Raw genomic sequence first — 57,671 nt, 5'->3', positions numbered from 1 at the left:
AGGCTGCGCTCGATATCCTGCATCAGCTGCGCGAACTCGGCGTCCGTATCGCGCTCGACGATTTCGGCACCGGCTATTCCTCGCTGAGCTATCTGCAGCGCTTCCCCTTCGACAAGATCAAGATCGATCGCGCCTTCATCAAGGATCTCGCCGGGACCGGCGCGTCGTCCACGATCGTCCAGGCCGTCGTCAACATCGCCGCTGCCAGCGACATGACCACGACCGCGGAGGGCGTCGAGACCGAGCAGCAGCGCAACCTGCTGCGCATCCTCGGCTGCACCGAGATGCAGGGCTATCTGTTCAGCCGGCCGGTGTCATCGGCTGAAATCCGCAAGCTCCTGTCGTCGGATCACGAGAAGGCTGTCTCGGTCGCCTGACGCCTGCCTTGACCGCTTTCACGAGGTGATTCCGGCCACGGAATGCCCTGCGAGCGCAATTGCCGTCGCCAGTAATTTGTTGACGGGACCTAATCATTTGTACACTAGTACAAATCGGCGCGCCGCTCACCTGTCCAACCGCAAGTCGTCGATCCGGCGTCGTCGCGGAGGGAGACCGTCCATGCAGCCGGAACCGATCTTCGATCTCGCGCATCTCGGGCACATGGAGCTTTTGACGCCGAAGCCGGACGAGAGCCTGAAATTCTTTGTCGACGTCATGGGCATGACCGTCAGCGGCCGCAAGGGCGAGTCGGTCTATCTGCGCGGCTGGGACGATTACGAGCGCTATTCGCTGAAGCTGACGGCGTCGAAGACTTCGGGGATGGAGCACATGGCGCTGCGGGCGCGCAGCCCGCAGGCGCTCGAACGCCGCGTTACCGCGCTGAAGGGCTCGGGCTTCGATATCGGCTGGATCGACGGTGACATGGGGCAGGGGCCGGCATTCCGCTGCCGCGATCCCGACGGCCATGTCATCGAGCTCTATTACGAGACCGAGTGGTACGAGGCGCCGGCCGAGCTGAAGCCCGCGCTGAAAAACCAGGCGCAGCGCTTTCCGGCGCGCGGCGTCAATGTCCGCCGGCTTGACCATCTCAATTGCCTTGCGGTCGACATCAAGGCCAACCGTCTGTTCTTCGAAGACTACCTCGGCTGCCGCACCACCGAGCAGATCGTGCTCAACGACGGCACGGAAGCCGCGATGTGGATGACGATGTCGAACAAGAGCTACGACTTCGCCTATACGCGCGACCATTACGGCAAGCCCGGCCGGTTTCACCATGTTACCTACGCGCTCGACAGCCGCGAGGAGATCCTGCGGGCCGCGGATATTTTTCTCGAGCACGGGGTGCATATCGAGACCGGGCCGCACAAGCACGCGATCCAGCAGACCTTCTTCCTCTATGTCTATGAACCCGGCGGCAACCGCGTCGAGGTCGCCAACGCCGGCGCACGCCTGATCCTCGCGCCGGACTGGAAGCCGATCGTGTGGACCGAGGAAGAGCGCAGGAAGGGACAGGCGTGGGGGTTGAAGACGATCGAGTCGTTTCACACCCACGGCACCCCGCCCGTGATCGACTAGATGCGAGACCGCCGCACGAAGGCCGCCCGAGCGCGTCGATACGCCGCCGCGAACACCCGCGGTCGCTGACGACAGCGCCGACGCGCAACCGATATGATCCGGTTCGCGGCGGCGGACGCTGCGCCGCGCGAAATTTGAACCGGTGAGAGCGGGCACAATGGCTGGCAAGACGCGAAAGACGTCGGCGAAGGGGGCGAAAAAGAGCGCCGCGAAGCGTGGCTCTGCAAAGCCGCGTCTGCTCGCGGGCAGCAATCCGCAGATCGCAAAAGGCTATGGCGATGCTCCGGTGCAAGCCTATATCGCCGCGATGCCCGGGTGGAAGCGCGACGTCGGGCGCAAGCTTGACGCGCTCATCGTGCGTGCCGTCCCCGGCGTGCACAAGGCGGTGAAGTGGAACTCGCCGCTCTACGGCATGGAAGGCGACGGCTGGTTCCTCGGCATCCATGTCTTCACGCGCTACGTCAAGGTGGCTTTCTTTCGCGGTGCGTCGCTGCATCCGGTGCCGCCGGGCGAGTCCAAGCAGCAGCACACGCGCTATCTCGACATTCACGAGAACGACGAGCTCGACGAAGCCCAGTTCACCGCGTGGGTGAAGCAAGCCAGTCAATTGCCCGGCGAACGGATGTGAGTGGCAACGCAGGTCAGGACCGGTAAGCAGCGGCCACGACGCGCTGTCGATGCAGCTCTGCGCGATAGAGCATTGCCTCGCCTCAGCCCTTTGGTGTTAGGCTGCACCAAAGCCCGATGAATCGCCATCGCGCTTTGGATTGTTGTCCTGGCATGATCTTTTCGGAAAACCGCTTCGCACTTTTCCGGATCATGCTCTGGTAACGTCAGAGGAAAACGTCGATGAGCGAACACACGACGGACAAGCGCGTGCGAGAGGCGTCTCGCAGGCGATTCCTTCAGGCCGGCGCAGCACTGGCCGGTGGCTCCGCCATATCGGGAGTTGCCGGTTCTACCGCGCTTGCCGAACAGGGGAATAATCTTCCGCCCAATGTGCCGGAATGGATGAAAGCGCCCGGCGACCCGATGGGAAGCCAGCCCTATGGCACGCCGTCGGTTCACGAGAAGGCTGTCGTCAAGAACATCTCGAAGACGCTGCCGCAATACATCTCCGCTTCGGGCCGCACGCCGCTGCAGGAGCTCGACGGCATCATCACGCCGAACGGTTTGTTCTACGAACGCCACCATGGCGGCGTGCCGACCATCGACCCGGCCGAGCACCGGCTGGTGCTGCATGGCATGGTCGATCGCCCGCTGGTGTTCACGATGGAGGACATCCGCCGCTTTCCGTCGCAGTCGCGCATCCACTTCCTCGAGTGCTCCGGCAATCCGGTCTACACCAAGCCGTACGGCAAGACGGCCTCCGACCTCGTCGGCCTGCTGAGCTGTGCGGAATGGACCGGCGTGCCGCTCAAGACGGTGCTGGACGAGGCGGGCCTGCAGGCGGGTGCCAAATGGATCGTGGCCGAAGGCGCCGACGCGGCGGCGTTGACGCGCTCGATTCCGATCGAGAAATGCCTCGACGACGCCATGCTGGTCTACAGCCAGAATGGCGAGCGGCTGCGCCCGCAGCAGGGCTATCCGCTGCGCCTGTTGCTGCCCGGCTTCGAGGGCAACATGAACGTGAAGTGGCTGCGCCGGCTCAAGGTCGTCGCCGAGCCGGCCTATTCGCGCGAGGAGACCTCGAAATACACCGATCCGATGCCCGACGGCACGTCGCGCGAATTCACCTTCTATATGGAAGCCAAGTCGATCATCACGCGGCCGTCCGGCGGGCAGAAGCTGACCGCGCAGGGCTTTCACGAGATTACCGGCATCGCCTGGAGCGGTCACGGCAAGGTCAAGAGCGTCGAGGTCTCGCTCGACGAGGGCAAGAGCTGGCAGCAGGCCGAATTGCAGGAGCCGGTGTTGACGCGCGCGCTCACGCGTTTCCGCTTGCCCTGGCATTGGGACGGCAAACCCGCCGTGATCCAGAGCCGCGCCGTCGACGAGACCGGATACGTCCAGCCGACGCTGGCGGAATTGGTCAAGGTGCGCGGTCTCAACTCGTTCTACCACAACAACGCGATCTGGCCCTGGCGCATCGATGCGAATGGTGAGGTGACCAATGGCCAGGCGTAAGCTCAAGGCGGCGTTCCTCGTGAGTGCGATCGCGATGCTCGCGACTGCCGGGCAGGCCGAGGATCGCTTTGGCATCGGGCGTGCGGCAACGCCTGTCGAGATCGGCGGCTGGAACATCGATATCGGCCGTGACGGCTCCAACCTGCCGCCGGGCAACGGCAGCGTCGAGCGCGGCCGCACGGTGTTCAGCGAGCAATGCGCGGCGTGCCACGGCGACAACGGGCAGGGCGGCGTCGGCGACCGCCTGGTCGGCGGACAGGGCACGCTGGCGAGTCTCAAGCCGATCCGCACCGTCGGCAGCTATTGGCCCTATGCGCCGACGCTGTTCGACTACATCCGCCGCGCGATGCCGCAGAACGCGCCGCAGTCGCTGAGCAATGAGGACGTCTACGCGGTTTCCGCCTACATCCTCAGCCTGAACGGCATCGTGCCGGCCAATGCGGTGCTCGACGCCAAGTCGCTCGCCGCCGTCAAGATGCCGAACCGCGACGGCTTCGTCTCCGATCCGCGGCCGGACGTGCACAACCACTGAGCGGCAGGCACGGCCGGCTGGCTCGCAGCATCGTGACGTCGTGGCCCCTGTGCCTGGAGGATTGCCGTCCCTATCTCCGTTTGGGGGCGGCTCGGCCGTCATCCGGCACACGTTTATTGATCGATAGGAGAGGCCGCATGACCAGGTCATGGGCAGTCGCAGCCGCTGTGCTGCTCGTGGGAATGACGTTTACGCCGGTCGCGGCCCAGATGTCGGAGCCGGCATATTTCGACGCGCAAAATCCCGGGCGCAGCGCGATCAACGGCGGCGCCCTGACGCCATGGGGCGAGGCCCAGGAGGCCGCGCAGCGCGGCAGCAATCCGGCGAACGCCTACGGCGCCATGTCCGCGGCGGAGCCATCTTCCGCCTGCGCGCGTTACCGTTCATTCGATCCGGCGTCCGGTACCTTCCTTGGCCGCGACGGCCGCCGCCATCCCTGCCGATAAGGCCCTGTACCGCGCTTGGCGGTGGATAAGGGCGCCGGCATTCGCCCGGCGCCCGAACGACTGGACGTTAGGCGCGTTATAGTCCGCCGATCGTGTCGGGTCCCGCCGGACCCGAGCGGCGGAGGACACCCGGCGTGACAGATGCTCTGGCCGGTTTCTGGGACCGAAAGTCGACCTCGGACCTGTTGCGGGAGGCGGCGCGGGCCGATGGCGACGCGGAGACGCCGATCTTCAGGCGGTCGCTGTCGGCGTTGCAACTGGTCACGCTCGGTATCGGCGGCATCATCGGCGCCGGCATCTTCGTGCTGACGGGCCACGCGGCCGCCGCCAATGCCGGTCCCGCGGTCACGCTCTCCTTCATGATTGGTGCGGTGGCCTGCGCCTTCGCCGGCCTGTGCTACGCCGAGATGTCGTCGACGGTGCCGATCTGCGGCAGCGCCTACACCTATGCCTATGCCACGCTCGGCGAACTGATCGCCTGGATCATCGGCTGGGATCTGATCCTCGAATACGCGGTCGGCGCGATCGCGGTCTCGGTCGGGTGGTCCGGCTATTTCGTCAGTCTGATGCGCGATTTTGGCGTCGACCTGCCGCCGCAATTCACCTCGGCGCCGCTCGCCTACGACGTCAACACCGGCGCGTGGTCGTCGACCGGTGCGGTCATCAACATCCCGTCGATGGCGATCATCGCCTTCGTGACCACGCTGCTGGTGGTCGGCATTCGCGAGTCCGCGCGCTTCACCAGCTTCGTCGTCGTGGTCAAGCTCGTCGTGATCGCGCTGTTTCTCGCCACCGCGGCTTCCTCGGTGACGCTGGCGAACTGGGTGACGGCGAGCAACCCGGAGGGCGCGCTGATCCCGCCGAATGCCGGTCCTGGCGTGTTCGGCTGGTCCGGCGTGGTCCGCGGCGCGGCGGTGGTGTTCTTCGCCTATATCGGCTTCGACGCGATCTCGACCGCGGCGCAGGAAGCGAAGACGCCGGAGCGCGACATGCCGATCGGCATTCTCGGCTCGCTCGTGATCTGCGCCGCGCTCTATGTCGCGGTCGGATTCGTGCTGACCGGCATCGTGCCCTATGACCGGCTCAGCGTGCCCGATCCGATCGCGGTCGGCATCGATGCGATCGGTATCGGCTGGCTCGGTCCGTTCATCAAGCTCGGCATCCTGTTCGGATTGACATCGGTGATCCTCATCATGCTGCTGGCGCAACCGCGGATCTTTCGCGCCATGGCGCATGACGGATTGCTGCCGGGCTTTGCCGCTAAGATCCATCCGCGCTTCCAGACCCCCTATGTCTCGACCATCTTCGCCGGCACCGTGGCCGCTCTTCTCGGTGGGCTGTTGCCGATCGGGCTGGTCGGCGAACTGGTCTCGATCGGCACGCTGTTCGCGTTCACGGTGGTCTCGATCGGCACGCTGGTGCTGCGCGTGCGCGATCCGGAATTGCCGCGTCCGTTCAAGGCGCCGGCGATCTGGCTGGTGGCCCCCGCCGCCGCTGCAACCTCGCTGTTCCTGATGTTCGGCCTGCCGCTCGACACTTGGATCAGGCTCGCGGTGTGGCTAATGATCGGGCTTGTGATCTATGCGGCCTATGGCAGACGGCACAGCCGGCTGCGGGCAGGCGGCGGGGACCGCGCGGGCCTATAGTGCGCGCGCGTGCGGCCTGCTAGATGTACGCGTTGAGATAGCACCGCAAGCCGCGACAGGCCGGCATTCCCCGGGGAGACTTCCATGCAAAATCCAACGGCAGGCGCGCGATGGATGGTCGCCGCGCTCGTCTCGATCAGCATCGCGTCGGCTGCGCCCGGTCGCGCAGCCTCGGTTGCGCCGGCCGCTGCCGAGAACGGCATGGTGGTCTCCGCGCAGCATCTCGCGACCCAGGTCGGCGTCGAGGTGTTGAAGCGGGGCGGCAATGCGGTCGATGCGGCGGTCGCCGTTGGTTACGCGCTTGCGGTGGCCTATCCCGCCGCCGGCAATCTCGGTGGCGGCGGGTTCATGACCATCCAGTTCGCCGATGGCCGCAAGACCTTCCTGGATTTCCGCGAGACCGCGCCGAAAGGCGCCACAGCCGACATGTATCTCGACAAGGACGGCAACGTTATCCCCGGCCTTTCGACCAAGGGGCATCTCGCTGTCGGCGTACCGGGCTCGGTGGCCGGGATGGAGTATGCGCGCGAGAAATACGGCACAATGAAGCGCGCTGACGTCATCGCGCCGGCGCTGCAACTGGCGGAGGATGGTTTTGTGCTCGACCAGGGCGACGTCAGCATGCTGCAGACCTCGACCAAGGACTTTCAGGACGATCCGGCCTCGGCCGCGATCTTCCTCAACAACGGCAAGCCGTTCCAGGTCGGCGAACGGCTGACGCAGCATGAGCTCGCCGAGACGCTGCGCGAGATCAGCAAGCGCGGCAGTGATGGCTTCTACAAGGGCTGGGTTGGTGCTGCGATCGTCGCCGCGAGCCAGGCCGGCAAGGGACTGCTGACGCAGGAGGATCTAGACAACTACAGGGTTCGCGAGCTGGCGCCGGTCGAATGTGACTATCGCGGTTACCACGTGGTCTCGGCGCCGCCGCCCAGTTCGGGCGGTGTGGTGATCTGCGAGATGCTCAACATCCTCGAGGGCTATCCGCTGAAGGAGCTCGGCTACCACTCGGCGCAAGCGGTGCACTACCAGATCGAGGCGATGCGCCACGCTTACGTCGATCGCAACAGCTATCTCGGCGATCCGGACTTCGTGAAAAATCCGCTCGAGCGCCTACTCGACAAGACCTACGCCGCGAAGATCCGTGCCGCGATCGACCCGGCCAAGGCCGGTGTGTCCAGGGACATCAAGCCCGGCGTTCCGCCGCATGAGGGCAGCAACACCACGCACTATTCGATTGCCGACAAGGACGGCAACGCGGTGTCGGTCACCTACACGCTGAACGACTGGTTCGGTGCCAAGGTGACGGCGGCCAGGACCGGCGTGCTGCTGAACGACGAGATGGACGACTTCACCGCCAAGGTCGGCGTGCCGAACCTGTATGGGCTGGTGCAGGGGGAGGCCAACGCGATCGTCCCCGGCAAGCGTCCGCTGTCCTCGATGAGCCCGACCATCGTCTCCAAGGACGGCAAGCCGGTCATCGTGATGGGCACCCCGGGCGGCAGCCGCATCATCACCGCCGTGCTGCTGACGATGATCAACGCCATCGACTACGGCATGAACGCGCAGGAGGCCGTGGACATGCCGCGCTTCCACCAGCAGTGGCTCCCCGAGGCGACCAACCTCGAGGACTACACGCTGTCGCCGGATACGCGGAAGATCCTGGAGGGCATGGGCCACAAATTCGGCCCGCCGCATCCGGCCAACCACCTCGCGGTGATTATCATCGGCGCGCCGTCGCTGGGCGGCAAGCCGGTCGGCAGCAACCGCTTCTATGGCGCGAACGACCCGCGCCGCAATTCGGGGCTCGCCGCGGGCTATTGATGGTGACGGCTAGCTAGCGACAATCCGTAGCCCGGATGAGCGAAGCGACATCCGGGTCTTGTTGAGCTCCCGCATGTCGCTCCGCTCGTGCGGGCTGCCGCTCCAATTGATCCGTGCTGCGGTCAGGCGACGGCGGTCGACCTGCCGTCCTTTTGCCCGCTGGTCAGCAGCAGGCGCCGGCGGATCGCGTCTTCGATCAGAGCCAGGGATTGCTTGGCTTCGCGCGCCTCGGCTTCGGCGGCCTGGGCGCGGAATTCGGCCGCATCGAGTTGCTCCTGTTGGGACTCGATGCGCCGTCGGGCTTCCTCAAGCGCCCGCGACGCATCCCTCAATTTGCGCTCGGTGGCGGCAATGATTTCGAGCTGCGCCTGTTCGGCGGCCTCGGCGCGCGCTTCGCCGGCGCGAGCCCTGTCCTCGATGCTGCGGAACAAATCCGCCGCCTGGTAGACGAGGTCCAAGGCTTCTGTGCCCATGGCCGATGCGGGTGGTCTTGGAAATCCAAGAACGTTAGGGTCGGCCGTAAATGGCCGTTTAAATCCGCGCAGTGCCATCCAAATCAGCCCGTCGCGAGTCGGTGTATGCCAACAACTTGCGGTAGTTATAGTTAACAAATCCTTAATGTGATTGGCGCGCCGGCGCTGTCCACCGGTTTCTGATGTCGCAGCACCCAAATCGTCGGCCGGATCGGGGAATCGATCCGTCCGGCCCGCGCTTTTCTTTCGGAACGTGCTCTCCGCGCAAGCGTATCGAGACCGCAGCGCTATCAGGCGCGGTGCGCGAAGCGCGCAGCGCTACAGCGGAGATCGATGCAGCCTCCGCGGGGCGCTGCTAGTCGGCGAGGTCTGCCGATTTGGCTGCGGGCGCGAGCCGGGCTCTATGGCATAAGTTTGACGCCTGGCTTGCTTTAATTCTCCGGTGTTGAATTGCAGGTCCATGGAGCGACCGATATACCGGGCGGCCTAAGTGGCACGCAGCGCGCTCAGAACGAGCGACGTATTCGCCACGGAAATCTGGTCGATGAAATTTCTGTTGCGGTTCTTCGGGTTCCTGTTCACCGCAGGCACCATCCTGTTCCTGGCTGGTCTGGCCGCGGTCGCAGGGCTGTTCTGGCATTTCTCCAAGGACCTGCCCGAGTATTCGCAGCTCCAGAACTACGAGCCGCCGGTGATGACCCGCGTGCACGCGGCCGACGGCTCGCTGCTCGGCGAATACGCCAAGGAGCGCAGGCTTTATCTGCCGATCCAGGCAGTGCCGAAGCTCGTGATCAACGCGTTCCTCGCCGCCGAGGACAAGAATTTCTACGAGCATGGCGGCGTCGACTACACCGGCATGGCGCGCGCCGGTGTCGCCTACATCCAGAACTTCGGTTCCAACCGGCGGCCGCAGGGCGCCTCGACAATCACCCAGCAGGTCGCCAAGAACTTCCTTCTGACCAACGAGGTGTCGTTCACCCGCAAGATCAAGGAAGCCTTGCTGGCGATGCGAATCGAGCGGGCTTACTCCAAGGACAAGATCCTCGAGCTCTATCTCAACGAAATCTATCTCGGCCTTGGCGCCTACGGCATCGCGGCGGCCTCGCTGGTGTATTTCGACAAGTCCGTCAATGAGCTGACGGTCGCGGAAGCGGCCTATCTGGCGGCGCTGCCGAAAATGCCGGCCAGCCTGCATCCGGTGCGCAACCGCGCGCGCGCCGTCGAGCGCCGCAACTACGTGATCGACCGCCTCCAGGAGAACGGCTGGATCACCGCGGCCGACGCCGACAAGGCGCGCAAGGAGCCGCTGACCGTCACCAACCGCAGCAATGGCGCGCACACCTTCGCCGGCGAATACTTCTCGGAAGAAGTCCGCCGCGACATCTTCGAGCGCTATGGCGAGAAGAAGCTCTATGAGGGCGGCCTGTCGGTGCGCACCACGCTCGATCCCAAGATCCAGGTGATGGCGCGCAAGGCCATGGTGGCTGGGCTCGTGAACTATGACGAGCAGCAGGGCTATCGCGGTGCGATCCAGAAGCTCGACCTGACCAGTGACTGGGGCGTGCCGCTCGCCGAGATCAAGTCGCTGTCCGACATCTCGCCGTGGCGGATGGCGGTGGTGCTGGAGAGCAACGACCAGTCGGCGCGGATCGGATTCCAGCCGGGCCGCGAGCTCGGCGGCGCCATCAGCAAGCAGCGCGAGACCGGCATCATCACGATGGACGGCGTGCGCTGGGCCAAGAGCAAGGGCAAGACGCCGACATCGGTGGCGCAGGTGCTGCAGCCCGGCGACGTGATCTACGCCGACCCGCTCTTCAGCAAGGACGGCCAGCGCATCGAAGGCCAGTACCGGCTGCGCCAGATCCCCGAACTGTCGGGTGCGATGGTGGCGATGGATCCGCACACCGGCCGCGTGCTGGCGATGGTCGGCGGCTTCTCGTTCGACCAGAGCCAGTTCAACCGCGCGACGCAGGCCTATCGGCAGCCCGGCTCGACCTTCAAGCCGATCGTCTATTCGTCGGCGCTCGACAACGGCTACACCGGATCGACCATGATGATCGACGCCCCGATCGAGATCGACCAGGGGCAGGGCAACATCTGGCGGCCCGAAAACTTCTCGACCGGCAAGTATCAGGGCCAGGTGACGCTGCGCAACGCGCTGCGGCTCTCGCTCAACACGGTGACCGTGCGGCTGGCGCAGGAAATCGGCATGCCGCTGATCGGCGAATATGCAAAGCGCTTCGGCGTCTATGACGAGTTGCCGAACTATCTCGCCTACGCGCTCGGCGCCGGCGAAACCACGGTGATGCGGATGGCCACGGCCTATTCGATGATCGCCAATGGCGGCGTCCGCGTGAAGCCGACCTTGATCGACCGCATCCAGGACCGCTACGGCCACACCATCTTCAAGCACGATCAGCGCGAATGTCGCGGCTGCGACGCGCCGGAGGGCTGGAAGAACCAGCCGGAGCCGCAGCTCGTCGACCGCCGCGAGCGGGTGCTCGACGCGATGTCCGCCTACCAGATCACCTCGCTGATGGAGGGCGTGATTCAGGCCGGTACCGGCACCGCGCTGAAGGACGTCGGCAAGCCGCTCGCCGGCAAGACCGGCACCTCGAACGAGGCCAAGGATCTCTGGTTCGTCGGCTTCTCGCCGGACCTCGTGGTCGGTCTCTATGTCGGCTACGACAAGCCGCGCTCGCTCGGCCGCAACGCGCAGGCCGGCCACACCGCGGCGCCGATCGCGCGCGACTTCCTCAAGCTCGCGCTGGCCGACAAGCCCGCCACCCCGTTCAAGCAGCCGGTCGGCATCCGGCTGGTCCTGGTCGATGCCAAGACCGGCCAGCGCGCCGCGCCCGGTCAGAACAGGGGCGTGGTGCTCGAAGCCTTCAAGCCGGGCCAGGCGCCGCCGGTCAATGATCCCGGGATGGTCGCCGGTACCGATGTGATCGACGGCACCCAGCAGGGCATTTCGCCGGACGCCGATCGGGCCGTGATGCGGTCAGGGACGGGTGGGCTGTACTGAGGCTTGGTGGGCAGGCCTTCGGGCCGCGATTTTCACGCCCATTCCTCGCCAACAATGCTTGCCAAGCGTGGGACCAAGCGGGTAGAAGGTCGCACTCGCGCGGGCGCTGGTTTGGCAGGCGAACCCGCTGCACCGAGATGTCCAGTCATCCAGCTAAGCTATTGATACCACGGACGATTCTTGGGGAATGGTGTAACGGTAGCACAACAGACTCTGACTCTGTTTGTCTTGGTTCGAATCCAGGTTCCCCAGCCAATCCGCCTCGGTGGCGTGAATCAGCCTCTCAAATCCCGACGAGATTGCCGGCTGCAGCTGCCGACGGAGGTCCAGTCGTATGTGTGCCATCACGGCATGAGGGTGGATTGGTCCGGCGTAATCCACCATGGTCTCGCGCGTGTGGTCCGGCTCGTTGCACCAGAGGTTTAGGCTGATGGACGAAATTCTCTATGCCCGCGAAGCGTCGATCGGCGTCGATGAGTTCATCGAGGTGCTGCGGCAGTCGGGCCTCGGCGAGCGGCGACCGCTGGCGGATACCGACCGGATGGAGCGCATGATCGCCAATGCGAATCTGATCGTGACGGCGCGGAAGGCGGGCAAGTTGGTCGGCGTGTCGCGCGCGCTGACCGATTTCGCCTATTGCTGCTATTTGTCGGACCTTGCGGTCGATCGCGGGTACCAGGGACATGGCATCGGCAAGCGTTTGATCGCGGAAACGCGGCGCCTCGCCGGACCTGAATCGATGTGCCTGCTGTTGTCGGCGCCGGACTCGATTGGGTTCTACAAGACCATCGGCATGCCGCAGCCGGACAACGCGTTCCTCTACAAGCGGGAGCGATAACTGCGCGGCGTTACTTGATCTTGTCGTAGACCGTCGCGAAATCGGCGAGCGGCATCGGGATGGAGATGGTTTCCTTGCCGAGATTCTGGAACGACACCTTCAGCTGCTTGCCCGATTTCAGCTGGGTCAGGACATCGGCGGCGATCGGCGTATTGATGTAGCAGCCGCGCGCCTCGCAAGTCTGGATCGGCACGTCGACGGCCTTGCCGTCGTCGACCTGCAGCTTGGCGCCGACAGGCAGGTTCAATCCGAGTGGAAGCTGGATCAGCGCCACCGGCGTGCGGGTGTCGCCGGGAACGCGGATATTGACCAGCACGATGAGCTGGCCGGTCTTGGTGAGCACCGCGGTCTGTTCCATCGCGCATTCGAGCGGAGCGTCGCGGCTCGCACTGGTACAGCGCGCGACCCAGCCGGAGTTGTTGGGGGCTGCTGTATCACCCTGAGGAGCCGCGGGCGCAGCTGCCGGAGTGGGCGCGTTCTTGCTCTTGGCCGTCTGGGCGTGGCCGGAGTGGGCTATGCCGAACACGGTGAACAGGACGAAGAGCGACTTTGCGACAATCTTCACGGTACCGGCTCCGAAATGGACATCTTTCGGATGTGCCGGGATGCCGGCAAAGTCAAGTCACTCGGCGGCCTCCTTGACCGATCCATGCTCGCTGTCGTCAGCGTCGTGGTCGGCGGGCGGCGAGCGGCCCCAGTTGGCAAACGCGTTGGAGAGCCTGTCGAGATAGAGATAGACGACCGGCGTCGTGAACAGCGTCAGCGCCTGGCTGACGATCAGGCCGCCGACCATGGCGTAGCCGAGCGGCTGGCGGATTTCCGAGCCGGTGCCGGTCCCTAGCATCAGCGGCACGCCGCCGAGCAAAGCGGCCATCGTCGTCATCATGATCGGGCGGAAGCGGAGCAGGGCGGCCTGGCGGATCGCCGCCACCGGCTCCATGTGCTGGTCGCGCTCGGCCGCGATCGCGAAGTCGACCATCATGATGCCGTTCTTCTTCACGATGCCGATCAACAGGATGATGCCGATCAGCGCGATCAGCGAGAAGTCGAAGCCGGCCGCCATCAGGATCGCGAGCGCGCCGACGCCGGCCGACGGCAGCGTCGACAGAATCGTGATCGGGTGGATGTAGCTCTCATAGAGAATGCCGAGGATCAGGTAGACGACCACGAGCGCCGCGAGGATCAACAGCGGGACGGTCGACAGCGATTGCTGGAACGCCTGCGCGGTACCCTGGAAGCTCGAGCTCAGTGTCGGCGGCGCGCCAAGGTCGACCATCGCCTTCTGCACCGCTTCCGTCGCCTGGCCGAGCGCAACACCCTGCGCCAGGTTGAACGAGATGGTGATCGCCGGGAACTGGCCCTGGTGGCTGATCGAGAGCGGCCGTACCGGCACGCTGGTCCAGGTCGCGAAGGTCGAGATCGGCACCTGTTCGCCGGTCAGCGGAGACTTGATGTAGATCTTGTTCAGCGTGTCGATCGCGCCCTGGAGCTCCGGCAACACCTCGAGGATGACGTGGTAGCTGTTGAGCTGGGTGAAGTACTGCGTCACCTGGCGCTGGCCGAACGCGTCATAGAGCGTGTCGTCGATCAGCTGCGGCTGGATGCCATAGCGCGAGGCGGTGTCGCGGTTGATCTTCAATTCGAGCGTGGTGCCGTTGGTCTGCTGGTCGGTGGCGACGTCGCGCAGCTGCGGCAGCGTCTGCATCTTGCCGAGAATCTTCGGCGCCCATTCGTTCAATTCGGCGAGGTTGGCATCCTGCAGCGTGAATTCGAACTGGGTGCGGGTCGGGCGGCCGCCGAGGCGGACGTCCTGCGCCGCCTGCATGAACAGCCGGGCACCCTCGACCTTCTCCAGCTTCGGCCGCAGCCGGGCGATGACCTGCTGCGCGTTGGCGTCGCGATCCTTCAGCGGCTTCAGCGTGATGTACATCGCGCCGTTGTTGCCGGCGCGGCCGCTGCCGCCGATCGCCATCGCCACCGTCGCCACCGCGGGATCCTGCTGCACGATCTTGCCGAGTTCCTCCTGCTTCCGCTTCATGTCGGCGAAGGAGATGTCCTGGTTGGCTTCCGAGGTCGCGGTGATCAGGCCGACGTCCTGCTGCGGGAAGAAGCCCTTCGGGATGACGACGAACAGGTAGACTGACAGCGCCAGCGTCCCGAAGAAGATCATCAACGTCGTGAACTTCCAGCGCAAAGCGAGGTCGAGCACGCTCTGATAGCCGCGCAGCATGGCGTCGAAGCCGCGCTCGCTGAGCTGGTAGAACCGGCCGTGCTTCTCGTCATTGTGGGCGCGCAGGAAGCGCGAGGCCATCATCGGGGTCAGCGTCAGCGACACGAACATCGAGACGAAGATGGTCATCGCGAGCACGACCGCGAATTCGCGGAACAGGCGGCCGATGATGCCGCCCATCAGGAGCAGCGGGATCAGCACCGCGACCAGCGAGATGCTGATCGAAACGATGGTGAAGCCGATTTCCTGCGAGCCCTTGAAGGCGGCAGCCATCGGCTTCTCGCCCTCTTCGATGTAGCGGCTGATGTTCTCCAGCATCACGATGGCGTCGTCGACCACGAAGCCGACCGCGATCGTCAGCGCCATCAGCGACAGATTGTCGAGCGTGTAGCCGAACACCCACATCAGCGCGCAGGCGCCGAGCAGCGCCAATGGCACCGTGACCGTCGGGATCACGGTCGCCCAGAAACTGCGCAGGAAGACGAAGATCACCATCACGACCAGGAAAATGGTCAGCAGCAGGGTGAACTGGACGTCCTCGACCGCAGCGCGGATCGTGGTGGTGCGGTCGCTGATGACGTCGATCTTGATCGCCGGCGGGATCGCGGCGACCAGCCGGGGCAGCGTCGCCTTGATCTTGTCGACGGTGTCGATGACGTTGGCGCCGGGCTGCTTGAAGATGACGAGGAATACGCCGCGCTTGCCGTTGGCCCAGGCGGCCTGCTTGGCGTCCTCGGGCCCGGTGACGGCCTGGCCGATGTCACGGATCCGCAGCGGCCCGCCATTGCGGTAGGCGATGATGACGTCGTTCCACGGGCTCGCCGTCAGCAACTGGTCGTTGGCGTAGATGGTGTAGGCGCGGGTGGCGCCGTCGATATTGCCCTTCGGACTGTCGACGGTGGCGATGTTGATCGCGGCGCGGACGTCCTCCAGCGACAGGCCCTTGGCGACGAGCTTGGCGGGGTCGATCTGGACGCGAACCGACGGCTTCTGCTGGCCGCCGATGATGACCTGCGCAACGCCCGAGATCTGGCTGATCTGCTGCGCCAGCTGGGCGTCGACGGCATCGCTGACCGTCGTCAGCGGCAGCGTGTCCGATGTCGCCGACAGCAGCATGATCGGCGAGTCCGCCGGGTTGACCTTGCGGTAGGTCGGCGGCGAGGGAAGGGTTTTCGGCAACTGGCCGCTGGCCGCGTTGATGGCGGCCTGCACGTCGTTGGCGGCGCCGTCGATGCTGCGGTTGAGGTCGAACTGGATGGTGACCGCCGCCGTGCCGAGATAGCTGGTCGAGGTCATCTGCGCGATGCCGGGGATCTGCGCGAACTGGCGTTCCAGCGGCTGGGCGACCGATGTCGCCATCGTTTCCGGGCTGGCGCCGGGCAGGGTCGCGGTGATCTGGATGGTGGGGAAGTCGACCTGCGGCAGCGGCGCGACCGGCAGCAGGGGATAGGCGACGAGACCGACGAACAGGATGCCCGCCATCAGCAGCGAGGTGCCGATGGGGAAACGAATGAATGGTGCGGAAATTCCGGCGCCGACGCTCATTCCTGCGCAACCTTCGACTGGGACGGATCCGAGCTCGCCACCGCCGTTGTCACCAGGGTTCCCGGCGAGACCTTGTACTGGCCCGCGGTGATCACCTGCTGTCCCGGCGACAGGCCCTCGTCGATCACCGACTTGCCGTCGATCGACTGACTGACCTTGATCTTGCGAAGCTCGGCCTTGTTCTCCTGATTGACTGAATACGCGTAGAGGCCATCGGTGCCATGCTGCACCGCGTCATCCGGGACGACGGTGGCATCCTTCAAGGTTCTGACCAGAAGGCGGGTCGAGACCGACTGGCCCGGCCACAGCGCGTGGTCCTTGTTATCAAACACCGCCTTCAGCCGGACAGTCCCGCTTGACGTGTCGACCTGATTGTTGATCAGCGCCAGGGTTCCCGTGGATAGCACCCGCTTGCCGTCGGTGGTCAGGGCAATGGTCTTGGGCGGCGCCACGGCCAGCGCCGCCTTGATATCCGGCAGCTGGTCTTCCGGCGCGGTGAAGATCACCGTGATCGGCTCGATCTGGGTGATCGTGACAATGCCAGTCTGGGCCGAGGCATTGACGATGTTGCCGATATCGACCAGTCGCAGGCCGACAATGCCGTCGATCGGGGACTTGACGGTGGTGTAGTCCACCTGGGTCTGGGCGTTGAAGATGGCGGCCTCGTCAGCCGAGATCTGGGCGGTCAGCTGCGCCACCGTGGAGCGCTGGGTGTCGAGCTGCTGGCGTGTCGCGAACTCGCCGAGCCTGGTGGTGCGCTGCAGGTCGAGATTGGCGTTGGCGAGATTGGCTTCGTCCTGGGCCTTCTTGGCCTTGGCCTGGTCGAGCGTTGCCTGATAGGGCCGCGGATCGATCTCGACCAGCGTGTCCCCGGCCTTGACGAACTGGCCTTCCTTGAAAGCGATCCTGGTGATCTGGCCGTCGACCCGGGTGCGGACCTGGACGGTGTTGAATGCCTGCACGGTGCCGAGACCCGTGAGATAGACCGGGAAGTCGGCTTTCTCGACCGGCGAGATCTTGACCGGGACGGCCGGGCGTTGGGCGGAGCGCTTCTGGGCGGCTTCGATCGCCTGCTGGTTGCTCGTGTGTTTCTGCCAGCCGAAATAACCGGCGGCGCCGACCGCAGCGATCACTAAAACCCAACCGATGGTGCGTGACTTTGACATACGGACTCTTGGGTTCGACGTAACAATAAAGGCTGATCGAAACGGTTCACAGAGCTTGCGGATATAATATGCGTGCACTTAATGTGTAAACACACCAAGGCTTGAGAATCCTAAACATTTGGAAAGGTTTAGGTCAGAAACGAGCAGAAACAATTCGCCTGGGAAACGCACCGAGGACCCCTATGTCGCTCGATCTCAAACGCCAGTTTATCGCGCAGCTTGTCGAGAGTTCCCGGCTGCTGCGCAATTATATCGATCATCGCGCCAAGGCGCGAGGCACCACGCGTGCGCAATGGATCGTGCTCTTCCGCCTGCGCGAGCAGGAGGGACTTTCCCAGGTCGATCTCGCCGACGTCCTCGAATTGCAACCGATCTCGCTGGTGCGGCTGCTCGACCGCCTCGTCGAGCATGGCCTGCTCGAACGCCGGCCCGATCCCAGGGATCGCCGTGCCAATCGCCTGTTCCTGACCCGGAGCGGGCGTCGTCTCGTCGACGATCTCGACAGTTTGCGCGACGCGATCGCCGGCGACGTGTTGCGCGACGTCTCCGACAAGCACGTCGAAAGCGGCCTCGCCACGCTGCGCGAGGTCAAGGATCGCATCAAGGCGCTCGGCGAGGAGGCGGAGCGCATCGCTGCGAAATAGCGCATCTCATCGCGCGCAGATTCCTTCGCTCTATCCATTCACCCGTTGCAGCGTGCCGGTTGAATCGTCGCGGGATGTCGTTCATATCGCGCGGCAACGATGCGAGAGGACGAGGGCTGCGATGGATGAGTTGAACGGGCGCATGATGGCATGCCAGATCCTGGTCACCGGATTGATCGCGCGCGTCGCCAACGAGCAGCGGGATCCGCTGCGCTTTCTCACCGACTTCCGCGACGAGATCAAAGCGGTCGTCAACGGCGTCAACATCGCCGGCCTCGAGAACAGCGACCGCGTGCGGCAGGTCGCGCAGCGGACGATCGACGAGCTGTTTTCGCTGATGAAGCCGCCAAGCGCCGAGTAATCGCGTGGACGCATGGACAGCGCCCGCAAGCCGCGATCAATGACGGGCAGCTCTGATTTAGAACGATTATTAGAACGCTTAAAAGCTTTACTTTAGAACGATTTCAAACCGTAGATTAGAATCGCTTTGAATTGGGGCGATTCAAGCCGACTGTTGCGCTCACCGCATTGATAAAAAAGGTCACGCTCGATAACCGATGGAGACAGTTCGTCGCAGCTTCATTTCGCGAACGAGCTGATTTTTCTGGGGCGAGCAAGACATGAGCAATGTGAAGGCGCCGAGATCGCTGCGCTTCGATGCAGCGATCGGTTCGGCTGATGACACCGGTTATTCCGCCACGAAGGTCTCCGCAGTCGCGAGCCTAATCGCGGTGGCGTCGTTTTCGGGGGCCGAAGCGCAGCAATCCAACCTGCCGCCGGTGAATGTCGATGCCCCGGTCGCTCGCCCGCGGCCCGTGACGTCAAAGCCCACGTCGGACCAGGTCCGCGCCCGCAACGCGCTGCGCCGCGCCGCGCGCCGCAACAACCAGCAAGCACTGCAGGCGCCGGTGCCGTTTCCCAACGCCGGCGGTCTTCCCGCCGACCGCGATCCGTACGCGGATCCGGCCGCGCCGTACAAGGGCGACCGTTTGCAGTCGTCCGGGAAATATCCCGAGCCGATCCTGAACACGCCGAAATCGGTCACGGTGCTGACCAAGGACGTGCTCGAAGACAAGAACGCCACCTCGCTGAAGTCGGCGATCCTGTCGACGGCCGGCGTCACGCTCGGCACGGGCGAGGGCGGCAATGCCTTCGGCGACCGCTTCTTCATCCGCGGTTTCGATGCGCGCAACGACATCTTCATCGACGGCGTGCGCGACTCCGGCGTCAGCGTCCGCGAGAACTTCTTCACCGAGCAGGTCGAGATCCTGCGCGGCCCGGGCTCGTCCTTTGCCGGCCGCGGCACCACCGGCGGCGCGATCAACATCGTCACCAAGCAGGCGACGACGCAGAACAGCTTCTACAACATGGACACCACGTTCGGCACCGATCGCACCAAGCGCGTGACGCTCGACGTCAACCAGGTGATCAGCCCGACGCTGGCGATCCGCGCCGGCGGCCTGTTCCAGGATGCCGGCGTCGCCGGCCGCAGCTATGTCACCGACGACCGCAACGGCGCGTTCGTCGCCGGAACATGGAAGCCGGTTGATGCGGTGAAGATCACCGGCAACTACATCCACACTGAACTGACCGGACTCCCGGATTTCGGCGTGCCGTATTACCGGCCGAGCACCGCGAGCACGGCCGGCGGCCCGTTCCCGGATTTCGGCGTCAACCGCAACAATTGGTACGGCTTCGTCAACCGCGACTTCTTCAGGACCGGGCAGGACATCGGCACCATCAACGCCGAAGTGCAGATCACGCCGGACCTCGTGGTCAGCAACAAGATCCGGGAATCGCGTTCGACCCAGAACTACATCGGCACGCTGCCGGAAGCGCCGACGCTTGCCGCCGGCGCTCCGTTCACGGCGTATACGCTGAGCGCCAATCCGCAAAGCCGCTACCAGGTCACCGACGTGTTCGCCAACCAGACCGAGGCGACCTACAAATCGGTCGACGGCCTCGGCTTCAAGCACACGACGACGGCCGGCGTCGAATACGACAACGAGCGGTCCTCGATCGACAGATATCTCGGCCTGAGCTCGGAAATAACGACCGGCACATCGGCTTTCACGGGAAGCGGATCGCTCTCCGGCGTCAGCGTGTTCAATCCGCAATACACCAACATTCCGTTCCCGATTCCGTCGGGGTTGTCCGGGATGCCGACCAAGATCGGGATCGACACCACCAGCGGCTACATCATGGATACCGCGAACTATAATGACTTCGTGATCCTCAATGGCGGCATCCGCTACGACGACTACAAGATCAACACGTCAGGATATCTGACGTCGGGCAATAGGACCACATTCGGCAGTCAGTCGGCTGACTTCGGGATGCCGAACTTCAACCTCGGCCTTACCTTGAAGCCGCTGCCGAACGGCAGCGTCTATGCGGCCTATGCGACCTCGTCGAACCCTGTCGGCGCCGAGTTCGACGGTACCAGCACTGCGTATGGCGGCCTGTCTCCGGTGTTGAACGGCGGCAATACCCAGATTTTCGGGCCGGAAAAGAACAAGGCGATCGAAGTCGGCACCAAGTGGGAATTGTTCGATCGTCATCTGCTGGTGACGGCGGCGCTGTTCCAGACCGAGAAGGAAAATGCGCGCGAATCGCAGAACGTGAACAACGCAACCGCGGCCGCGGCGCTCGGCTGCTCCTATCCGACCGGGACGACCGGCAATATTTCCTGCATCACCGCGGGCGCGGCCTACCGCATCCGCGGCATCGATCTCGGTGTCGGCGGCAAGATCACCGACAAATGGAGCGTGTTCGGCGGTCTCGTGCTGATGCAGTCGGCAGTGACGAGGTCGCTGGCGCCGCCGGCCAACACCATCCTGTACTCCAGCAATGTCGGACTGCCGCTCGCCAACGTCGCGCACCAGTCGTTCAGCATGCTGACCAAGTATCAGCTCACCGACATGTGGGAGCTTGGCGGGCAGGCGGTGTATCGCTCGAAGGTCTATGGCGGCACGCTGCTGGCGGCCAACCAGGGTACCTCGATCCCGAGCTACTGGCGCTTCGACGCCTTTGCCGAAGCAAAGATCGACAAGCACTGGACGATGAAGCTGTTCGTCAACAACATCTTCGACAAGCGCTACTACGACGCGCTGTACCAGAGCGCGGCGCCGTTCGTGCTCGAAGCGCCGGGACGCGCCGCGTATCTGGTTGTTTCTGCGCGTTACTGACGGAGGCTTCGCGGCACGAGATGCTGATCTGTGTTCCCAACGTATTGAGCAAGGCTGATGTGGCGGACTTCCGCCGCATCATGGCGCAAGCCGAATGGGAGGACGGCCGCTCGACCGCCGGCGCCGCGTCCGCGATGGTCAAGCGCAACGAGCAGCTGCCGCCCGACAGCGAGGTCGGGCGGCAGCTCGGCAATCGCATTTTGTCGGCGCTGTCGGCGAGCCCGCGCTTCATCTCGGCGGCGATCCCGCTTAGAATCTTTCCACCCTTGTTCAACCGCTATGCCGCCAGCGACGGGCACCATTTCGGCCTGCACGTCGACAATGCGGTGCGCGGCGACAGGCTGACCGGCATGAGGATCCGCACCGACCTCTCGGTCACGCTGTTTTTATCGGAGCCGGAGGACTACGACGGCGGCGAGCTCGTCATCGAAGACCTCTACGGATCCCATGAAATCAAGCTGCCGGCGGGCGATCTCGTAGTTTATCCTGCTTCCAGTTTGCATCTGGTCACGCCGGTCACGCGGGGGACCCGGGTAGCGTCTTTTTTCTGGCTGCAGAGCATGGTACGGGATGCACACGCGCGCAGTCTGATCTTTGATCTCGATACCGCGATCCAGGCTCTGGTGGAGCGGCTGGGGCGCGATGACCCCGAAACGGTCAAATTGACCGGGATTTATCACAACCTGATCCGTCACTGGGCTGAAGTGTAACTGATGATGACATTCAAGTTCCCCGCTGCATCCGCCATGATCGCCTCGCTGGCGATGCTGATGCTGGCCGCGCCGTCTTCGGCGCAGCAGCAAACGGCGCCTGTAGCGCAGCCTGCTCCCGTGACCCGGCCTCAGCCCGCACCCGCGGCCCAGCCGGCGGCAGCCCAGCCTGCGGCGGCTGCCCAGGCCGCGCCGGTGGCCGCCCAGCCGGCACAAGCGGCGCCGCAGGCTCAGGCCGCGCCGGCCCCTGCGGTGGCGGCTCCGGCTCCGACGGCGAACGAGGCGTCCCTGGCTGCGCCCGCGAGCGGCGACAGCAAGTCGCTGAAGTCGACCTCGACCGGCCTGCACGAATTGTCGCCGTGGAATATGTTCTTGAACGCCGACATCATCGTGAAGGCGGTGATGCTCGGTCTCGCTTTCGCGTCGCTCGTGACCTGGACCGTATTCATCGCCAAGATGGTCGAGCTGACCGTGGCGCAGCGCAAGCTGCGCGGCGCGCTGGCCAAGATCGCTGAATCGCGCTCGCTGGCCGAAGCGCAGTTCGCGCTCGGTGCCAAGGGCAGCGTGCTGTCGTCATTCATCGCAGCTGCGATGCGGGAGGGGCGCCTGTCGGCGGGCATCTCGAGCGACAGCGGCATCAAGGAGCGCGCGGCGTCGAGCTTCGCCGAGATCGTGCGCGCCGAAGCCCGCAAGATCCGCATCGGCATGGGCCTGCTCGCGACCATCGGCGCGACGTCGCCCTTCGTCGGCCTGTTCGGCACCGTCTGGGGCATCATGAACAGCTTCATCGGCATTTCGAAGTCGCAGACGACCAACCTTGCCGTGGTGGCGCCGGGCATTGCGGAAGCGCTGCTCGCGACCGCGATCGGCCTCGTCGCGGCGATCCCCGCGGTCATCATCTACAACCATTTCTCGCGCGTCACGAAGGTCTATCTCGAGCTGGTCAACCGCGCCTCGGGTGCCGCAGGACGGCTGTTGTCGCGCGATCTCGACCGCACCCATGGCGACGTTCCGCGCAACGCGCATGCGCGCGCCGCGGCGGCGGAGTAGGCGATGGCAGTCTCGATCTCCGAGAACGATGGCGACGACGATTTCGCGGAATCCCACGAGATCAACGTCACGCCGTTCATCGACGTCATGCTGGTGCTGCTGATCATCTTCATGGTGGCAGCACCGCTCTCGACCGTCGATCTTCCGATCGATCTGCCGACCTCCAGCGCGACGCCGCAGAAGAAGCCGGACAAGCCGACCTATCTCAGCATCAAGCCGGATCTGACGCTGGCGATCGGGGAGAACGCGGTGAAGCGCGTCGACCTGGTCAATTCGCTGGATGCCGTGCCCGACATGACCCGGGACAAATACGTGTTCCTGCGGGCTGATCGGATGGTACCCTATGGCGAGCTGATGGGCGTGATGGAGCTGCTGCGCGCCGGCGGCTACACGCACGTGAAGCTGGTCGCGCTCGAGGGCGTTCCGGGAGCGCCCGCGGCGGCGCAGGCCGATCCTGCCAAACCCTGACGGCGAACGCGATGTCCACCAACCCCGATCTCGATCTGCGGACCTCGAAGCGGCTCTGGGTGATCGCTGCCGTGACGGCAGTCGGGATGCATCTGGGCGGTGCCGCGCTGGCGCTGACCAATTTGCGCGGCGACGACGGCGACGAGGGGCTCGGCGCTGCCGGCGCGGAGTACGCCGTCGAGCTGGCTTCCGCGGATGCGACCGAGGAGGCCCTACCGCCCGGACCGCTGGCTGACGAGCAGCAGGCTGTGCAGGAAATGGCGCAGCAGAAGGCCGAGGTGAAGGACACCGACCTGCCTCAGGAAAAGCCGGTGGAGTCCGACGACCCCGATCGCATCGTGACGGAAGACACTGCCAAGAAGCAGAAGGAGGAGGAGGCCAAGGTCGCCAAGGTCGAGACCAACGCGCAGGAAGCGCAGCAGGCCTCGGAGGCGGCCGCGCCGACCAAGCTGGAGGACGCGCGTCAGTCGGAAACCACCAAGGCACCCAACCCAGGCATCGGCAAGGACAAGCTGCTGCTGACCGCCAAGTGGGGCAAGAAGATCAGCGCCTATCTCGACCTGCACAAGAAATTCCCGGAGAAGGGCAAGGCCAAGGAGGCCAAGGTGAAGGTCGCCCTGGTGCTGAATCGTCTGGGCAAGGTGCTGTCGGTTGCCGTGCTGGAATCGTCCGGAGATGCCGCCTTTGACGACGCGGCGATCTCGATGGTCCACCGGTCCGATCCGGTCCCGGCGCCGCCGGCCGACCTGACCGACGATCAGTTCTCCTTCAGCCTCGACGTCAATTACAACAAGCCGAAGAAGTAGCGAGCCGCGGCTGCCTGCGATCAGACGCCGGTGTCATTCCGGGGCGCGACAAGTCGCGAACCCGGAAATCATTTCTCCATTGAATGAGCCGCTGGTCGATTCCTGATTCGCCGTTTCACGCGGCCCGGAACGACGTTGCCTCAGCTCTTCTTCACCAGCGGGCAGACGCTCTTCTCGAGCGGGAGGAAGGCCTCGTCCGCGGGGATGGTGGCGACCAGCTTGTAATAGTCCCACGGATATTTCGACTCGGACGGCTTCTTCACCTCGAACAGATAGGCCGGGTGGATCTTGCGGCCGTCGACGCGAATCGAGCCCTTGCCGAACAGGGGATCGTCGGTCGGCATCTCCTTCATCTTGGCGACCACGGCGCGGCCGTCATGCGGATTGCCGCCGAGCGCTTCCAGCGCCTTGAAATAGTGGATCAGCGAGGAATAGACGCCGGCCTGCACCATGGTCGGCGGGTTCTTCTTGAAGCGCTCCATGAAGCGCTTGGAGAAGGCGCGGGTCTGGTCGTTCATGTCCCAATAGAATGTCTCGGTGAAGTTCAGCCCCTGCGCGACGTTGAGGCCGAGCGCGTTGATGTCGGTGATGAACAGCAGCATGCCCGCAAGCCGCTGGCCGCCCGAGACGATGCCGAATTCCGCGGCCTGCTTGATCGCGTTGGTGGTGTCGCCGCCGGCATTGGCAAGGCCGACGATCTTGGCCTTCGAGCTTTGCGCCTGCAGCAGGAAGGACGAGAAGTCGGCATTGTTGAGCGGATGCTTGACGCTGCCGAGCACCTTGCCGCCATTCGCGGTGACCACCGCCGAGGTGTCGCGCTCGAGCGCCTGGCCGAACGCATAGTCCGCGGTGAGGAAGAACCAGGTGTCGCCGCCGGATTTGACCAGCGCTTTGCCGGTGCCGTTGGCGAGCATGTAGGTGTCATAGACCCAGTGCACCGTGTTCGGCGAACATTGCGCGCCCGTGAGGTCGGACGAGGCCGAGCCCGAGTTCAGGTTGACGACGTTCTTCTCCTTCGAGAGGTTGGCAATCGCGAGCCCGACATTGGAGGCCGCGAGATCGACGAACACGTCGACCTTCTCGACGTCGATCCACTGCTTGCCGATATTGACCGCGACATCGGGCTTGTTCTGGTGATCGGCCGAGATCAGATCGATCTTCCAGCCCTTCGCCAGCAGCCCGGAATCCTCGATCGCCATCTGCGCCGCCACCGTCGAGCCGGGACCGCCGATATCCTGATAGAGGCCGGACTGATCGCCGAGCGCGCCGACCTTGGCGACCTTGTCCATCGTCTGCGCCGACGCACCGCCGCAGAACACGAGACTCGTGGTCATGACCAAGGCCGTCGTGACCGAGGCTGCAATGGAACGCTTCATCTTCCCTCCAATATGATTTTGTTTTTTTGAGTTCCGGATTATGCCCGGCATCGGGCGCATCGCCTAGAGCGCCGGCGCGATCGCTCGCGCGCGATATTCCACGCCACGGCGATTGCGCAGCCGGTAACGCGCGACGGGATGCCGCGGTGTGCGTAGTTCGATCATCAGACGCGGATAGGGTGAAGCGGGGACGGCACTATTTCCAGTAGTACCGGATCGCGACGTAGACCACGACGAGGCAGGCGAAGATCAGTGCCACCGGCATCGAACGCTTGGCGTTCGGGTCGGAGGTGCTCGTCTTCTTGGGGGGCAGGCGGCGGAACGTCGTGACGTTGCCGCTGTCGGCGACCGGCTCGCGCGCGCGCGCTGGAACCTCCGGCGCTTTGCCGGCGCCGCCCATCTCGACATAGTAAGTGCGGTACATCTCTTGGATGGTCGCCTCGCCGGCGTCGGCTTCGCTCATCTGTCCCAGCAGCTTGTTGTAAATGGCCAGGAAATTCTGCGCCTCAGGCGGCAAGGCGGAGGCGCCGTTCAGCTTGGCCATCATCTTCCAGGTCGCAAAGTCGGCCCGCGCGCGGGTGTCGGCGCGTCGTGCAATCAGCATATCGGCAGCTTTGATCACCATGGCCTCGAAGCGTTCCCGTCCTCAACGCGCGACCCGGAAAAATGGCTACCGGTTTTTCGGTCGGGTCGTGCGCAGATCAAGGCTATGTGTTTCCGGTAATGAGGAGAAGGGCGTTGATTACATAGCCGGTCAGAGTTCGCAGTATCGTTGAAATAACATCAAGATTTAGGCCGACTTGCTGGCCAATCACCGGCAGCAGGATCAACAGCCCGATGAGGATCAGCATGCCGTAGGGCTCCAGCCGGGCGAGCGGGATCGCCAGCGGCCTTGGCAGCAGCCCGACCGCGACCCGGCCACCGTCCAGCGGCGGGATCGGCATCATGTTGAAGATCGCGAGCACGATGTTGATCAGGAAGGCGTTTTTCAGATTGTCCGCGGTCCATTTTGCGGCATCGGCCGGCACCAATGGCAGCGCGTGGAATGCCAGCGCCGCGGCGATCGCCAGGATGATGTTGGTGGCCGGGCCGGCCAGCGCCACCCACACCATGTCGAGCTTGGGATGATTGAGCTTGCGGAAGTTCACCGGCACCGGCTTGGCGTAGCCGAACAGGAACGGCGAATGCGCGAACAGCAGCACTGCAGGCAGGATCAGCGTGCCGAACGGATCGATGTGCTTCAGCGGGTTGAAGCTGACGCGGCCGAGCTGCCAGGCGGTGTCGTCGCCGAGCCGATGAGCGACGAAGCCGTGCGCGGCTTCGTGAAACGTGATCGCAATGACGACCGGCAATACCCAGACGGAGATGTCATAGAGGGAGATGTTCAATGGCGTGCCGCCTCGGGTTCGCTGGGACCGGACCTTAGGCTAGCACGGATTCGCGGAAGGCCTTGCTGGCGAGCGTTGCCGCAGGTCAGCGCATGTCGGGGGCGACCGCGTGCGCCAGAGGCGGGTGGGTGGTCGCGATCCAGATGCCGGCGAACACGGTGACGATGCCGGCCACCAGATTCCAGCTCAGCGGCTCGCCGAGCAGGGCTGCGCCGACCAGCGATGCCGCGATCGGATTGACGGTGACCGAGATCGCCACCCGGGTCGGCGTCGTCCGCTCCAGCGCGAAGGCCCAGAGATAGAAGGTGAGCGCAGCGCCGAAGGCGCCGAGATAGATCGCGCCGAACCATTGCGGCGCGCCGAAATCGGCAACCGGCGCAAAACTGCCGCGCAGCAGCGAGGCGACAATGAGCACCACCGCCCCGGCGGCCATCGCGAGCGTGGTGAAGGGGATCGGGCCGGCGCGGCGGATATAGGGTTTTGACCAGATGCTGTAGAGCGCCATGCACAGCGCGGCTGCGATCATCAGGAGGTCGCCGCGCCAGGCACCAGGCGGCGCCGTGGCGAGGCCTGAGAGCAGCGCCATCGAGACGCCGAGGATGGTGATCAGGACGCCTGTGGTCTTGCGCGCGGTGAGCGCTTCGGCGCCCAGCACCGCGCCGACCAGCATGGTCAGCAGCGGCAGTGTCGACAGCGCGAGTGCGCCGCGCGCGGCGGTGGTGAAGATCAATGAGGCGTTGAACAGGACCGGAAACGCCGCAAAGAACAGCAGGCCGAGGCCGGCAACGCCGAGCCAGTCGCGCCGCGTCGGCCAGCTCCGGCGTTGCAGCAGTGCCAGCGGCAGCAGCAGCAGGACGCCGATGCCGAAGCGGAACGCGCCGATCGCCAGCGGGTCGATGGCGCCGACCAGAAACCGCGTCGCGCCGATCGAAGTGCCGCCGAGCGCGCTCGAGGCCACCGCCGCCAACACCCCCCAGATCTCGCCCATTCCGTTGGCCCCTTGGTTTTGCTTGCGCAATCTAGGGAAGGGAACATAATCAGGGAATGGAATAGATGTGATTGACTAAATCACAGATCGTTATGAGTGCGCCCATCCTGGACCCGGATCTTCTGCAGGCCTTTGTCGCGGTGGCGGAGCATCGCTCCTTCACCCGCGCGGCCTCGGCGCTGAACCGGACCCAATCCGCCGTCAGCATGCAGGTGAAGCGGCTGGAAGAGCGGCTGCAGGCCGAACTGTTTCACCGCAGCACGTCCAGTGTCGACCTGACTGCGGCAGGCGAGGGATTGCTCGGCTATGCCCGCCGCATTTTGAGCCTCAACGCGGAAGCGGTCGGCCGGGTGCGCGCGCACGGCACGGATGGACGGGTTCGCCTCGGCGTGATGGACGACTATGGGACGATGATCGTCCCGCCGCTGCTCAAGGACTTCATCGCCAGCTATCCGCTGATCCATGTCGAGATGGAGACCGGGCTGACGTCGACAATGACCGATCGGCTCGGCGAAGCCTATGACCTCGTGATCGCGATGCACCCCGAGGGACGCGGCGAGGGCGAGTTGCTGCGCACCGAGCAGGCGGTGTGGGCCGCGAGCGCCGCACATCGCGTCGAGGAACTCGATCCGCTGCCGGTCGCGCTCTATCCGCAGGGCTGCCTGTTCCGGAGCTGGGCGATGCAGGCGCTGGACGAGGCGAACCGGCCGTGGCGGCTCGCCTTTGTCAGCCACAGCCTGTCCGCGGTCGAGGCGATCGCGGCGCAGGGCCTCGCCGTGACCGTGGTCAAGTCGGGGACGTTTCCGCCGACGCTGCGTCGGCTGACCGCGCGCGACGGCATGCCGCGGCTGCCGCGGGCCGAGATACGGCTGCATCGCGCGCAAAACCTGTCGCACGCGGCGTCACTCCTGGCCGATCATCTCGTCGCGGCGCTGCGGCAGCCGGCGAGGCGAGCGGCGATCTAATAGGTCGCGCGGCCGCCGGAAATGTCGAACACCGCGCCGGTGGAGAAGGCACAATCCTCCGAGGCCAGCCATGCCACCATCGAGGCGAGCTCCTCGACCTGCACAAAGCGGGCCTTCGGGATCTTCGACAGCATGAAGTCGATGTGCGCTTGCGTCATCTGGTCGAAGATCGCGGTCTTCGCTGCGGCCGGCGTCACCGCATTGACCAGGATGTCGTGCTGCGCGAGCTCCTTGCCGAGCGATTTGGTGAGCGCGATCAGGCCCGCCTTCGACGACGAATAATGCGCGGCGTTCGGATTGCCCTCCTTGCCGGCGATCGAGGCGATGTTGACGATGCGGCCGTACTTCCGGCCGATCATGGTCGGCACGATCGCCTTGCAGCAGATGAAGGGCCCCTCGAGATTGATGCGCATCACCCGGCGCCAGTCCTCGAGATCGGTTTCCCATACCGGCTTGTTGGCTCCGGTGATGCCGGCGTTGTTGACGAGAATGTCGATCTTGCCGAACGCCCGCAGCGTTTGATCGCGCGCGGCGTCGACCGCGTCGGGATTGGTGACGTCGGTCTTGATCGCGATCACGTTCTCGCCGATCGCCCGCGCGGTCTTCTCGGCCAGCGGCTGGTCGAAATCCCAGATCGCGACCTTGGCGCCCGACGCGACAAAGCGCTCGGTGATGGCGCGGCCAAATCCCTGCGCGCCGCCGGTGACGACGGCACAGCGGCCGTTGAGATCGATCTTGTTCATGTTGCCTCCCGATTAGAGTGTCCAGCCGCCGTCGATGACATGCGCGACACCTGTCGTGAACGAGCTTTCGTTGCTGGCAAGATAGACGGCGAGCGCGGCGATTTCCTCGGCGGTGCCGAGCCGGCCCATCGGCTGGCGCGCAACGAACATCTCGCGTCCCTGCGGGCCGGCAGCCGCCGCACGCTCAAGCATCGAAGGTGTCTCGATAGTGCCGGGGCAGATGCAGTTGCAGCGGATGCCCTTGGTGATGAAGTCGGCCGCGACCGAGCGCGTCAGTGCCGCGACCGCGGCCTTGGTGGCGCTATAGACGTAGCGGTTCGGCGCCGCCTTCACCGCGCCGGCGGCGGAGGCGATGTTGACGATGGCGCCACCGCCCTGCGCCAGCATGCCGGGCAGGAAAGCGCGCGTGGTGCGGTGCATCGACTTGACGTTGAGGTCGAAGGAGAAATCCCAGTCGTCGTCCGAGCACTCCAGCACTGTGCCGTGATGCACAAAGCCCGCGGCATTGAGCAGGATGTCGGTCTTGCCCGCGCGTTTTGCCATTGCCTCGACGGCTGCGGTGTCGCGCACGTCGAGCTTCGCAACCTCGGCGACGCCTTCCTGCTTGAGCAGCGCAAGTTTGCCTTCGTCGATATCGGTCGCGAACACGCTCGCGCCCTCGCGGGCAAAGGCCAGCGCGCAGGCGCGGCCGATGCCGACGGCCGCTGCGGTTACGAATGCGCGCTTGCCCTTCAGGCGGTCTGACATGCGTTTCTTCCTTCTTTGACGATTTGCAGTGTCATGCGCGGGCTTGACCCGCGCATCCATCTTCGAGGAGCGATGGATTGCCGGGTCGCGCCCGGCAATGACGGTTTGCGTCCTAGTGATTGTCGCGCGCCACGCCGACCTTGCCGGCGATGTCGTGGTAGCGCGTCGCGAGCTCGAGGCAGGCGCCGGTCGCGTGCTGGCCGACGGTCTTGCGGTAGAGCTCCTGCCACGGCGTCTGGTTGGCCGGATGCGGGAAGCCGCCCTTGGCCTTCAGCTCGGCGCGGCGGGTGCGCAGCTCATCCTCCGAGATCATGATGTTGGCGCTGCCCTTGTTGAGGTCGATGCGCACCTTGTCGCCGGTCCTCAGGATCGCGAGCCCGCCATCGGCGGCGGCCTCCGGCGAGGCGTTGAGGATCGAGGGCGAGCCCGAAGTGCCGGACTGCCTTCCGTCGCCGATGCAGGGCAGGGATAGGATGCCGCGTTTGATCAGCGCGGCGGGCGGCTGCATGTTCACCACCTCGGCGCCGCCGGGATAGCCGATCGGGCCGGTGCCGCGGACGAACAGGACGCAGTGCTCATCGATGTCGAGCGCGGGATCCTCGATACGGTTGTGATAATCCTCCGGCCCCTCGAACACGATGGCGCGGCCCTCGAAGGCATTGAGGTCCTTCGGGTTGGACAGATAGCGGTCGCGGAATTCCTTCGAGATCACGCTGGTCTTCATGATCGCGGAGTCGAACAGATTGCCGCGCAGCACGATGAAGCCGGCGTCCTTCACCAGCGGCTTGTCGTAGCCCCAGATCACGTCGCCGTCGGGCGCAGGTGCTTCCTTGCAGTTCTCGCCCATGGTGCGGCCGTTGACGGTGAGGGCGCCTTCGTGGATGCGCTTGTGCTTGATCAGCTCGCGCACCACCGAGGGCACGCCGCCGGCGCGGTGATATTCCTCGCCGAGATAGAAGCCGGCCGGCTGCATGTTCACCAGCAGCGGGACGTCATGGCCGTATTTCTGCCAGTCGTCGATCGACAGCTCGACGCCGACATGGCGCGCCAGCGCATTGATGTGGATCGGCGCATTGGTCGAGCCGCCGATCGCGGAGTTGACCACGATGCAGTTCTCGAACGCCTCGCGCGTCAGGAAGTCCGACGGCTTCAAATCCTCCCAGACCATGTCGACGATGCGCTTGCCGGTCTCGTAGGCGATCTGGCCGCGCTCGCGATACGGCGCCGGGATCGCCGCGCAGCCCGGCAGCGAGAAGCCGAGCGCTTCCGCGAGCGAGTTCATGGTGGAGGCGGTGCCCATCGTGTTGCAATGGCCGACCGAGGGGGCCGAGGAGGCCACGATCTCGATGAATTGCTCATAGTCGATCTCGCCGGCGGCGAGCCGCTCGCGCGCCTTCCACACCACGGTGCCGGAGCCGGTGCGCTGGCCCTCGTGCCAGCCGTTCAGCATCGGGCCGCCCGACAGCACGATCGCCGGCAGGTTGACGGTCGCCGCCGCCATCATGCAGGCCGGCGTGGTCTTGTCGCAGCCGGTGGTCAGCACCACGCCGTCGAGTGGATAGCCGAACAGCACCTCGACGAGGCCGAGATAGGCGAGGTTGCGGTCGAGCGCCGCGGTCGGGCGCTTGCCGGTCTCCTGGATCGGATGGGTGGGAAACTCCATGGCGATGCCGCCGGCGGCGCGGATGCCCTCGCGGACGCGGTGTGCGAGCTCGAGGTGATGCCGATTGCAGGGCGACAGGTCGTTGCCGGTCTGCGCGATGCCGATGATCGGCTTGCCCGACTGCAATTCCTCGCGCGTCAGGCCGTAGTTGAGATAGCGCTCGAGATAGAGCGCGGTCATGCCCGGATTGTGCGGGTTGTCGAACCATTCCTGGGAGCGGAGCCTGCGGCCCTTGCCCTTGCTGGTCGCGCCTGCGGCGTCGTGCCCGTTGGTGGGGGATTTTGTCATTGGTTTCTCCCGCAATGCAAACTGGTGGGCCCATTCAAGGGCTCTGGTTCAACGTCGTTGCTACCTTGCGCAAATCGTCGTGCATTACAAACCCGACCGATCACGCACAGGTGTTTCGTGTGATGGATTGGACCTTAGTTGAAGGGTCTTGGTTGCGCTATCATTTTATCATTTTTCGCGTCTCCTATGACGGGCAGCTGCCGGGCGACCTCAATTGCGTCGCGCCGAGCTTTGCCGTTCCATGACACTGAAGCCGAGATCGACGACGGGTTCGGCGGGCCGGCGCCCTTCCAGCGTCTCGATCACCATCACGGCAGCGTTTCTGCCCATTTCGTAACGATTGGTGCGCACGCTGCTCAAGGTCGGCTCGCTCGACGCCATGAATTCGAGGTCATTGAAGCCGACGATCGCCATCTGCTCTGGCACCGCCACGTGCCGGCGCTTGCATTCGAACAGCGCGCCGAGCGCAAGGTCGTCATTGACGCAGAACACGGCGTCGATGTCGGGCGCCTTGGCGAGCAGGTCGGCAAACAGCGTCCCGCCGAGCGTGACCGAGGTCGGGATCGCCGTTGTCACAATAAGCTGTGGATCGAACAGCGCAGCGTCGGTCATCGCGGAGCGATAGCCGTCGAGCCGACGCTGCACCCGCGGGTCCATCCGCGCGCCGAGGAAGCCGATCCGCCGGTAGCCCTGCGCGAGCAGGTGGGCAATGGCCGCTTTTGCGGCGTCAAAATGCGAGAATCCGATCATCATGTCGATCGGGGAGGGACCGACCTCCATGATCTGGACGATCGGACAATCGACCGTCTCCATGATGCGGCGGGAATCGGCGGTCTGGTTGATGCCGGTAATAATCAGCCCGGCGGGCTTCTGTGCCAGAAACAGACGCAGCAGGCGCTCTTCCTGCAGGATGCTGTAGCGGGTGTTGGCGAGCTGAATGCTGTAGCGGCTGCCGTCGAGCGCGTCATAGATGCCGCGCAGCACGTCGGAGAACACGTTGTTGGTCAGCGACGGGATCAGGACACCGATCACCTCGGTGCGCTGCGACGCAAGCGCGCGTGCCGCGAGATTGGGCACGTAACCGAGTTCTTTTGCCGCACTATCGACCCGCGCGCGCTTGCCGGCCGAAAGTGCTTCCGGATTTCTGAAGAACCGTGAGGCCGTAATCGGACTGACACCGGCGAGCTTCGCGACTTCGGCGAGCCGGATCTTGCCTGGCGTGATGCGCTTTCGGGCCATTTGCCGCTCATATCACGACGTTCGTCGCAGACAAACTGATATTGACAGCGCTACCAAGCGATTGCTAATCGAACGATTGCCAAAACCGGATAAACTGCGGACAATAACGCCAGTCCAACAGCGCCGCGCACCCAGCGCGGCCGGAACACAAAACAGAGCGGTGGCGGCACTCGTCGTACGTCGTCGGGAACTTGAGGGAGGGAAGTGGATGTCGTCGGTCCAGATTCGCGACGTGCGGAAATCGTTCGGCAATTTTGAGGTCCTGCACGGCGTGTCGATCCCGATCGAGGACGGCGAGTTCGTCGTTCTGGTCGGCCCCTCCGGCTGCGGCAAGTCGACCCTGCTGCGCATGCTGGCGGGGCTCGAGAACATCACCTCCGGCACGATCTCGATCGGCGACCGCGTCGTCAACAATGTCCAGCCCAAAGAGCGCGACATTGCGATGGTGTTCCAGAACTACGCGCTCTATCCGCATATGACCGTCGCCGACAATATGGGCTTCTCGCTCAAGCTGCGCGGCGCCAAGCCCGAGGAGATCTCGACCGGCGTCAAGCGCGCCGCGGAAATCCTTGCGCTGACGCCGCTGCTCGAGCGCTATCCTCGCCAGCTCTCCGGCGGCCAGCGCCAGCGCGTCGCGATGGGCCGCGCCATCGTGCGCGATCCCCAGGTGTTCCTGTTCGACGAGCCGCTGTCGAACCTCGACGCCAAGCTGCGTGTTGCGATGCGCACCGAAATCAAGGAGCTGCACCAGCGGCTGAAGACCACGACCGTCTACGTCACCCACGACCAGATCGAGGCCATGACCATGGCCGACAAGATCGTCGTGATGCATGACGGCATCGTCGAGCAGATGGGCTCGCCGCTCGAACTCTATGACACGCCGGCGAACCAGTTCGTGGCCGGTTTCATCGGCTCGCCGGCGATGAATTTCCTCAAGGGCAATGTGAAGGTGAACGGCGCCGCCTATTTCGAGGGACCGAACGGCGTCAAGCTGCCGCTGAAATCGGCGCCGGCCAATTCCGACGGCCAACCCGCGGTCTACGGCGTGCGGCCCGAGCATTTCACCATCGCCGATGACGGCGCCGAGGCCGAGATCGTGGTGGTCGAGCCGACCGGCTCGGAGACCCAGGTGTTCGCCAAGCTCGGCGGCGAGCAGGTCGTCGCCGTGTTCCGCGAGCGCCATCTGTTCAACCCGGGCGACAAGGTTCGGCTCAAGCCGGATCCGTCGCTGGTCCATCTGTTCGACGATTCGACGGGGAAGCGACTGAACAGCTGACGGACCGATCGATCTTAATGGCCGACCAACAGGCCAGATCAAAAACAACAAAAACACAATCATAGGGAGAAGGACGATGCACGATTTTACTCGCCGCTCGCTACTTCAGGGCGGCACGGCGCTGGCTGCAACCGGCATGCTCACCGGGCCGGCGCTGTTTGACTTCGCCAAGGCCTGGGCGCAGAGCGCGCCCTGGAAGGCGGAGCCCGGCGCCAAGCTCACCGTGATGCGCTGGAAGCGCTTCGTGCCCGCGGAAGACGATGCATTCAACGCCATGGTCGCGGCCTTCAAGTCGGCAACCGGCACCGAGATGAACGTGTTCAGCGAGTCCTTCGAGGACGTGCAGCCGAAGGCCTCGGTCGCCGCCAACACCGGCTCGGGTCTCGACCTCGCCTGGGGCCTGCACACGCTGCCGCAGCTGTTCCCGACCAAGGTTCTCAAGATGAACGACGTTGCCGACTATCTCGGCAACAAATATGGCGGCTGGACCGAAGCCGCGGCCAAGACCTGCAAGCAGGGCAATGACTGGCTCGGCATTCCCGTCGCGACCATCGGCGGCTATTTGACCTATCGCAAGTCGGCGGTCGAGAAGGCCGGCTTCAAGCAGGTGCCGTCCGATTTCCCGGCCTATCTTGAACTGTGCAAAGCGCTGAAGAAGAACAACACGCCGGCCGGCTTCGCGCTCGGCCACGCCACCGGCGACGCCAATGCCTGGGTGCACAACATCCTCTGGGGCCACAACGCCTGGACCGTCGACAAGGACGACAAGGTCATCATCAATTCGCCGGAGACGATGAAGGCGCTGGAGTATGCCAAGGCGCTGTCGGAGACCTTCATTCCGGGTGTCGCGTCCTGGAACGATTCCTCCAACAACAAGGCCTTCCTGTCGGGCGAGCTGTTCCTGACCTCGAACGGCATCTCGATCTACGTCGCGGCCAAGGACGATCCGAGCAAGAAGGAGCTCGCCGAGGACATCGACCACGCATTGTGGCCGGTCGGCTCGATCGGCAAGCCGACCGAATTGCAACTCGCGGTTCCGATCCTCGCCTTCAACTTCTGCAAATATCCGAACGCGGCGAAGGCCTTCATCGCCTTCATGCTGGAGAAGGAGAATTTCGAGAAGTGGCTGTCGGGCGCGCGGGGTTATCTCACCCACACGCTCAACGCCTACGACTCGGCTCCGGTGTGGACCGCCGATCCGAAGAACGCGGTGTTCGGCCAGGCCTCGAAGCGCGCGCTGCCGGCCTCCGGCATCGGCACGCCCGGCGAGAAGGCCGCGACCGCGATCGCCGACTTCATCGTGGTCGACATGTTCGCGAACTACTGCACCGGTGCCAAGGACGGCAAGGCCGCGATGGCGGAAGCCGAACGGCAGCTGAAGCGTATCTATCGCTGATGTGATGGCCGCGGGCGGCGGAGCGCCGCCGCCCGCGTCATCATTGGAATGCCATCATTGGAATATTGCGTAGTCATGCTCAATCCGTTGAGCAATCGGGACATCGCCTATGGCTGACATCGCCCTCGCGCCGCGACGTGCGAAAACCGAAATCCGCGAAGCGACCGCATGGGATCAGCTCCGCCACAACAAGAACTGGCTCGGCTTCTGGTTCATGTTGCCGGCGATGGCGTTCCTGATCTTCTTCCTGGCCTATCCGCTTGGGCTCGGCATCTGGCTGTCCTTCACCGACACCCGCATCGGCCGCGTCGGTCATTTCATCGGCACTGAGAACTATGAATGGTTGTGGGACGATGCCATCTTCTGGCTGTCGGTCTTCAACACGCTGCTCTACACTTTCATCGCGAGCGCCGTGAAGTTCGCGGTCGGGCTCTATCTGGCGCTGCTGCTCAACGAGCGCATGCCGTTCAAGGCGCTGTTGCGGGCCGCGGTGCTGATCCCCTTCATCGTGCCGACCGTGCTGTCGGCGCTGGCGTTCTGGTGGATCTTCGATTCCCAGTTCTCGATCATCTCCTGGTCGCTCAAGCATCTCGGCCTGATCACCCAGAACATCAATTTCCTCGGCGACACCACCTGGGCCCGGATCTGCGTGATCTTCGCCAATATCTGGCGCGGCGTACCGTTCGTGGCGATCACGCTGCTGGCGGGCCTGCAGACCGTGCAGCCGTCGCTGTACGAGGCGGCGACGTTGGATGGCGCCTCGCGCTGGCAGATGTTCCGCTACATCACCTATCCCTTGCTGACGCCGATCATCGCCGTCGTGATGACGTTCTCGGTGCTGTTCACCTTCACCGATTTCCAGCTGATCTGGGCGATGACCCGTGGCGGCCCGGTCAACGCCACTCATTTGATGGCGACGCTGTCGTATCAGCGCGCGATCATCGCGGGGCAGTTGGGCGAGGGCGCCGCGATTTCGAGCGCGATGATCCCGTTCCTGCTCGCCGCGATCATGGTGTCATGGTTCGGGCTGCAACGCAGGAAGTGGCAGCAGGGAGAGAGCAATGACTGATCTTCCCGCCTCCAAGGTCGACCTCAAGAGCATCCTGTCGACGCCGTCGCGCGTCGACAACAGCGAGGGCATGAGCTACCTGCAGTCGGTGCCGCGGCGCATCGTGACGCTCTACATCCCGCTGTCGATCATCGTGATCATCCTGCTGTTCCCGTTCTATTGGATGGGGCTGACGGCGATCAAGCCGGACGAGCAACTGCTCGATCTCGACAAGTACAATCCGTTCTGGACCTGGAATCCGACCTTCAAGCACATCCACAAGCTGCTGTTCGAGAGCTACTATCCGCATTGGCTCTGGAACACGATGTATGTGGCGGTGGGCGCCACCGTGCTGTCGATCATCGCGAGCGTGCTCGCGGCCTATGCGATCGTGCGGCTGCGCTACAAGGGCGCCAACGTCGTCGGCGGCCTGATCTTCCTGGCCTATCTGGTGCCGCCGTCGATCCTGTTCATTCCGCTCGCGACCGTCGTGTTTCAGTACGGCCTGTTCGACTCGCCCCTGGCGCTGATCCTGACCTATCCGACGATCCTGATTCCGTTCTCGACCTGGCTGTTGATGGGCTATTTCAAGACCATCCCGTTCGAGCTCGAGGAATGCGCACTGATCGACGGCGCCAGCCGCTGGCAAATCCTGATCAAGATCGTGCTGCCGCTCGCTGTCCCCGGCCTGATCTCGGCCTTCATCTTCTGCTTCACCCTGTGCTGGAACGAGTTCATCTATGCGCTGACGTTCCTGCAATCGACCCCGAACAAGACCGTCCCGGTCGCCATCGTCAACGAATTCGTTGACGGTGACATCTATCGCTGGGGGTCCCTGATGGCAGGGGCGCTATGCGGCTCGCTGCCGCTGGTTATTCTTTACGCGTTCTTCGTTGAGCATTATGTCTCGGCGATGACGGGTGCCGTGAAGGAATGAGCGCGCAAGGCCCGCAGCTGAATTCGAACAAGACAAGAAAAGGAGCAGGGTCGTGCACATTCTGATTCTGGGCGCCGCCGGCATGGTCGGCCGCAAGCTGACCGAGCGTCTCTTGCGCGAGGGCCGCCTCGGCAAGCAAGAGATCACCCGGATGACGCTGCAGGACGTGGTCGCGCCGGCCAAGCCCGCGAATGCCTTGATCCCGGTCAATGTGGTCGCATCCGATTTCGCCGATGCCGGCGCCGCGGCGCCCTTGATCGCCGAGCGTCCCGAGGTGATCTTCCATCTTGCCGCGATCGTCTCGGGCGAGGCCGAGGCCGAGTTCGACAAGGGCTACCGGATCAACCTCGACGGCACCCGCTATCTGATCGACGCCATCCGTGCCGTCGGCGGCGGCTACAAGCCGCGGCTGGTGTTCACGTCCTCGATCGCGGTGTTCGGCGCGCCGTTCCCCGAGAAGATCGGCGACGAATTCTTCCATACGCCGCTGACGAGCTACGGTACGCAGAAGTCGATCTGCGAGCTCCTGATCAACGACTACACCCGCAAGGGTCTGCTCGACGGGATCTCGATCCGCCTGCCGACAATCTGCGTGCGTCCGGGCAAGCCGAACAAGGCGGCGTCCGGCTTCTTCTCCAATATCATCCGCGAGCCGCTGGCGGGCGAGGAGGCGGTGCTGCCGGTCTCCGAGGACGTCCGGCACTGGCACGCCTCGCCGAAATCGGCGGTCGGCTTTCTGGTTCACGCCGGCACGATGGATCTCAACGCGATGGGGCCGCGGCGCAATCTCAGCATGCCGGGGATGTCCGTCACCGTCGGCGAGCAGATCGCGTCGCTGGAGCGCGTCGCCGGCAAGAACGTCACCGCGCGCATCAAGCGGGTGCCCGATCCGACCATCATCAGCATCGTCTCGGGCTGGCCGCGCGATTTCGCTACTGACCGCGCGCTGAAGCTCGGCTTCACCACGGCCGAGAAGACGTTCGACGACATCATCCGGATCCATATCGAGGACGAACTCGGCGGCAAGTTCGCCGCCTGAGCAACGTCCGGGCTAAAGCATGATCCGGAAAAGTGCGAAGCGGTTTCCCTCGCGACAAACGCGGAACGCGTTTGCGCGAAGATCATGCTCAGACAAGGGGCTAAGGCGCGATGATGATTCAACCAGGCTTCATCGCGCTTTAGCGCGGCGCTCGAGATGACCAGAGTTGCCAGCATCGGCGAATGCATGATCGAGCTGCGCCAGGCCCCTGGCGGGCAGCTCGGCGGGCTGTATTCGCGCTCCTATGGCGGCGACACGCTCAACACCGCGGTCTATCTGTCCCGGCTCGGCATCCACGTCGATTACTTCACGGCGCTCGGCGATGATGCGCTGAGCGATGAGATGATCGCGGGCTGGGCGAGCGAGGGCATCGGCACCAAGCATGTCGCGCGATCGGCGGGCAAGCTGCCCGGCCTCTATCTGATCCAGACCGACGACAAGGGCGAGCGGCGCTTCTTCCACTGGCGTGACAGCGCCGCCGCCCGCGACCTGATGGATCTGCCCGAAACGGAAGACATCCTGAATTCGCTCGCGACCTATGACGTCGTCTATCTCTCGGCGATCACGCTCTCGATCCTGCGCGAGGACGGGCAGGAGCGATTGCTGGCGGCGCTGAAGCGTGCGCGGCTGTTGGGGACGCGGTTTGCGTTCGACACAAATTTCCGCGCCCGCGGCTGGCCGGACCTGAACGTCGCGCGGAAGGTCTTCAGCAGCGCGTTCGAGACGGCCGATATCGTGCTTGCCTCGACCGAGGATCTGGCACCGCTTTATCCCGGCGAGAGCAACACGGCGCTGCTGGCCGGCATCTCGAGCCCCGAGGTGGTGCTGAAGCTCGCCGAGCCGGCCTGCATCGTGCGCTCGGCCGGCGGAACGCGCGAGGTGAAGGCGGAGCAGCTTACCAAGCCGGTCGTCGATACCACCGCGGCCGGCGACAGCTTTGCCGCCGCCTATCTCGCCGCGCGGCTCGGCGGCGCCGAGCCAGAGGAGGCGGCGCGCGCCGGCCATCGGCTGGCCGGTGTCGTGGTGTGCTATCCCGGCGCGATCATTCCGCGTTACGCCATGCCGCCGAAAAAGGCGCTTCGTCTCCCACCATCCCGCAAGGCCTCGCAATGACAACGACATCGAAGCAGGACCGGATCGCCGAGCTGATCCGCCAGGCCACCGTGATTCCGGTGCTGACCATCGAGCGGCTCGAGGACGCGGTGCCGCTGGCGAAGGCGTTGGTCGCCGGCGGCGTGCGGACGCTCGAGGTGACGCTGCGGACGGCGGTCGCGGTCGACGCGGCCAGGGCCATCATCGCCGGTGTGCCGGAGGCGATCGTCGGGATCGGCACGATCCTCAATGGTGACGACCTGGTGCGCGCCGAGGCACTGGGCGCCAAATTCGGCATCAGCCCCGGTGCGACGCCCGAGCTGTTGACGGCGGCAGCCGCCAGCCGGTTGCCCTTCGCGCCGGGGATCGCGACCGCCTCCGAGTTGATGCAGGCGCTGGCCCACGGCTTCGACGTCGTCAAATTCTTCCCGGCCGAGCAGGCGGGCGGTATCAAGGCACTGCGGGCTCTGGCCGGGCCATTTCCGCAGGTCAGGGTGTGCCCGACCGGCGGGGTCAGTGAGGCCAATGCGGCGACCTGGCTCGCCGAGCCGAATGTGCTGGCAGTCGGCGGTTCCTGGCTATGCCCCGCGGCCGATATCCGCGCCGGCAATTGGGCCGGCATAACCGCCATGTGCGCGAAGGCGATGAAAACGCTGAAAGCCGCCTGAAGATACGCTACATAACTCTCCGAACAGGAACAGGGAGATACGGCCATGACCGCCAGCATCGTGGGTTGGGCGCACACGCCATTCGGAAAGTTCGACGCGGAGACCGTCGAGGGTCTCGTGGTCAAGGTCGCCAACGAGGCGCTGGCTGACGCCGGCATCGCCGCGTCCGATGTCGACGAGATCATGCTCGGCCATTTCAACGCCGGCTTCTCGCCGCAGGATTTCACGGCCTCGCTGGTGCTGCAGGCCAATCCGGCGCTGCGCTTCAAGCCGACCACCCGGGTTGAGAATGCCTGCGCCACCGGATCGGCCGCCGTGCATCAGGGCATTCGCGCCATCGAAGCCGGCGCCGCGAAGATCGTGCTGGTGGTCGGCGTCGAGCAGATGACGAAGACGCCGGGCCCGGAGATCGGCAAGAACCTGCTCAAGGCGTCGTATCTGCCCGAGGACGGCGACACGGTCGGCGGCTTTGCCGGCGTGTTCGGCAAGATCGCGCAGGCCTATTTCCAGAAATACGGCGACCAGTCGGATGCGCTGGCGATGATCGCCGCCAAGAACCACAAGAACGGCGTCGCCAATCCCTATGCGCAGATGCGCAAGGATTTCGGCTTCGAGTTCTGCCGCGCCGAGAGCGACAAAAACCCGTTCGTCGCCGGTCCCTTGAAGCGCACCGACTGCTCGCTGGTCTCGGACGGCGCCGCCGCGCTGGTGCTGACCGATGCCGTGACCGCCAAGACCATGGGCAAGGCGGTGAACATCCGCGCCACCGCGCATGCGCAGGATTTCCTGCCGATGTCCAAGCGCGACATCCTGCAGTTCGAAGGCTGCACCACCGCCTGGCAGCGCGCGCTGCAGAAGGCCGGCCTCCAGCTCTCCGACCTGTCCTTCGTCGAGACCCATGACTGCTTCACCGTAGCCGAGCTGATCGAATACGAAGCGATGGGCCTGACGCCGAAGGGACAGGGCGCGCGCGCGATCATGGAAGGCTGGACCCAGAAGGACGGCAAGCTGCCGGTCAATCCGTCCGGCGGCCTCAAGGCCAAGGGCCATCCGATCGGCGCCACCGGTGTCTCCATGCATGTGATGAGCGCGATGCAGCTCACGGGGCAGGCGCCCGAGGGCATGCAGCTCAAGAACCCGCAGATCGGCGGCATCTTCAACATGGGCGGCGCCGCGGTCGCCAACTACGTCTCGATCCTCGAGCCGGCGAAGTAGCTTGAACATTGCCGAATGGCTGGCGGCGACGGCACGGGCGCGTCCCGACGCGCCGGCGCTGCTGACCGGTTTCGATCTCGACGCCGACTATGCCACCTTTGCCCGCCGCGCCGCCTCAATCGGGGCGGCGCTGGCGCGCGATCACGGCATTGCCGCCGGCGACCGCATCGCGCTGTTTGCGTCGAACTGCACGCAATATCTCGAATGCCTCTACGGCATCTGGTGGATCGGCGCTGCCGCGATCCCGATCAATGCCAAGCTGCACGGCCGCGAGGCGGCATGGATCTGCGGCAATGGCGGTGCCAAGCTCGCCTTCGTCTCCGACGATACGATCGGTGCGTTGACCGAGGCGAAGGCGGATGCTCCCGCCGGCATGACCATGCTGTCGGTCGACAGCGACGCTTACAAAACGATGCGAAGCGGCGAGGGCCCACCTGCGCCGCTGCCGCGCGAGAGCAACGATCTCGCCTGGCTGTTCTACACATCGGGCACCACCGGCCGTCCCAAGGGCGTGATGCTCAGCTACGGCAATCTGGTCGCGATGTCGCTGTGCTATCTCGCCGACGTCGATCCGGCGACGCCGCACGATGCCTCGCTCTATGCCGCACCGATCTCGCATGGCGCCGGCCTCTACAATTTCCCGCATGTCCGGATGGGCGGCCGCCACGTCGTGCCGGAGTCCGGCGGCTTCGATCCGGACGAGGTGCTCAACCTCGGCCGCCAGCTCGACAATGTCGTGATGTTCGCGGCCCCCACGATGGTGCGCCGCCTGGTCGATGCCGCGAAGAAGCGCGGCGAGAACGGCGAAGGGCTGCGCACCATCATCTATGGCGGCGGTCCGATGTACACGGCCGACATCACCGATGCGATGGCGACGATGGGCCAGCGCTTCGTGCAGATCTACGGCCAGGGCGAGTCGCCGATGACCATCACGGCGCTGTCGCGCGGCTGGCACGCCCGGAGCGATCACCCGCGCTATCTCGAACGGCTGGCTTCGGTCGGGCTGGCGCAGAGCGTCGTCACCGTGCGCATCACCGACAGGGACGGCAAGCCGCTGCCTGCCGGGGAGACCGGCGAGATCGAGGTCAAGGGCGCGACCGTGATGCTCGGCTACTGGAACAATCCGAAGGCCAATGCCGAGACGCTGAAGGACGGCTGGCTGCGCACCGGCGATGTCGGCCGCCTCGACGCCGACGGCTTCCTCACGCTGTCGGACCGCTCCAAGGACGTGATCATCTCCGGCGGCACCAACATCTATCCGCGCGAGGTCGAGGAAGCCCTGCTGACCCATCCCGATGTCCGCGAGGTCTCGGCCGTCGGTGTGCCGGATCCGGAATGGGGCGAGATCGTCGTCGCCTGCGTCGTGCTGACGGAGGGCACTGCCGCCGACGACGGCAAGCTCGACGCGCATTGCCTTGCCTCGATCGCCCGCTTCAAGCGGCCGAAGCGCTATGTCTATCTCGATGCCCTGCCGAAGAACAATTACGGCAAGGTGCTGAAGACCGCGCTGCGGGAGATGCTGGCCAAAGGCATGGGCTAAAGCGGGGCGAGGCTGGGTTGAATCGAAAACATCGAAAACAACCCCATGCACAGTAGGGATTGGGGTCACTAAGGCGGTTAGGGGATATGCCCGGACCTCCCGCCGCGCTAAGCTGCCTGTGCTTGTCACCGGGAGAACGGACCATGGGAATCGAGACGTCTCTGTCGCTGTCGGAAGTGAACGATCGTATCGCGATCCTCCGGGACAATATCAGGCAGCTGATCGAGCAGGCCGCAGGCGCTGCCGGCGCCGAAGTCGAGGAGCGCATCGCCGAGCGGCTCGAGCAGCAGAATGCGGAACTGGAGAAGCTCCTGAAGGCGCGCGAGGTGATGACGGGGCAGTCGCTGGCATAAGGGCGGCGGTGAATCCGCTTCGTTTTGCCCACCCTGCGTTCCGCCGCACGGAAGCGGCCCGGCCGCGGCCATGCATACGCCCATACGCCCGGCGCAGCTTGATCTCTTGGAATAGCTCCCGTTACTAGCTCCATAACCACGACATCCGGGAGCGAACAGGACGATGGGACCACTGCAGGGTATCAAGGTCGTCGACATGACGACCGTGCTGATGGGACCCTACGCCACGCAGATGCTTGGCGATTACGGCGCCGACGTCATCAAGGTGGAATCGCCCGACGGCGACGTGACGCGGCAGATCGGCCCAACGCGGCATCCCGGCATGGGACCGGTGTTCCTCAACACCAACCGCAGCAAGCGCTCGGTCTGCCTCGATCTGAAGAAGCCGGCGGGGCGCGAGGCGGTGCTGCGGCTGATCGCGAAGGCCGACGTGCTGGTCTACAATGTGCGCCCGCAGGCGATGGCGCGGCTGCAGCTCGGCTATGACGTCGTTTCCGAGGTCAACCCGCGGCTGATCTATGCCGGCGTGTTCGGCTTCGGCCAGGAGGGACCTTATGCCGCCAAGCCCGCCTATGACGATCTGATCCAGGGCGCGACCGCGCTGCCGGCGCTGATGGCGCAAACCTCGGACGGCGTGCCGCGCTATGTGCCGAACGCGCTGGTGGACCGCATCGTCGGCCTCACCGCGGTCGGCGCGATCTGTGCGAGCCTCGTGCATCGCGACCGCACCGGGCAGGGCCAGCGCGTCGACATTCCGATGTTCGAGACCATGGCCGGCTTCGTCATGGGCGACCACATGGGCGGGTTGACCTACGATCCGCCGCTCGACAAGGGCGGCTATGCGCGCCATCTGTCGCCGGACCGGCGGCCGTACAAGACGCTCGACGGCTATATCTGCGTGATCGTCTACAACGACAAGCAGTGGGAGAACTTCTTCAAGGCAACCGGCCGCGACGATCTGCGCAGCGATCCGAAATTCGCGACCTTCGCCGGCCGTGCCACCAATATCGATGTCGTCTACGCCGAGCTCGCGCGTATTCTCCAGACCAAGACCACCGCCGCGTGGAACGAGATCCTCGAAAAGGCCGACGTGCCGGTGATGCCGATGCACGATCTCGAAAGCCTGCTGGAGGATCCGCATATGGTCGCGACCGGCGTCTTCCCCGTGGTCGATCATCCGACCGAGGGCCGGATCCGCAGCATGACGCCGTCCGCGCGGTGGTCGGAGACCAAGGTCGAGCCGAGTCGGCTGGCGCCCCGGCTCGGCGAGCACAGCGCGGAGATTTTGCAGGAGGCAGGTTTCTCCACCGAGGAGATCGCGGCAATGGTGCGCGAAGGCGCGGCCAAAGCGGTGCAGGCATAGGAGCACGACAGATGGATTTCGCACTCTCCGCCAACCAGGAATCGATCCGCGATGCCGTCGCCAAGATCTGCTCGCGCTTCGACGAGGCCTACTGGCTGAAGAAGGACAAGGAGGGCGGCTATCCGGCCGACTTCCACCGCGCGCTGGCCGATGCCGGCTGGCTCGGCATCTGCATCCCCGAGGAGTACGGCGGCTCCGGGCTCGGCATCACCGATGCCGCGATCATGATGCGCACGATCTCCGAATCCGGCGCCGGCATGTCCGGCGCGTCCGCGGTGCATATGAACGTGTTCGGCCTCAATCCGGTGGTGGTCTTCGGCACCAAGGAGCAGTGCCAGCGCATGCTGCCGCCGATCATCGACGGCCGCGACAAGTCCTGCTTCGCGGTGACCGAGCCGAACACCGGCCTCAACACCACGCAGCTCAAGACCCGCGCGGTGCGCCAAGGCGACAAATACATCGTCAACGGCCAGAAGGTGTGGATCTCGACCGCCCAAGTCGCCAACAAGATCCTGCTGCTCGCGCGCACCACGCCGCTGGAGGAGGTGCGCAGCCCGACCCATGGCCTCAGCCTGTTCTACACCGATTTCGACCGCAAGCGCGTCACCGTGCACGAAATCGAGAAGATGGGCCGCAAGCCGGTCGATTCCAACGAGCTGTTCTTCGAGAATTTCGAGATCCCGGTCGAAGACCGCATCGGCGAGCAGGGCCGCGGCTTCGAATACATCCTGCACGGCATGAATCCCGAGCGCATCCTGATCGCGGCCGAAGCGGTCGGCCTCGGCCAGATCGCGCTGAAGCGGGCGTCGGAATATGCCAAGGGCCGCATCGTGTTCAACCGTCCGATCGGCATGAACCAGGCGATCCAGCATCCGCTGGCGAAGTGCTGGATGGAACTGGAGGCTGCCTGGCTGATGGTGCTGCGCGCCGGCTGGCAGTATGACCAGAACCTGCCCTGCGGCCCCGCGGCGAACTCCGCAAAATATCTCGCGGCGGAAGCCGGCTTCCATGCCTGCGAGCAGGCGGTGATGACCCATGGCGGCTTCGGCTACGCCAAGGAGTATCACGTCGAGCGCTACTTGCGGGAATCGCTGATCCCGCGCATCGCGCCGATCAGTCCACAGCTGATCCTCAGCTTCATCGGCGAGAAGGTGCTCGGCCTTCCGAAGTCGTATTGATGACAGGAAGTTCCCACAGCGTCATTCCGGGGCGATGCGAAGCATCGAACCCGGAATCTCGAGATTCCGGGAATGGTCCTTCGGACCACCCCGGAATGACGATGGAGAGGGCAGAGACACGATGAGCTTCGTGACCGGCGTCGGCCTCACGTCCTACGGCAAGCATGAGGGCTTGTCCTCGCTCGACCTGATGAGCAAGGCGGCCGAGCTTGCGATCTCGGATGCCGGGCTGAAGCGCTCCGAGATCGACGGCATCCTCTGCGGCTACTCCACGGTCTCGCCGCATATCATGCTGGCCACGGTGTTCGCCGAGCACTTCGGCATTCGCCCGGCTTACGCGCACGCCGTGCAGGTCGGCGGCGCCACCGGGCTTGCGATGACCATGCTGGCGCATCACCTGGTCGATGCCGGTGTTGCAAAACACGTGCTGGTGGTCGGCGGCGAGAACCGGCTGACCGGGCAGAGCCGCGACGCCTCGATCCAGGCGCTGGCCCAGGTCGGCCATCCCGATTACGAGGTGACGCTGGGGCCGACGATCCCGGCCTACTACGGCCTGGTCGCAACGCGCTACATGCATGAATACGGCCTCACGCAGGCAGACCTCGCCGAGTTCGCGGTGCTGATGCGCAAGCACGCGCTGACGCATCCCGGCGCGCAATTCCACGAGCCGATCACGGTTGCCGACGTGATGGCCTCCAAGCCGGTGGCGATGCCGCTCAAATTGCTCGACTGCTGCCCGGTGTCGGACGGCGGTGCGGCCTGTGTGATCAGCCGCGAGCCGACCGGCGAGCGGCAGGTCCGCGTCCGCGGCTGCGCCCAGGCACACACCCATCAGCACGTCACCGCAGCACCTGCGCTGAGCGAACTCGGCGCCGAGATTTCGATCGCGAAAGCGAAGCAGGCGGCGGGCGTCGCGATCCCGGACGTGCGCTACGCCGCGGTCTATGACAGCTTCACGATCACGCTCGCGATGCTGCTGGAGGATCTCGGCCTTGCCGGACGCGGCGAGGCGGCGGCGCGGGTGCGCGCCGGCTATTTCAATCAGGATGGCGAGATGCCGCTCAACACCCATGGCGGCCTGCTCAGCTACGGCCATTGCGGCGTCGGCGGCGCGATGGCGCATCTGATCGAGACCCATCTGCAGATGACCGGCCGCGCCGAAAATCGTCAGGTGCGCGACGCCTCGGTGGCGCTGCTGCACGGCGATGGCGGCGTGCTGTCGTCGCATGTCAGCATGTTCCTGGAGCGCGTGCGATGAGCGGACCGATCGTGGACTGGACCAAGGGCACTGAAGCCATCGTCTACCAGACCTGCAACGGCTGCGGCGCGCGGCAATATTTCCGCCGCAGCTTTTGCGCCGCCTGCGGCTCGCCCGATCTTGCCGAGCATCGCGCGAGCGGGGCAGGGACGGTGTATGCGACCTCGCTGGTCTGCCGCGCCGCGACGCCCGAGACGCGGGCACATGTGCCGTACAACATCGTGCTTGTCGATGCCGACGAGGGCTTTCGCATGATGGCTCATGGCGACAATGACCTTGCCATCGGCGACAAGGTCGCGGCGCGCTTCACGCAATTCGCGGGGAGGCTGGTTCCATATTTCGCAAAGGCGAAATGAGGGGCTGAACGATCCAGTCAGAACGCAAGACCAGGCTAAACTGGTTCGCTCTTGCCCCTCATAGTTTGCGGATCATTTTGGGCATGATCTTTCGGAAAACCGCTACACACTTTTCCGGATCATGCCTCAGTGCCAATAAAAGATGAAGCTGGCGATGACGAGCATTGCCGTCACCGCCAGCATTTGCGCAAGCGCTTCCGAGGCCGCCCTCTTGGTGGCTTCCTTCATGCGTTTCCCCTAGACTTGGGCGTGACTCATCGTTGCGCAAATTGCGCGCAAGACGGCCGGATTTTTTACTCGGAACACCCCGCGTCGAGTATTCGCTTTTGACGAGTCCCCACTCAGCGAATATCGACTGTGACAGCGTTGTCTGGGAATGCGGCGGCAATTTGACTCGCGCGTGTTGCTCCTGCGACAGCAGCTCGTACAGAGCGTTTTCGAGCGAAGTTGATACCGGTTCGCGTCAAGAAAACGCGTCAAAACAAGGATCTAGGGCCCCGTTCCGATTTCATCGGAACGGAAAAAGCTCTAGTGTTTCGGAACCCGACAGAAACGACAGCAAGATCAAGGTTAGGAAATGGCCCGTATCGACTACTCCGATCCCGCGAAGGCAAGCCCGCGGACCCGCGAGATCCTCGACAAGAACCGCAACGCCAATATCTTCCGCATGATGGCGCATTCGCCAAGTTACTTTGAACAGTACTGCCGGCTCGGCGGCGCGATCCGCCACAAGGGCGAGCTCGATCCCGTCGTCCGCGAGCTTGCGATCACGCGCACCGGCATTCTCTGCGAGGCGCCCTACGAGATCGTCGCGCACAAGCGCATCGGCAAGAATGTCGGCGTCACCGACGAGCAGAACGCCGCGCTCGAGGACTGGCAGTCCGCGACCTGCTTCAACGAGGTGCAGCGCGCGGCGCTCGCCTTTACCGACGAGATCGTCAAGCTGAAGAAGCCGACCGACGAGACCTTCAAGACGATCGCGGCGAAGCTGACGCCGGCCGCGCTGATCGAGCTGCAGCTCTCGGTCGGGTTCTACATCATGACGTCGAAATTTCTCGAGACCTTCGAGATCGACATGCAGCCGGTCACGGAAGTGGTGAGCTGAGCGGATCGCGTCGCGGAGTCCTTCGCCTCGCCCCGCCTGCGGGGAGAGGCCGGAGCGCATGCAGCGAAGCGGAATGCGGTCCGGGTGAGGGGGAATCTCCGCGAGTCTAACTCGAAGTTATTTTGCGGATGCAGCCCCTCACCCTGACCCTCTCCCCGCACGCGCAGGGGTGTCCGGGGAATGATTCACTGTGTCGCGGTGCATGCTCGGCAGGACCGAGGCAAATCGGTCTTTTCTGGTTGTCGAGACACAGAGGGCCGAGCATGCGATATCGCGGTAGCATTTTTGGAAGGCTGCTTGAACCGATCAATCGACGGCAGTTTCAGACGGTTGTGGATCGTCTGGACGGGGATGCCTACGACAAGTCGTTCAGGAGCTGGGATCATCTGGTGGCGCTGATCTATGCCCAGCTTAGCGGCAACAGCAGTCTGCGCGGGGTGGTGACTGGCTTCAACGCCAATTCGCAGCATCACTATCACTTGGGAACCGGCAAGCTGTCGCGCTCGACGTTGTCCGATGCCAATGCCCGCCGTCCGATCGGCATTTTCGCGCAAACCTTTGCGGCGCTGTCGGCGATGGCGCGTCGCCAGCTGCGGAGTGAAGGCATGGAGATGGTGCGTCTGATCGACGCCAGTCCGATCCCGCTCGGCAAGGTCTGCAGTTGGGCGACGTGGAACGGCCGCATCCGCGGCATGAAGCTGCATGTCGTCTACGACCCAAGGAGCGATGTCCCGACCTGCGTCGAGATGACGGCCGCGAACGTCAATGACATCGAGATCGGCCGACAGACCCCAATCCAGCCCGCCACCACCTATGTGTTTGACAAGGGCTATTGCCGTTTCGACTGGTGGCAGAAGATCAATGATAGCAAGGCTTTCTTCGTTACCCGGGCGAAGACGAGCATCCGTCTTCGCTCGCTCAGGCATCGCGCCATCCGCAAGCGTAACGGGGATGGCTTCGAAATCCTTGCCGATGACGAGGTGAAGCTCACCAGCAAGGGCGATTCGCGCCTTCCAATCCCGCTCCGCCGCATCAAGATCAGACGCGAGAAAGGCGGCAAGATCACACTCCTGACCAACGACCTTGTCCGTAGCGCCGTCGAGATCGCCGCCCTCTACAAGAGCCGATGGCAAATCGAGCTGCTGTTCCGCTGGATCAAGCAGCATCTCGATATTCGCAAGTTCCTCGGCGCCAACGACAACGCGATCCGCCTTCAGGTGCTCGCTGCGATGATTGCCTACCTGCTGCTGCGCATCGCCGCTCACACCAACTGCATCAAAATGCTCCCGCTCAGGTTCGCCGAACTCGTCGGCCAGCTCCTGCTCACGCGTCGATCCCTCGCTGCCATCGACAAACCTCCGCCCATCAACCCCAGCCGTCGGAAATCAACCATCTCACCTGACCAGATGGAGCTCCGCTATGCCTGAATTTCCCCGGACACCCCTGCGAAGGGCGGGGAGAGGGAGAACAGAGAGACCTACCCCGACGTCAGCAGATCCACCTTGGCATTCGCCACGATCAGCCGATCGGCGAGGATCTGCGCGAGGTTGCGCATGATCCGCTCGCCGGCGCGCGGGTGCTGCTCGCGGAAGCGTTCGAAATCCTTGATCGTGACCTCATAGGCGGTCGCCGACATGTCAGCGAGCACATCCGCCGAGCGCGTCGGCTCCAAGAGCGCCATCTCGCCGAACGCCATGCCGGCAGTCAGCGTCGCAAGCCGGATGCCGTCGGGCAGAGTGACGTGGACCACGCCGCTGCGCAGGAAGAACAGCGAGGCCGCCTCACTGCCCGCGGCGATGACCTTCTCGTTCTGCTGGTAGGTTCGGACCGTACAAAGCGCGGTGAGATCGGCAATCTCGGCTTCGCTCAATCCGGCGAGCAGCGGCTGCTCGGAAAGCTCCGTGGTCTCGAGGAAGTCGATCGAGCCGCCGTAGCGGTAGACGATCTGGTCCTCGGCCCACTCGATCGCGGTGTCGAGCAGGTAGAAATCCCTGATATTGCCGAGCCGCCTGGTCCACTCGCTGATCGTGGCCCATTCGCGCGAGGTCCGCTTGATGCCGGACAGGATCACGGTGACGCCGAGCTCGGCGAGTTCCTGGAACGCTTCGGCCACCAGCCTTGCGCCGGCGCGGGTCGTCGCCGTGACACGGCGCAGATCGAAGATCACGAATTCCGGCCGCGGGCTGCCGGCGAGGCGGCGCGAGACATAGTCGACATTGGAAAGCGACAGCGTACCGACCAGCTCGATCACGCGCACCTCCTGGAAGTGCTTTGCCAGGGTCTCCTGCTCTTGCGGCCGGCGCACCCGCCGCGACGGGTTCTTGCCGATATTGTAGTCGGCAATGATGCTGTGGCGGGCGTCGTCGCTGCGGTTCAGTATATGCAGGTCGTAATGCGCCGACAGCGTCTCGCACACCTTGATGCCGCGCACGCTGTTGCCGTGCTTGTCGAGTTTTGGCGAATAGCTGCCGAGCCCGAGCCGCGCCGGCAGTGCCGCGAGAATGCCGCCGCCGACGCCGCTCTTGGCGGGAATGCCGACGCGGTAGATCCATTCGCCGGCATAGTCGTACATGCCCGACGAGGTCATCACCGATAGCGTGCGCGCGATGGCGTAGGGCGTCACCACCTGCTCCTCGGTCAGCGGGTTGATGCCGCGATTGGCGAGCGTAGCCGCCATCACGGCGGTGTCGCGCGCGGTGACCAGGATGGAGCATTGCCGGAAATAGACATCGAGCACCGCAGGCACGTTCTCGGTGATCACGCTGTTGGTGCGCAGGAGATAACCGATCGCCCGGTTGCGGTCGCCGGTGGCGCTCTCAGAGGCGTAGACCGCCTCGTCGACATCGAGCTCACGCCCGGCGAAGCGGCCGAGCGCCTGGCGGATATAGTCGAACGCGCCGTCGCCCTTGTCGGCGTGGAGCAGGCCGGAGCAGGCGATCGCGCCGGCATTGACCATCGCATTGAACGGATGGTTCTCGGCATTGAGCCGGATCGAGTTGAAGGGGTCGCCGGATGGCTCGACGCCGATCACGCTTTCCACTCGTTCGGCGCCCAGCGTGTCCAGCGCCAGCGCGAACACGAACGGCTTCGACATCGACTGGATGGTGAACGGCACCCTGGTGTCGCCGACCTCGTAGACGTGGCCGTCGAGCGTCGCCAGGCTGATGCCAAAATGGGCAGGGTCGGCCTTGCCGAGCTCGGGGATGTAGTCGGCCACCGCGCCGGCGGTCTCCGGCAGGAAGTCTGCGTAACAGGTGTGCAGAAACCGCAGCAGCGGCGGCTTCGAGCTGGACCAGGCCGTGGTGGTGGCGGTGACGGGAGGAGGCGATCGTTTCATCGCCTCCTGTTGTGCATCGCAATCAGGGCGCGCGCAACTGGTTCGGAACCAGCGCCTGACGGCGGACCAGCAGCAACGCGATCAACAGCGTCGGGGCGAGGATCGCGACCCCCAGCAGCGACACCTGCAGCTGCGACAGCGGGTTGATGCCGCCGCCGGGCGTCGCGAGCACGAAGCCGCCGATCACCAGCAGCACCCGGAGCGGCCATTCCAGGGCACCGGCGCCGCGGAGGTCGCCGACGAAGGCCTGATAGCCCTGGATGCCGCCGCAGATGAACAGCGTGCCGCACGCCGCGAGCGCCATCAGGCCGAGGCCGGCGAGATAGGGGCTCGGTCCCTGCATCACCAGCGCCGGGTTCAGCACGAAGAAGAACGGGATGAAATAGATGATGCTGCCGACCCACATCGATTCCCATCCGGTCTTCATCGCGGGCGAGCCGGCGATGCCGGCCGCAGCGAAGGAGGCGATCGCCACCGGCGGGGTGATCGACGACAGCATGCCCCAATAGAAGATGAACATGTGCACCGCCATCCGGTTCAGCCCGAGCTTCTCCAGCGCGGGCGCGACCAGGATGGCGAGAAAGATGTAGCAGGCGGTGGTGGTCAGCCCGAGGCCGAGGATCAGGCTGGTGAAGGCGCACATCACGAGCAGCAGGAACGCGTTGTCGCCCGCAAGCGTCAACAGATCGTTGGCGAGGCTCGAGACCACGCCGGTCATCGAGAACGCCCCGATCAGCAGACCGCAACCGGCGAGGATGCCGACCAGCTCGACGAAGGTGCGGCCATTGACCTCGAGGAATTTTCCGATCGTCCCGAGCGTCCAGCGGCTCTCCTTGGAGAAGATCTGGTTGAGCACCAGCAGCAGCGCGGTGGCGTAGAACGGCGCGTGGCTTTCGCGCTTGAAATACAGCAGCATCACGATCAGGAGCGCAATGACGAAGACGTAATACCAGCCGTTCTTGATCGTATCCATCACGCGCGGCAGCTCGGCGCGCGGAATGCCCTTCAGCCCGTGGCGTGCGGCGTAGGAGTCGACCTGCATGAACAGGCCGACATAGTAGAGCGCCGCAGGAATGATCGCGGCCACCGCGACCTCCGCGTAGCTGATATTGAGGAACTGCGCGATCACGAACGCGGTGGCGCCCATCACCGGCGGCGCCAGCACGGCGCCGGTGGAGGCGCAGGCCTCGATCGCGCCGGCATAGGAGGCGCGGAAGCCGCTCTTCTTCATGACCGGGATCGTCATCGTGCCGGCGGTCAGCACGTTGGAGACGATCGAGCCCGACATCATGCCGAGCAGGCCGGACGCGAAGATGCAGACCTTGGCGGCGCCGCCGCGGAACGTGCCGCACAGCGCGAAGGCGAGGTTAATGAAGAATTTTCCGGCGCCGGTCATCATCAGCGCGGTGCCGAACACCAGGAAGCCGATCACGGTATCGGCGAAGGCCTGGATCGGAATGCCGAGCAGGCTCTCGCCGGACAACACGTGATAGGCGGTGGTCTGGTCGAGCGTGAGCTGCGAGCCGCGGAACGGCCCGAGCCAGCTGGCCTCGGCGAACAGCGGATAGACGGTGAAGGGCAGCACGCTGAGCAGGAGGCTCCAGCCGCCGGTCCGGCGCAGCGCCTCCATCAGCATCACCCACATCACGAGGCCGGCGATGATGACGTTCCTCGGGGCGCCGTCGGACTCCCAGCCATATTGCGCCGCCTTGCGCACGTTCAGCATCAGCCAGATCGAGGCGGCGAAGGTCGCGACGGCGAGCGCGAGATCATACCAGGGAATGCGGTTCAGCGGCGCGCGCTCCGATCCGGGGAAGATCAGGAACGTGAAGGGCAGCATCAGCGCGATCAAGAGATAGAAATATTCGGTGTTGAGCTGGGTGTAGTCGATGAAGAAGCGCAGCGAGAACTGCTGGTTGATGCAGAGCAGGATGGTTGCGGCGGTTGCGACCACCAGCGCCCAACGCCACACCCCGCGCAGGGTGCGCACGCGCGTGACCTCGGCCTCCTGCAGATTGTCGAGACCGGCATGCGGATCTTCAAACTCGATTCTTTTCGCAGGCGCAGCCGCGGCGTTCTCGGGCATTACGCATCCCCCAATGTTGTCCGTTTTGCCCGTAGCCTAGAGCATGATCCGGAAAAGTGCGAAGCGGTTTTCCGGAAGCACCATGCTCGAACGGGCGCAAGCGCGATGACGACTAACCCGATCTCATCGCGCGTTGGCGGGTCTCACTCAAAGCCATTGGGCATATTGGCTTTCGCAAGCGCGGCAGCGCGCGCCTTCATCCAGCCATCGAGGAAGGCCTTGTCGTCCGACGGCGGGCTCGACTTGCCGTAATCCGTCCAGGCGGCGGCCAGCACCTCCTGGCGCTTGTAAAGCGTGTTGTTGTGCGCCTCCTGCTCGTCGCTCCAGTGGCCGGTTTCCTTGAGCGCCTTCACCGCGCCGGGATGCACGGGGACGACCCAGTTCTTGGTCTGCCGGTCGGCACCGAGCCCGGCGGCGCCGGGCGCCGAATCCTTGTAGGCGTCGTAGTTGACGATCATCGCCTTGGTGATCGCATAGATCTGGTCGACCGGCTGCGCGGCATAGGCGACGAAGATCGGGTAAGGGTAATTGCCGAGCTGGATCGGCTTGTCCGGCGAGATGCCGGCGCCGCAGGTTGCGGTTTGCGGGAAGAAGAACGAGCCGACCTTTTTCACCCGTGCCCAGCCTTCCTTGTCGTCGGCGGGTAGCGGTGGCCACATCAGGCCGCGCGGCGAGGTCTCGGCTTCCTTGGCCGGGCCGGTGATCGTGGTGCCGAACGCGGCATCGGTGTCGTTGTTGATCAGGCCTTTCCACATCGCGCCGTAGCTTGCGAACTCGACGATCTTGACGTCCTTCTGGGTGAGGCCGCCGAACGCGAGCATCGCGAGCGAGTTCTGGTTCAGCGCCGGCGAGCCGACCACGAAGCCGACGCGCTTGCCGCGAAGGTCCTTCATTTCCTTGACGCCGGCATCGGCTGCCACGCCGAGCGCGCCGCAATTGCAGTCCACCGACGACAGCATGAGCTGCAGCGGCTGCGGGCCCCACTCCTTGGCGCCGAATTCGAACACGCCTTCCTGCGCGAAATAGGTCCCCGATCCCATCGCCGAGGAGACCGCGCGCTTGGCGCGCAGCGGCGCGAGCCGCGCGACGTCGTTGCCGGCCGGCAGCACGCGGACGTCGGTGCCGTATTTGTCCTTCATCATCTTGCCGACGCCGACCGCGATGTTGAAGCCGGCGGTGCCGGTGTCGTAGGCGGTCACCGCCATGGTCGGCGGCAGCTTGATGTCCTCGGCCGAGGCGGGCAGGGCAGCGAAGATCGAAATGCCGGCAAGAGCGGCAGGCGCGAGCGCCATCAGCCGATGGATCATAATTCCTCCCTTTGTTTCGCTGTGCGAAACTTTTCCGGGCGGATGATTGCATCGTGATCCGGCGATGGCAACGCTACCTCCGGCGCAAGCCGGCGATTTCAGCCGCTGCAATACCGGACAGATTGTCGCGGCCGGACGGCAAGGGTGGAATCTCAGGTCTCGACGATCGCGACCGCCTGGCCTTCGGCGATGACATCGTCGATCTTGACCAGAATCGACTTGATTTTGCCTGCTGTCGTCGACGTGACCGGTATTTCCATCTTCATCGCTTCGACGAACGCAATCTCGTCGCCATTGCCGATGCTGCTGCCGGTCTCGACAGGAAGCGCGCAAACGCGCCCGGCAACTTCGGTCACAACCTTGATCTCTGGCATTCCACTCTCCGATACCGTCTGCGGAAATTTCATCCGGCGAACGGCTTTTTGTTGTGGCGGCAGATTGCCTGAGGTAGCTTCTTCTGCAAGTGGAATTTTATTCCGCAGGACGGAATGGAGCCAAACAGATGGGAAGGCGCTCGGAACGGCTTAGCAGGCAGGGAATGCTCGCCAGCGAGACAGGCGATGGCGATGTCATCCAGGTGGTGTCGCGCGCCTTCGATGTGTTGCGGTGCTTCGAGGGACACGAAGCCCGGCTCGGCAATCTCGAGATCTCGAACCGCTGCGGCCTGCCGCGTTCGACGGTGTCACGGCTGACGCACACGCTGACGCGGATGGGTCAGCTGGTCTATCTGCCGCGCGACCAGAAATATCGCATCGGCCCGAGCGCGGTCGCGATGAGCACCACGATGATGAAGGGGCTGCAGCTGCGCAATCTGATCCGGCTGCGCCTGCAGGATGTCGCCGATCAGTTGCCCGGCACGGTGGGCTTCGTCATCCCCGACCGCTTTCACCTGGTCTATCTGGAGTTCGCCCGCGCGGCCAACGCGCTCGGCCTGCATGAGGCCACCGGCAGCCGGATCTCGATGGCGACCACCGCGGCCGGCCACGCCTATACGGCCGCACTCGATCCCGCGATCGGCGACGCGCTGATCGCGGAGATGGAAGGCGAATTGCCCGACAGCGCCAAGATGCTGACGCCGCGCATCGAGGCCAACCGCCGGCATTTGCAGGAGCACGGCTACGTCGTCGCCTGCGGCCTGTGGAGCCCGCATATCAACGGCGTCGCGGTGCCGCTGTGGTCGCCGCAGTATCAGACCTATGTGGTCACCACGATCGGCCTGCTCTCGGCGATGTATGACGAGGCGCGGCTGCACCGCGAGGTCGCACCGCAAATGGTCGAGCTCGCCGCCGCGCTCGGCAGCCTGCTCGAAGGCGCCGACGGCGACATCTTCAGCAATCGGATCGAGCGCAAGACGCTTCCGGTGACCGCCCATAACAACAACAAAATCATCAAGACGGGAGCAGTGAATGAACTGGAAGCCGGAACTCGACGACCTCGCCCGCCGCGAAGCGTTCGCGCGGGAGATGGGAGGCGTTGACAAGGTCAAGCGG

The 57,671-nt window shown here is 64.5% G+C and carries 52 protein-coding genes and 1 tRNA gene (2 of these 53 only partly in view); 37 read left to right on the top strand and 16 right to left on the bottom strand.

Going from position 1 to position 57,671, the window contains the following annotated elements:
• The 8 genes from J2R78_RS40370 to ggt all read left to right on the top strand — a co-directional run.
• Positions 1–377, top strand: the 3' end of a protein-coding gene (locus J2R78_RS40370; RefSeq protein ID WP_309145032.1) for an EAL domain-containing protein. The gene continues 1,516 nt to the left of window position 1, outside the view; 377 of the gene's 1,893 nt are visible here — the last part of the coding sequence; its start codon lies off the left edge, out of view; it ends in the stop codon at positions 375–377.
• Between the two features lie 181 nt (positions 378–558).
• On the top strand, positions 559–1,515 hold the full coding sequence (locus tag J2R78_RS40365; protein WP_253609152.1) for a catechol 2,3-dioxygenase: 957 nt from the start codon (positions 559–561) through the stop codon (positions 1,513–1,515).
• 157 nt (positions 1,516–1,672) lie between these two features.
• Positions 1,673–2,143 (top strand): DUF1801 domain-containing protein, encoded by a 471-nt coding sequence (locus tag J2R78_RS40360; RefSeq protein ID WP_253609151.1) that lies wholly within the window; start codon positions 1,673–1,675, stop codon positions 2,141–2,143.
• A 221-nt stretch (positions 2,144–2,364) separates the two neighbouring features.
• A complete protein-coding gene (gene soxC / locus J2R78_RS40355) occupies positions 2,365–3,642 on the top strand; it encodes a sulfite dehydrogenase (protein ID WP_253609150.1) in 1,278 nt (425 codons plus the stop codon).
• Positions 3,643–3,676: 34 nt separating this feature from the next.
• Positions 3,677–4,174: a c-type cytochrome gene (locus tag J2R78_RS40350; protein WP_253610035.1), complete on the top strand. Its 498-nt coding sequence runs from the start codon at positions 3,677–3,679 to the stop codon at positions 4,172–4,174.
• 137 nt (positions 4,175–4,311) lie between these two features.
• Positions 4,312–4,620: a BA14K family protein gene (locus J2R78_RS40345; RefSeq protein WP_253609149.1), complete on the top strand. Its 309-nt coding sequence runs from the start codon at positions 4,312–4,314 to the stop codon at positions 4,618–4,620.
• Positions 4,621–4,754: 134 nt separating this feature from the next.
• Positions 4,755–6,266: an amino acid permease gene (locus J2R78_RS40340; RefSeq protein WP_253609148.1), complete on the top strand. Its 1,512-nt coding sequence runs from the start codon at positions 4,755–4,757 to the stop codon at positions 6,264–6,266.
• Between the two features lie 84 nt (positions 6,267–6,350).
• A complete protein-coding gene (gene ggt, locus J2R78_RS40335; RefSeq protein WP_253609147.1) occupies positions 6,351–8,087 on the top strand; it encodes a gamma-glutamyltransferase in 1,737 nt (578 codons plus the stop codon).
• Positions 8,088–8,209: 122 nt separating this feature from the next.
• On the opposite strand, the gene J2R78_RS40330 is transcribed toward ggt, so the two are convergent.
• A complete protein-coding gene (locus J2R78_RS40330) occupies positions 8,210–8,638 on the bottom strand; it encodes a hypothetical protein (RefSeq protein ID WP_253609146.1) in 429 nt (142 codons plus the stop codon).
• Positions 8,639–9,104: 466 nt separating this feature from the next.
• Here J2R78_RS40330 and J2R78_RS40325 point away from each other — a divergent pair, with 466 nt between their 5' ends.
• The 3 genes from J2R78_RS40325 (at position 9,105) to J2R78_RS40315 (ending at position 12,423) form a co-directional block, all read left to right on the top strand.
• A complete protein-coding gene (locus tag J2R78_RS40325) occupies positions 9,105–11,585 on the top strand; it encodes a penicillin-binding protein 1A (protein ID WP_253609145.1) in 2,481 nt (826 codons plus the stop codon).
• A 181-nt stretch (positions 11,586–11,766) separates the two neighbouring features.
• Positions 11,767–11,840: transfer RNA gene (locus J2R78_RS40320), tRNA-Gln, on the top strand.
• Between the two features lie 175 nt (positions 11,841–12,015).
• Entirely contained in the window at positions 12,016–12,423 is a 408-nt protein-coding gene (locus J2R78_RS40315) for a GNAT family N-acetyltransferase (RefSeq protein WP_018271115.1), read from the top strand.
• Between the two features lie 10 nt (positions 12,424–12,433).
• Here J2R78_RS40315 and J2R78_RS40310 read toward each other — a convergent pair whose 3' ends face one another.
• From J2R78_RS40310 to J2R78_RS40300, 3 genes are read right to left on the bottom strand one after another with little or no spacing between them, the layout of a single operon-like run.
• Positions 12,434–12,988, bottom strand: a complete 555-nt coding sequence (locus tag J2R78_RS40310; protein ID WP_253609144.1) for an invasion associated locus B family protein — start codon at positions 12,986–12,988, stop codon at positions 12,434–12,436.
• Between the two features lie 57 nt (positions 12,989–13,045).
• Complete coding sequence (locus J2R78_RS40305) at positions 13,046–16,198, bottom strand: efflux RND transporter permease subunit (protein ID WP_092085529.1); 3,153 nt, start codon at positions 16,196–16,198, stop codon at positions 13,046–13,048.
• The gene (locus J2R78_RS40300) at positions 16,195–17,364 is read right to left on the bottom strand and encodes an efflux RND transporter periplasmic adaptor subunit (protein WP_253609143.1); all 1,170 of its coding nucleotides are present in this window, start codon (positions 17,362–17,364) and stop codon (positions 16,195–16,197) included. The genes J2R78_RS40305 and J2R78_RS40300 overlap by 4 nt, the downstream gene beginning before the upstream one ends.
• Before the next feature lie 182 nt (positions 17,365–17,546).
• Between J2R78_RS40300 and J2R78_RS40295 the strand changes: the two genes are divergently transcribed.
• The 7 genes from J2R78_RS40295 (at position 17,547) to J2R78_RS40265 (ending at position 24,230) form a co-directional block, all read left to right on the top strand.
• Positions 17,547–18,008 (top strand): MarR family winged helix-turn-helix transcriptional regulator, encoded by a 462-nt coding sequence (locus J2R78_RS40295; RefSeq protein ID WP_016841339.1) that lies wholly within the window; start codon positions 17,547–17,549, stop codon positions 18,006–18,008.
• A 121-nt stretch (positions 18,009–18,129) separates the two neighbouring features.
• Entirely contained in the window at positions 18,130–18,369 is a 240-nt protein-coding gene (locus J2R78_RS40290; RefSeq protein ID WP_028344615.1) for a hypothetical protein, read from the top strand.
• Positions 18,370–18,628: 259 nt separating this feature from the next.
• Positions 18,629–21,196: a TonB-dependent siderophore receptor gene (locus J2R78_RS40285; protein ID WP_253609142.1), complete on the top strand. Its 2,568-nt coding sequence runs from the start codon at positions 18,629–18,631 to the stop codon at positions 21,194–21,196.
• Between the two features lie 20 nt (positions 21,197–21,216).
• Positions 21,217–21,906, top strand: coding sequence for a Fe2+-dependent dioxygenase (locus tag J2R78_RS40280; RefSeq protein ID WP_253609141.1), 690 nt, complete (start codon positions 21,217–21,219; stop codon positions 21,904–21,906).
• 3 nt (positions 21,907–21,909) lie between these two features.
• On the top strand, positions 21,910–22,956 hold the full coding sequence (exbB, locus tag J2R78_RS40275) for a tonB-system energizer ExbB (RefSeq protein WP_253609140.1): 1,047 nt from the start codon (positions 21,910–21,912) through the stop codon (positions 22,954–22,956).
• A 3-nt stretch (positions 22,957–22,959) separates the two neighbouring features.
• The gene (gene exbD / locus J2R78_RS40270; RefSeq protein ID WP_076826519.1) at positions 22,960–23,424 is read left to right on the top strand and encodes a TonB system transport protein ExbD; all 465 of its coding nucleotides are present in this window, start codon (positions 22,960–22,962) and stop codon (positions 23,422–23,424) included.
• A gap of 11 nt (positions 23,425–23,435) precedes the next feature.
• Complete coding sequence (locus tag J2R78_RS40265) at positions 23,436–24,230, top strand: TonB family protein (protein ID WP_253609139.1); 795 nt, start codon at positions 23,436–23,438, stop codon at positions 24,228–24,230.
• Positions 24,231–24,370: 140 nt separating this feature from the next.
• Here J2R78_RS40265 and J2R78_RS40260 read toward each other — a convergent pair whose 3' ends face one another.
• From J2R78_RS40260 to J2R78_RS40245, 4 genes are all read right to left on the bottom strand, one after another.
• The gene (locus J2R78_RS40260; protein WP_225160636.1) at positions 24,371–25,606 is read right to left on the bottom strand and encodes an ABC transporter substrate-binding protein; all 1,236 of its coding nucleotides are present in this window, start codon (positions 25,604–25,606) and stop codon (positions 24,371–24,373) included.
• 196 nt (positions 25,607–25,802) lie between these two features.
• The gene (locus J2R78_RS40255) at positions 25,803–26,210 is read right to left on the bottom strand and encodes a hypothetical protein (RefSeq protein ID WP_026192644.1); all 408 of its coding nucleotides are present in this window, start codon (positions 26,208–26,210) and stop codon (positions 25,803–25,805) included.
• A 103-nt stretch (positions 26,211–26,313) separates the two neighbouring features.
• Positions 26,314–26,994, bottom strand: a complete 681-nt coding sequence (locus J2R78_RS40250) for a site-2 protease family protein (protein ID WP_038384092.1) — start codon at positions 26,992–26,994, stop codon at positions 26,314–26,316.
• 85 nt (positions 26,995–27,079) lie between these two features.
• Complete coding sequence (locus J2R78_RS40245) at positions 27,080–27,982, bottom strand: DMT family transporter (RefSeq protein WP_253609138.1); 903 nt, start codon at positions 27,980–27,982, stop codon at positions 27,080–27,082.
• Between the two features lie 92 nt (positions 27,983–28,074).
• On the opposite strand from J2R78_RS40245, the gene J2R78_RS40240 reads away from it, so the two are divergent.
• Positions 28,075–28,947, top strand: coding sequence for a LysR substrate-binding domain-containing protein (locus J2R78_RS40240; protein WP_253609137.1), 873 nt, complete (start codon positions 28,075–28,077; stop codon positions 28,945–28,947).
• Here J2R78_RS40240 and J2R78_RS40235 read toward each other — a convergent pair.
• The 4 genes from J2R78_RS40235 to J2R78_RS40220 form a co-directional block, all read right to left on the bottom strand.
• Entirely contained in the window at positions 28,944–29,690 is a 747-nt protein-coding gene (locus tag J2R78_RS40235; protein WP_253609136.1) for an SDR family NAD(P)-dependent oxidoreductase, read from the bottom strand. The two genes, J2R78_RS40240 and J2R78_RS40235, sit on opposite strands and share 4 nt — an antisense overlap.
• A gap of 12 nt (positions 29,691–29,702) precedes the next feature.
• Positions 29,703–30,437 (bottom strand): SDR family oxidoreductase, encoded by a 735-nt coding sequence (locus J2R78_RS40230; RefSeq protein WP_253609135.1) that lies wholly within the window; start codon positions 30,435–30,437, stop codon positions 29,703–29,705.
• A gap of 112 nt (positions 30,438–30,549) precedes the next feature.
• The gene (locus tag J2R78_RS40225; protein WP_253609134.1) at positions 30,550–32,388 is read right to left on the bottom strand and encodes an IlvD/Edd family dehydratase; all 1,839 of its coding nucleotides are present in this window, start codon (positions 32,386–32,388) and stop codon (positions 30,550–30,552) included.
• Positions 32,389–32,598: 210 nt separating this feature from the next.
• The gene (locus tag J2R78_RS40220; RefSeq protein WP_168855702.1) at positions 32,599–33,627 is read right to left on the bottom strand and encodes a LacI family DNA-binding transcriptional regulator; all 1,029 of its coding nucleotides are present in this window, start codon (positions 33,625–33,627) and stop codon (positions 32,599–32,601) included.
• Between the two features lie 208 nt (positions 33,628–33,835).
• On the opposite strand from J2R78_RS40220, the gene J2R78_RS40215 reads away from it, so the two are divergent.
• The 16 genes from J2R78_RS40215 to J2R78_RS40140 all read left to right on the top strand — a co-directional run bounded on the left by J2R78_RS40215 (position 33,836) and on the right by J2R78_RS40140 (position 50,878).
• Positions 33,836–34,903 carry an ABC transporter ATP-binding protein gene (locus J2R78_RS40215; protein WP_028334988.1) on the top strand — a complete coding sequence of 356 codons (1,068 nt, stop codon included), beginning with the start codon at positions 33,836–33,838 and terminating at the stop codon, positions 34,901–34,903.
• 76 nt (positions 34,904–34,979) lie between these two features.
• On the top strand, positions 34,980–36,299 hold the full coding sequence (locus J2R78_RS40210) for an ABC transporter substrate-binding protein (RefSeq protein WP_057019733.1): 1,320 nt from the start codon (positions 34,980–34,982) through the stop codon (positions 36,297–36,299).
• A gap of 109 nt (positions 36,300–36,408) precedes the next feature.
• Positions 36,409–37,368, top strand: a complete 960-nt coding sequence (locus J2R78_RS40205; RefSeq protein WP_018271134.1) for a carbohydrate ABC transporter permease — start codon at positions 36,409–36,411, stop codon at positions 37,366–37,368.
• On the top strand, positions 37,361–38,284 hold the full coding sequence (locus J2R78_RS40200; RefSeq protein ID WP_016847193.1) for a carbohydrate ABC transporter permease: 924 nt from the start codon (positions 37,361–37,363) through the stop codon (positions 38,282–38,284). Before J2R78_RS40205 ends, J2R78_RS40200 begins: the two co-directional genes overlap by 8 nt.
• Before the next feature lie 52 nt (positions 38,285–38,336).
• Positions 38,337–39,323 carry a D-erythronate dehydrogenase gene (gene denD, locus J2R78_RS40195; RefSeq protein ID WP_253609133.1) on the top strand — a complete coding sequence of 329 codons (987 nt, stop codon included), beginning with the start codon at positions 38,337–38,339 and terminating at the stop codon, positions 39,321–39,323.
• Between the two features lie 156 nt (positions 39,324–39,479).
• Positions 39,480–40,436 (top strand): sugar kinase, encoded by a 957-nt coding sequence (locus tag J2R78_RS40190; RefSeq protein ID WP_057019736.1) that lies wholly within the window; start codon positions 39,480–39,482, stop codon positions 40,434–40,436.
• Positions 40,433–41,083 carry a bifunctional 4-hydroxy-2-oxoglutarate aldolase/2-dehydro-3-deoxy-phosphogluconate aldolase gene (eda, locus tag J2R78_RS40185; protein WP_253609132.1) on the top strand — a complete coding sequence of 217 codons (651 nt, stop codon included), beginning with the start codon at positions 40,433–40,435 and terminating at the stop codon, positions 41,081–41,083. Before J2R78_RS40190 ends, eda begins: the two co-directional genes overlap by 4 nt.
• Before the next feature lie 45 nt (positions 41,084–41,128).
• Complete coding sequence (locus tag J2R78_RS40180) at positions 41,129–42,298, top strand: acetyl-CoA acetyltransferase (protein WP_253609131.1); 1,170 nt, start codon at positions 41,129–41,131, stop codon at positions 42,296–42,298.
• 1 nt (position 42,299) lies between these two features.
• Positions 42,300–43,838 carry a class I adenylate-forming enzyme family protein gene (locus J2R78_RS40175; RefSeq protein ID WP_253609130.1) on the top strand — a complete coding sequence of 513 codons (1,539 nt, stop codon included), beginning with the start codon at positions 42,300–42,302 and terminating at the stop codon, positions 43,836–43,838.
• Positions 43,839–43,981: 143 nt separating this feature from the next.
• The gene (locus J2R78_RS40170; protein WP_253609129.1) at positions 43,982–44,191 is read left to right on the top strand and encodes a hypothetical protein; all 210 of its coding nucleotides are present in this window, start codon (positions 43,982–43,984) and stop codon (positions 44,189–44,191) included.
• A 163-nt stretch (positions 44,192–44,354) separates the two neighbouring features.
• The gene (locus J2R78_RS40165) at positions 44,355–45,554 is read left to right on the top strand and encodes a CaiB/BaiF CoA-transferase family protein (RefSeq protein ID WP_253609128.1); all 1,200 of its coding nucleotides are present in this window, start codon (positions 44,355–44,357) and stop codon (positions 45,552–45,554) included.
• A gap of 11 nt (positions 45,555–45,565) precedes the next feature.
• Positions 45,566–46,732, top strand: a complete 1,167-nt coding sequence (locus tag J2R78_RS40160) for an acyl-CoA dehydrogenase family protein (protein ID WP_253609127.1) — start codon at positions 45,566–45,568, stop codon at positions 46,730–46,732.
• A 121-nt stretch (positions 46,733–46,853) separates the two neighbouring features.
• Entirely contained in the window at positions 46,854–47,990 is a 1,137-nt protein-coding gene (locus J2R78_RS40155) for a thiolase family protein (protein WP_253609126.1), read from the top strand.
• Entirely contained in the window at positions 47,987–48,346 is a 360-nt protein-coding gene (locus tag J2R78_RS40150; protein WP_092085482.1) for a Zn-ribbon domain-containing OB-fold protein, read from the top strand. The genes J2R78_RS40155 and J2R78_RS40150 overlap by 4 nt, the downstream gene beginning before the upstream one ends.
• 577 nt (positions 48,347–48,923) lie before the next feature.
• On the top strand, positions 48,924–49,451 hold the full coding sequence (locus tag J2R78_RS40145) for a carboxymuconolactone decarboxylase family protein (protein WP_253609125.1): 528 nt from the start codon (positions 48,924–48,926) through the stop codon (positions 49,449–49,451).
• 263 nt (positions 49,452–49,714) lie between these two features.
• Entirely contained in the window at positions 49,715–50,878 is a 1,164-nt protein-coding gene (locus tag J2R78_RS40140) for an IS4 family transposase (RefSeq protein WP_253605569.1), read from the top strand.
• Between the two features lie 50 nt (positions 50,879–50,928).
• Here the strand turns inward: J2R78_RS40140 and glsA are convergent, their stop codons facing one another.
• From glsA to J2R78_RS40120, 4 genes are all read right to left on the bottom strand, one after another.
• The gene (gene glsA, locus J2R78_RS40135) at positions 50,929–52,788 is read right to left on the bottom strand and encodes a glutaminase A (RefSeq protein WP_253609124.1); all 1,860 of its coding nucleotides are present in this window, start codon (positions 52,786–52,788) and stop codon (positions 50,929–50,931) included.
• Between the two features lie 22 nt (positions 52,789–52,810).
• A complete protein-coding gene (locus J2R78_RS40130) occupies positions 52,811–54,874 on the bottom strand; it encodes a TRAP transporter permease (RefSeq protein ID WP_253609123.1) in 2,064 nt (687 codons plus the stop codon).
• Positions 54,875–55,017: 143 nt separating this feature from the next.
• Positions 55,018–56,181 (bottom strand): TAXI family TRAP transporter solute-binding subunit, encoded by a 1,164-nt coding sequence (locus tag J2R78_RS40125; protein WP_057019746.1) that lies wholly within the window; start codon positions 56,179–56,181, stop codon positions 55,018–55,020.
• Positions 56,182–56,333: 152 nt separating this feature from the next.
• On the bottom strand, positions 56,334–56,555 hold the full coding sequence (locus tag J2R78_RS40120; RefSeq protein ID WP_076826552.1) for an acetyl-CoA carboxylase biotin carboxyl carrier protein subunit: 222 nt from the start codon (positions 56,553–56,555) through the stop codon (positions 56,334–56,336).
• A 128-nt stretch (positions 56,556–56,683) separates the two neighbouring features.
• Between J2R78_RS40120 and J2R78_RS40115 the strand changes: the two genes are divergently transcribed.
• Entirely contained in the window at positions 56,684–57,658 is a 975-nt protein-coding gene (locus J2R78_RS40115) for an IclR family transcriptional regulator (protein ID WP_253609122.1), read from the top strand.
• On the top strand, positions 57,588–57,671 hold the start of the coding sequence (locus tag J2R78_RS40110; RefSeq protein WP_057019749.1) for an acyl-CoA carboxylase subunit beta. 1,476 nt of this gene lie beyond the right edge of the window; 84 of the gene's 1,560 nt are visible here — the first part of the coding sequence; its start codon is at positions 57,588–57,590; its stop codon lies off the right edge, out of view. The genes J2R78_RS40115 and J2R78_RS40110 overlap by 71 nt, the downstream gene beginning before the upstream one ends.

It is taken from the genome of Bradyrhizobium sp. USDA 4538 (assembly GCF_024171045.1).
Classification (GTDB): Bacteria; Pseudomonadota; Alphaproteobacteria; order Rhizobiales; family Xanthobacteraceae; genus Bradyrhizobium; species Bradyrhizobium australafricanum.
This window is presented reverse-complemented; position numbering and strand designations above follow the sequence as displayed.

Coding starts and splice junctions, on each gene's coding strand:
- J2R78_RS40365 (WP_253609152.1), top strand. CDS start 559: ATGCAGCCGGAACCGATCTTCGATCTCGCGCATCTCGGGCACATGGAG.
- J2R78_RS40360 (WP_253609151.1), top strand. CDS start 1,673: ATGGCTGGCAAGACGCGAAAGACGTCGGCGAAGGGGGCGAAAAAGAGC.
- soxC (WP_253609150.1), top strand. CDS start 2,365: ATGAGCGAACACACGACGGACAAGCGCGTGCGAGAGGCGTCTCGCAGG.
- J2R78_RS40350 (WP_253610035.1), top strand. CDS start 3,677: ATGCTCGCGACTGCCGGGCAGGCCGAGGATCGCTTTGGCATCGGGCGT.
- J2R78_RS40345 (WP_253609149.1), top strand. CDS start 4,312: ATGACCAGGTCATGGGCAGTCGCAGCCGCTGTGCTGCTCGTGGGAATG.
- ggt (WP_253609147.1), top strand. CDS start 6,351: ATGCAAAATCCAACGGCAGGCGCGCGATGGATGGTCGCCGCGCTCGTC.
- J2R78_RS40330 (WP_253609146.1), bottom strand. CDS start 8,638: ATGGCACTGCGCGGATTTAAACGGCCATTTACGGCCGACCCTAACGTT.
- J2R78_RS40325 (WP_253609145.1), top strand. CDS start 9,105: ATGAAATTTCTGTTGCGGTTCTTCGGGTTCCTGTTCACCGCAGGCACC.
- J2R78_RS40315 (WP_018271115.1), top strand. CDS start 12,016: ATGGACGAAATTCTCTATGCCCGCGAAGCGTCGATCGGCGTCGATGAG.
- J2R78_RS40305 (WP_092085529.1), bottom strand. CDS start 16,198: ATGAGCGTCGGCGCCGGAATTTCCGCACCATTCATTCGTTTCCCCATC.
- J2R78_RS40300 (WP_253609143.1), bottom strand. CDS start 17,364: ATGTCAAAGTCACGCACCATCGGTTGGGTTTTAGTGATCGCTGCGGTC.
- J2R78_RS40295 (WP_016841339.1), top strand. CDS start 17,547: ATGTCGCTCGATCTCAAACGCCAGTTTATCGCGCAGCTTGTCGAGAGT.
- J2R78_RS40290 (WP_028344615.1), top strand. CDS start 18,130: ATGGATGAGTTGAACGGGCGCATGATGGCATGCCAGATCCTGGTCACC.
- J2R78_RS40285 (WP_253609142.1), top strand. CDS start 18,629: ATGAGCAATGTGAAGGCGCCGAGATCGCTGCGCTTCGATGCAGCGATC.
- J2R78_RS40280 (WP_253609141.1), top strand. CDS start 21,217: ATGCTGATCTGTGTTCCCAACGTATTGAGCAAGGCTGATGTGGCGGAC.
- exbB (WP_253609140.1), top strand. CDS start 21,910: ATGATGACATTCAAGTTCCCCGCTGCATCCGCCATGATCGCCTCGCTG.
- exbD (WP_076826519.1), top strand. CDS start 22,960: ATGGCAGTCTCGATCTCCGAGAACGATGGCGACGACGATTTCGCGGAA.
- J2R78_RS40265 (WP_253609139.1), top strand. CDS start 23,436: ATGTCCACCAACCCCGATCTCGATCTGCGGACCTCGAAGCGGCTCTGG.
- J2R78_RS40260 (WP_225160636.1), bottom strand. CDS start 25,606: ATGAAGCGTTCCATTGCAGCCTCGGTCACGACGGCCTTGGTCATGACC.
- J2R78_RS40255 (WP_026192644.1), bottom strand. CDS start 26,210: ATGCTGATTGCACGACGCGCCGACACCCGCGCGCGGGCCGACTTTGCG.
- J2R78_RS40245 (WP_253609138.1), bottom strand. CDS start 27,982: ATGGGCGAGATCTGGGGGGTGTTGGCGGCGGTGGCCTCGAGCGCGCTC.
- J2R78_RS40240 (WP_253609137.1), top strand. CDS start 28,075: ATGAGTGCGCCCATCCTGGACCCGGATCTTCTGCAGGCCTTTGTCGCG.
- J2R78_RS40235 (WP_253609136.1), bottom strand. CDS start 29,690: ATGAACAAGATCGATCTCAACGGCCGCTGTGCCGTCGTCACCGGCGGC.
- J2R78_RS40230 (WP_253609135.1), bottom strand. CDS start 30,437: ATGTCAGACCGCCTGAAGGGCAAGCGCGCATTCGTAACCGCAGCGGCC.
- J2R78_RS40225 (WP_253609134.1), bottom strand. CDS start 32,388: ATGACAAAATCCCCCACCAACGGGCACGACGCCGCAGGCGCGACCAGC.
- J2R78_RS40220 (WP_168855702.1), bottom strand. CDS start 33,627: ATGGCCCGAAAGCGCATCACGCCAGGCAAGATCCGGCTCGCCGAAGTC.
- J2R78_RS40215 (WP_028334988.1), top strand. CDS start 33,836: ATGTCGTCGGTCCAGATTCGCGACGTGCGGAAATCGTTCGGCAATTTT.
- J2R78_RS40210 (WP_057019733.1), top strand. CDS start 34,980: ATGCACGATTTTACTCGCCGCTCGCTACTTCAGGGCGGCACGGCGCTG.
- J2R78_RS40205 (WP_018271134.1), top strand. CDS start 36,409: ATGGCTGACATCGCCCTCGCGCCGCGACGTGCGAAAACCGAAATCCGC.
- J2R78_RS40200 (WP_016847193.1), top strand. CDS start 37,361: ATGACTGATCTTCCCGCCTCCAAGGTCGACCTCAAGAGCATCCTGTCG.
- J2R78_RS40190 (WP_057019736.1), top strand. CDS start 39,480: ATGACCAGAGTTGCCAGCATCGGCGAATGCATGATCGAGCTGCGCCAG.
- eda (WP_253609132.1), top strand. CDS start 40,433: ATGACAACGACATCGAAGCAGGACCGGATCGCCGAGCTGATCCGCCAG.
- J2R78_RS40180 (WP_253609131.1), top strand. CDS start 41,129: ATGACCGCCAGCATCGTGGGTTGGGCGCACACGCCATTCGGAAAGTTC.
- J2R78_RS40170 (WP_253609129.1), top strand. CDS start 43,982: ATGGGAATCGAGACGTCTCTGTCGCTGTCGGAAGTGAACGATCGTATC.
- J2R78_RS40165 (WP_253609128.1), top strand. CDS start 44,355: ATGGGACCACTGCAGGGTATCAAGGTCGTCGACATGACGACCGTGCTG.
- J2R78_RS40160 (WP_253609127.1), top strand. CDS start 45,566: ATGGATTTCGCACTCTCCGCCAACCAGGAATCGATCCGCGATGCCGTC.
- J2R78_RS40155 (WP_253609126.1), top strand. CDS start 46,854: ATGAGCTTCGTGACCGGCGTCGGCCTCACGTCCTACGGCAAGCATGAG.
- J2R78_RS40150 (WP_092085482.1), top strand. CDS start 47,987: ATGAGCGGACCGATCGTGGACTGGACCAAGGGCACTGAAGCCATCGTC.
- J2R78_RS40145 (WP_253609125.1), top strand. CDS start 48,924: ATGGCCCGTATCGACTACTCCGATCCCGCGAAGGCAAGCCCGCGGACC.
- J2R78_RS40140 (WP_253605569.1), top strand. CDS start 49,715: ATGCGATATCGCGGTAGCATTTTTGGAAGGCTGCTTGAACCGATCAAT.
- glsA (WP_253609124.1), bottom strand. CDS start 52,788: ATGAAACGATCGCCTCCTCCCGTCACCGCCACCACCACGGCCTGGTCC.
- J2R78_RS40130 (WP_253609123.1), bottom strand. CDS start 54,874: ATGCCCGAGAACGCCGCGGCTGCGCCTGCGAAAAGAATCGAGTTTGAA.
- J2R78_RS40125 (WP_057019746.1), bottom strand. CDS start 56,181: ATGATCCATCGGCTGATGGCGCTCGCGCCTGCCGCTCTTGCCGGCATT.
- J2R78_RS40120 (WP_076826552.1), bottom strand. CDS start 56,555: ATGCCAGAGATCAAGGTTGTGACCGAAGTTGCCGGGCGCGTTTGCGCG.
- J2R78_RS40115 (WP_253609122.1), top strand. CDS start 56,684: ATGGGAAGGCGCTCGGAACGGCTTAGCAGGCAGGGAATGCTCGCCAGC.